Origin of the sequence: Variovorax sp. H27-G14, from assembly GCF_046156345.1 — a bacterium.
Classification (GTDB): domain Bacteria; phylum Pseudomonadota; class Gammaproteobacteria; order Burkholderiales; family Burkholderiaceae_C; genus Variovorax.
In genome coordinates, this window is the sequence record NZ_JAYLVN010000001.1 from 1122258 (window position 1) to 1178823 (window position 56566).

Here is a 56566-nt window from a genome sequence, read left to right on the forward strand (position 1 = left end):
TGGTCGTCGGCCAGTTGCGCCTCGCTGGCCGCAAGCATGGCTTCGCTGCTGGCCAGCGAGCGCTCGGCGTCGAGCGAGTCGAGGTAGCCGGTGCGCCCGTTCTGGTAGAGCTGGCGCGCCTGCGCGGCAACCTTGGCGCTCTCGTCGCGCGAGGCCTGCAGCGCGGCATGGCGGTCGAGCTCGCGGGCGTAGGTGGCGAGCGCGGTTTCGGTTTCGCGCAGCGCGGTGAGCACGGTGCCGTCGAACCTGGCGAGCGCGGCGCGCGTGCCGGCCTCGGCCTGCGCAATGTGCGACTGCACCACGCCGGTGTTGGGCAAGGTCCAGGAGATCAGCGGGCCCAGGCTCCAGGCAAAGGTGTCCTTGCGGCCGAAGCCGTCGGCATGGCCCACCGAAGAGCCCGAGAGGCCGAGCGTGATCTTCGGGTACAGGTCGGCCGTGGCAATGCCGATGCGTGCGGTCGATGCGGCCAGGCTGCGTTCGGCCTGGCGGATGTCGGGGCGGCGGCGCAGCAGCGCGGCGCCGTCGCCGACCGGCAGCGCACCGGCCACACGCGGCGGCACGGTGCAGTCGGCCACCTCGCGCGGAAAGTCTTGCGGCAGCGCGCCGGTGAGCGTGGCCAGGCGATAGAGCGCGCCCTGGCGTTCGGCCTTGAGCGGCGGCAGCGACGCATTGAGCTGCTGCAGTTGCGCACGGGCGCGGTTGGCGTCGATGGCACCGGCACGGCCCGCGCGTTGCAGGCGGTCGGTGACGTTCACCGCGTCTTGCTGCAGCGACACCGACTTCTGCGCAATCTGCAGCCGAAGGCCGGTGGAGCAGGCCTCTGCATAGGCGCGCGCAGTGCCGGCCGCGACGTTCACGCGTACCAGGTCGAGCGCGGCTTCAGAGGCTTGGGTGTTGGCCTGCGAGGCTTCGATGCCGCGGCGGATCTGGCCGAACAAATCGACCTGGTAGGACAACGAAGCGCCCGCGCCGTAGTTGAAGGTGCTCGGCGGCTCGTAGCCCTTTTGCAGCAGCGACAGGCCCGACACATGGCCGAACGACGGGCCGCCGTTCACGCCGAGCGTGGGGTACTTGGCACCGGCCACTTCGTCTTCGATGGCGCGTTCGCGTTCGAGGTTGGCCACGGCCTGGCGCAGGTCAGTGTTGTGCACCAGGGCTTGCGCCACGAGCTTGTCGAGCAGCGGGTCGTGGTACAGGCGCCACCAGTGCGCGGGCAGCGGCGCGGCGTTGGCGGGGGCCTCGGCAAAGGGCCGGGCGGCGGCGGCCTGGCTGGCCAGCGCCTCGGGCGGCTGGTGGTAGTCGGGGCCGACCGCCGCACAGGCGGCGAGCGCGGCCGCGGCGGCAATGGTCGCGATGCGGCATGCCGAGCGAGTGGCGAAGCCAGTCATCTGATTCATCCCTTCTGTGCGGCAGGCGCGGTGGCTGCGGCATTGCGAGCCGCCTTGTTCTCCAGCACCTGCACCGTGACCGTCTGCCCCGACACCAGGCGCACGCCCTGCGGCAGCGGGTCGAGCTTGATGCGCACCGGAATGCGTTGCGCCAGCCGCACCCAGTTGAAGGTGGGGTTCACGCTGGGCAGCAGGTTGGCGCTGGTGGAGCGGTCGTGGTCGGCAATGCCGGCGGCCACGCTGTCGACCGCGCCTTCGAGCACCGCGCCGCCACCCATGGCGGTCACGCGCACGCGGTCGCCCAGGTGAATGCGCGGCAGCTTGGTTTCTTCGAAGTAGCCCTCGACGTAGAACGACTGCGCATCCACCAGCGCCAGCACCGGGCGCCCGGCTGCGGCGTAGCTGCCCTGGCGCAAATCGAGGTTGGTGACCAGGCCGTCGGTGGGCGCGCGCACTTCGGCGCGTTGCAGGTTCAGGCGGGCCGCGTCCAGCGCCACTTCGGCCTGCGCAACCGCGGCCTGCATCTGCTCGACACGCGAGCGGGTCTGCTCGCGCGACTCCTTGGAGATGAGGTCGTCCAGCCCCACGTTGCGCTGGTTCTCGCGCTGCACCTGGGCGCTCATGGCGCGTTGCGCGGCCAGCGCGGCCTGGGCCTGGCGCACGGCAAGGTCGTAGCGCGCGCGGTCCACCTCGAACAGCAGCGTGCCGGCGGCCACCGACTGGTTGTCGCGAATGGGCACGGCGGTGACCAGGCCCGACACGTCGGGCGCAATCTGCACGACGTTGGCGCGCACGCGGCCGTCGCGCGTCCACGGCGCCAGCTCGTAGTGGTCCCACAGGCGCAGGCCCGCCCACACGGCGGCGGCCACCACCACGACGGTCAGAAGAACACGCCCCAGGCGCGGGGCCCAGGGGTTGTCGAAGAAGGGACTGGCTTTCATGGGAATCTCGTTTGTTTATTGAAGGTAAGAGGTCACGCGGCTCAGCGCGTAGAGCAGCAGCAGGTACAGCGCCATGTCGAACAGCGCGGGGTGCCACACCCAGCGGTAGGCGCCGGTGGCCGCGAGCAGGCGGCGCACGGCCCACAGGGCCACGAAGGCGCCCAGGGCCAGCACCATGATCCAGGGCAGGTACAGGCCGTAGAAACTGGCTTCGCCGATCATGCGGAGGCTCCTTGAATGGCTGGCGTGGGTGCGCTCGCCAGCAGGGGCGGCGCATCGGGGAAGAGGTTGCGGCGCAGGCCGACCAATGCGGTGACGGCGGCGCGAGAGGCCGATGAGGACGCCGATAAAGACGCCGATGTGGTCGCCGACGAGGGCGCCGATGAAGACACGGCATCGCGCTCCGCGAGCACGGCGCCCAGCGCCTCGTCGATCTGCGGCAGCAGGCCCGCCGGGCGCAGGTTCATGCGGCCTTCGCCGCGCTGGCGAAAAAAGCCCGCAATGCCGCCCAGCAACGCGGCCGAGGTGGCCGGCGGCAGCTGCGCGCGCACGCGCTGCAGCACAGCGATGTCCGCGCCCATGCGCAGGTCGCGCAGCGCATCGTCCGCCGCCACGCCTTCCACGGTGCCGCCGGCCTGCGCGATGCGCGGTGCCAGCAGGCCGATGCGGTCGAGCATGCGAACGGCATAGGCGTCGCTTTGCGCGTACTGCGGTTGCGACGATGCGGCCATGTCGCCCAGCTCGCGCCAGGTGGCGCGCTGGATGCGCCGCGCGCTCCAGTCGGCGCCCACCGAACGCACCAGGCGCGTCACGCGGGCCGCCACCACCACGCCGACGATCTGGCCGATCATGCCGTTGGTGAAGCTCACCAGGTCGGAGCTGGCGGTGTCGTGCAGCGCCAGCGTGCCGGCCACGCCGAAGATGAGCGCCATGGCGGCCATGAAGTTGGCGGGGCGCGCCATGTACACGCCCAGCAGCAGGAACAGCGGCGCGCAGATCAGCGCGAGCATGCCGAAGTCCTGCACGGTGGGCATGAGCACCAGCACATAGAGCGCGGAGATGGGAATGGACCACAGCGTCCACTTCAGGAAGCCGTGAATGGCCGGCACCGGGTCGTCCATGGTCGCGAAGAAGCAGCAGAAAACGGCGGCCATCATGGGCGCGGCCGCACCCGAGGGCCAGCCGGTGACGATCCAGAACGCACCGCACAGGCAGATGGCGATGACCGCGGCCAGCGCCGACAGCAGCGCCATGCCGTAGTCGCGGTGCAGCACACGGGCGCCGAGCGCGGCCGTGCGGCGCAGCGGCGCGGCGCCCTTCAGGCCTTCGTCGATGTCCTGGCGCAGCTGTGCGCAGGCGGTCCAGCCGTCTACCAGTTCCTCGAGGCGGCCGGCCAGGCCGATGCGCAGGGCGCGGCCCCAGGGGGTTGGTTGTGTCGCTGTGTTTGCGGGGGTTGCGCTGAGCGTGCCGATGGCGCGGCGCAGGGCCTGCAGACGCTGGGCGCGGGTGGCCGCGCTGTCGGCGTTGCCGGCGTTGTCCGTGGGCCCGGCTTCTTCGCGCAGCCATTGGGCGGCCTGTGCGAGCACGGCGGCCACGTCGGGGGCCAGTTGGCCTTCGGCCTGCACAAGCGCCTGCAGGCGGTCTTCAACGGCGGAGAGCGCGGGCGTGAGCGCGGCCACGCGGTCCTGCATGGCGCGGATGGCACCGGCGGTCCAGCGCAGGTGCGTGGTGTCGAAAGGCACGTGGGTGGAAAGCAGGCGCAGCTGCGTGATGTCGCCAGCCAGGCGGCGGCGGTCGTCGTCCAGGCGCCGGGGGGCGACGTCGGTCGTCGTGCCTGCGGTGCGGCCAGCGGGCTGCAGCAGGTCGCCTAACCACTTGCGCGCGTCGACCAGGGTGCGGTCGAGCAGGCCGAGCACGGTGGGCGCAAGCCCCGCGGGAAACACCAGGCTGTGGACCAGCGTGGCGCAGAAGATGCCCAGGCCGATTTCTTCCACGCGCGCCACGGCGGTGTCGAACAGCGCAAGCGGCGTCTGCACCGACGGAAAGCCGATCAGCGCGGCCGTGTAGCCCGCGAGCATGAACACGTAGGAGCGCGGCGTGCGATCGAACAGCGAGATGCACAGGCACAGGCCGACCCACAGCGCGAGCACCAGCGTGAGCAGCTCGGGCGCGTTGGACAGCGCCGGCACCAGCAGCACGGTGGCGGTGCTGCCGATGAGCGTGCCGCAGAAGCGGTACAGCGCCTTGGAGCGCACGGCACCGGCCAGCGGATGGGCGACCACGTAGGTGGTCATGAGCGCCCAGAACGGGCGCGGCAGACCGGCGCGGCTGGCCAGGTACATCGCCAGCATGGCGGCGGCAAAGCTCTTGCCGGAAAACAGAAGCTTCGCGCGGGTGAAGCGCGGAAGAGCGAAGCCGGCCATCTACTTGCGCCCTTCTTGCGGCGCAGGCGAAGGCGAAGGCGGCGGCGGCGGGGTCTGCACGGCGCGAACGCCCATGCGCTCCTCCAGCACGCCGAACACGCGCAGGCAGGCGCTCACGTCGTCGTCGGACACGCCGTCGAACAGCGACGCGCGCATCAGCGCCAGCGCGGCCTCGATGGGCGCGCAGGTGGCCTTGCCGGCCTCGGTGAGGTGCAGGGTCTTGGCGCGGCGGTCGGCCGGGTCTTCGCGGCGTTCGACCAGGCCGGCTTCCACCAGCTGGTCGACCGAGCGCACCAGCGACGGGCCTTCGATGCCCAGCGCCTCGGCCAGCACGCCCTGGCGCACCTCGCCGTTCATGCGCCCGAGCATCACGATGGGGTAGGCCAGCGTTTGCGACACGCCCACATGCGCCACCGCCTTGTCGGCCGCGGCACGGTAGCCGCGCTGCAGCACCGCCAGCGACGTGCCGAGCCGCATCAGCGCCTGGGCGCGCGGGTGCTGGGAGGTTTCGGTGTCGGTCACGGTAGCTGCCTAATAGTTAGTCTGCTATCGATTATAGGGGTAACTACTGATCCCTGCAGCCCGTGCGGGTACGTCACGGAAAATGGCCCGATGGACGTGGAACAACTCAAGCGCGACTTCGAAGCCACGCTGCAACAGGCGATGGCACTGCCCGGCTTCTCGGCGGACGACTACCTGGATGCGCGCGACCAGCCGCCGTTCGACGAAGCATGGGCGCAGGCGGCCGCCGATGTAGGCGACGCCGGCAAGCGCCAGCCGGCAACGTCGCGCGCCGAACAGAAAGCGGCTGTCAAAGACTTGCGCGAATGGGTGTTCAAGACGGTGACCGAACGCACGGGCCAAGCGGAGCTGGCAGCGTACGTGTCCGACGACGCCGGGTTGCTGCGCGAGGCATTTATCGCGGGCGTGTCATCGGCGTGGATCGACAGCTTGCGGCGCTGCTATGCCGAGCATCGGCTGCCACAGGGCGACCTGTGCTGAAGGCACGGTGCCCGAAGCGCGGCGCTTGCTGCGCCGCGTGAAAGAAAGTGTGAAGCTCGCCGATAAGCCGGATTCTGTGCACCGGAGCCCTCTTGCGAAGACCCCGGCGTGACCGCCATTACTCTGGGCCGTTTGTCGCCAAACGGCTCGATGCCACCTACCCGCCAGCTCAGCGGAACCACCTCGATACTGGCCTACTTGGTGTTGCTGCGCGCAGAGATTGCCCGTTTCACCCGAACTGAATCGGCTCGTCTCTGTTGCTCTGATCCTCACCTCACGGTGGAGAGTCGTTAACTCCTGCGCTGTCCTGTGCAGTCCGGACGTTCCTCCAGTGCGGTCTTTCGACACAGCGCCTTGCGGCGTCGTCCCTTTCGGGCTTGCACCAGCGGCGGTCTGGCGTGCTTCACGGGGAGGATTATCGCCTCATGAACAAGCCCGCCCTTTTCAGGCGATGCCGCAGAACTTGCGCCGGTACTGTTCGGGCGTGGTGCCGGCCTGGCGCTGGAACAGCGCAATGAACGCCGACGCCGTGCTGCAGCCCAGGTCGAATGCAATTTCCTGCACCGTGCGCCCTGCTTCCAGCGCGTCGATGGCTCGCAGAAAGCGCAGCCGCTGGCGACGCGGCCGCCGGCAGGTAGATGCGCTGCACCTCGGCCACGGCCATGTGGTCGACCACCACATACGCCAGGCACAGGTCGGCGGGCGTGCTGCTGGCGGCGCTGTGGAAGGCGCCGCTGCGGCGCAACCGCGCGTTGGTTGTCTGATGGGCTGACGCGCCGATGCGTTGATCAGGGCGCCGTCGCCGAGAACACCTCGATCGCAATCAGGTTCGACACCGAGCGCCCCTGCTTCACCTCGCCCGGCACCACCAGGCGCGCAAAGCCGGTGGTGGTGAGGTCGGCGCCGTTCATCTGGTACGCGACCATCGCGGCCTTGCCGCCGAAGCCGGGATCGATCTCGCCCAGCGACAGCGTGGCCCGGTAGCCGTCGCTGCCGGTGACCACTGCGTACATGCCCAGCGTCGCGTTCTTCGGTGTGGTGGGCAGGCCCAGGCCGCTCAGCAGCGTCCACAGGCTGACACCGCGGTACACGTTGGCGCCCACCGCCAGGTCCGGCGCCGCCGTCATGGCTTTGAGGTCGGCGGCGGTAAAGCTCATGGCCGTGCCGACCTTGCCCGATACGGCAAAGCTGCTGGATGCGCCGCCGCCCGGAATGGCCGCCGCCGTCGCGGGCGCGGCCAGCACGTCGAGCCGCGTGAGGTTGGACACATAACGCCCGCCCTTCACGTCGCCCGGGGCCGTCACGCGGAACGGTCCGTCGGCCGTGCCCAGCGGGGCCGAGGTGCCCGCGGTGGTTTCCGCATAGGCGACCACGCCGGGCTTGTTGCCGAAGTCGGGGCTGAGCTCGCCGAGCGCGAACACCACCTTGTAGCCGTCCGCGCCGGTGGCCAGCAGGTAGCGCCCGAGCAGGTCGTTCTTGCGCGCGCTGTCGACCTGGATGCCGGCGTCGTTCAGCAGCGGCCAGAGACCGGCGCCGGTGTAGGTGTGCGTCTGGGCGCCGCTGCCGCTGGAGAAGCTGACGGTCTGGGTAATGGGCGCGCGGGCTGCGAGGTCGGCCTCGGTGAGCGCCGCCGGACGGTCGATGGCGCCGCCCAGTTGCACGGAGGGCGCCGGAGCCGGCGGGGGTGCGGGCGGGGGCGGCGGGGGCGGCGTGGGAGGGGCCGGGGCAGGTGCAGGCGCCGGAACCAGCGGAATGAACACACCGCCGTAATTGTCTCCACCGCCGCCGCATGCTGCGAGCACCAATGCGGCAACGCCCGAAACCAATCCTCTGGACCAATCCATACCCAATCTCCCATCTTCGGTGTATTCGACACGACACGACGAAAAGCATTTGCCATTGCTGTAACCCGGCGCCTCATCGGCCCGAACTAAGGGAAGCAACATTGCCGTCGGCCTCCAGACTGCCCTCTCGCAGCCAACGGGCGAATGTACAGCGTTGTATTCAAATGAACATATCGAAAACGATATTTCGACCACCACCGCAACTCTCATCACCACAGAACGAAGGCCTGTCATGACGCAAAAAACCGGACGCCGTTTCGCCCTTGCCGCAGGCACCTCGGCCGTGGGGCTGGCCGTTGCCCAATCGCTCGGCCTGTTCGGCTGGGGTACCCGCGCCGCACAAGCGGCGCAGAACGAGAAGTTCGAGGTCACCCACACCGAGGCCGAGTGGCGCAAGCTGCTCGACACCAACCAGTTCGACGTGCTGCGCCAGGAAGGCACCGAGCGGCCCTACACCAGCCCGCTGAACGACGAGCACCGGGCCGGGCGTTTCGCCTGCGCGGGCTGCGCGCTCGACCTGTTCTCCTCCAAGACCAAGTTCGACAGCCGCACCGGCTGGCCGAGCTTCTGGCAACCGCTGGACAAGGCCGTGGGCGAGCACACCGACCGCTCCTTCGGCATGGCCCGCACGGAGGTGCACTGCAGCCGCTGCGGCGGCCACCTGGGCCACGTGTTCGACGACGGCCCCAAGCCCACCGGCCTGCGCTACTGCATGAACGGCGTGGCGATGAAGTTCACGGCCGGCACTGCCTAGGCCCCATCCGTTGCATCGGCAGCACCAGGCGCACCTTGAACGCGGCTCGGCGCGCGCCTGAAGCGCCCCGGCGTCACGCCCGCGTGGCGCGTGAACGCCCGGTTGAACGCAGCCTCCGAGCGATAGCCGACCGCCTCGCCAACGGACGCGGTGTCCTGCCCGCCGTGCGCCAGCAGCCGCGACGCGAGCTCCATGCGCAACCCGGTCAGCAACGCCAGCGGCCCCGTGCCCGCGCGCCGCGTGAACTCGCGCGCGAAGGTGGCGCGCGAAAGATGGCTGCGCTCGGCCAGCGCGGCCACGGTCCAGGGCATCTGTGGCTCTGCCAGCATGGCCTGCAGGGCGGGCGCCAGGCGCGGGCTGGCCATGAGGCCGAGCACGCCGGACAGGTCAAGTGAGCCGGGCAGGCCCGGGCGCGCATGCAGGTGCGCGCGCACCGCCAGCGTGAACAGCGTGCCCGACAGCTGCGCCACGATGGCCGCCGCACCTGGGCGCTGCTGCGCGATTTCATGCGCCATGAGCCGCACCAGCCCTTCGAGCCACGCGTACTCCGGCTGGCCCGCGAAGGCGATCACCATCGACTCGGGCAAGGCCTCCAGCAGCATGCTGCGGCGGCGCCCGGGAAACTCGAACTCGCCGCAGAGGATGTCGGTGTCCGCGCGCTCCGGGCGCGCCACGTTGGTCTTCAGGTCGAGCAGTTCGCCCGGCCTCAGTCGAATCGCGCGGCCCCTGCCTTCCTGCAGCCCGGCGGTGCGCAGCACATGCGCCGCGCCGCGCGGCAGCACCACGAGGCTGCCCTCTTCCAGCGGCACCAGCGTGCCGCTGTCGGGCAGCCACAGTTCGCAGCGCCCGCGCAGCAGGATGTGAAAGGGCGCACGCCACGGCCCGATGGGCGCATGCGGCGCGGCCCAGTCCTGGCCGAACAGGCAGCGCAGGTCCATGCGAGCGCGCGGGTCGAGCCAGCCGACGAGTTGGCTCAAGGGGTCCATAAGGTGAGACGCCTGAGCAAGTTTCAGAGACTTTTCAGCATTCAAAATGCTAGCACGCAGGCCTAAAGTTGGTTCATCCGATCACGACGAGGTGAACTTCCATGACGTCAGCGCACGCGCCCCTTCCGGTTTCTTTCTTCGGCATTGCCGTGGGCGTGCTGGCGCTGGGCAATGCCTGGCACCTGGCCGTGCCGCTGTGGCACCTGCCGCCGCAGATCGCCGACCTTTTGACCTTCGGCGGCATCGCGGTGTGGCTCGTGCTGCTGGCGCTGTATGCGCACAAGTGGCTGCGCCATGGCGCGGAGGCCCGTGCCGAAATGAACCACCCGGTGCAGTCGTCTTTCGCGGCACTGGTGCCGGTGGCCAGCATGCTGGCGGCGACGGCGCTGCTGCCGGTGGCGCGGCCGCTGGCGCTGGCCGTTGCCGCCGTGGCGCTGGCCGCGCAACTGGCGCTCGGCCTCTGGCTCTACGGGCGCATGTGGCAAGGCGGGCGTCAGCCGGAGCTGGTGACGCCGGCCATGTACCTGCCGGCGGTGGCGCAGAACTTTGTGTCGGGCACCACCGCCGCCGCCTTCGGCTGGCCGCACCTGGGCATGCTGTTCTTCGGCGCGGGGATGTTCTCGTGGCTGGCCATCGAGTCCATGGTGCTGAGCCGCGCGGCCCTGCAGGCGCCGCTGCCGGAGGCGCTGCGCCCGGTGCTGGGCATTCAGCTGGCACCGGCCGTGGTCGGAGGCGTGGCCTACATGAGCCTCAACGGCGGCGTGCCCGACCTGTTCGCGCAGATCCTGCTGGGCTACGGGCTGTACCAGGCGCTGCTGCTCGTGCGGCTGCTGCCGTGGATTGCCAGGCAGCCTTTCGCGCCTTCGTACTGGGCCTTCAGCTTCGGCGTGGCCGCGCTGCCCGCACTGGCCATGCGCCTGCTCGCCAGCGGCGCGACCGGGCCCGTCGAATGGCTGGCGCCATGGCTGTTCGGGGCCGCCAACATCATCATCGGCCTGCTGGTGCTCAAGACACTGGCGCTGCTGCTGCAAGGCCGGCTGCTGCCCGCGGCAACACCCTCACGCTGAAAGCGTCTTGGCCTGGTCTCACAATGCGCGCTGTTCGTTCGACTCACGCATTGCATCCACAGGAGACCCGACCCATGAAGGCCCAGAACATCCTCCAGACCATCGGCAACACGCCGCACATTCGCATCAACCGACTGTTCGGCAATGCGAAGCAGCAGGTGTGGATCAAGTCGGAGCGCGCCAACCCCGGCGGCTCCATCAAGGACCGCATCGCGCTGGCGATGGTGGAAGACGCGGAGAAGAGCGGCGCGCTCCAGCCCGGCGGCACCATCGTGGAGCCGACCTCCGGCAACACCGGCATCGGTCTGGCCATGGTGGCGGCGGTGAAGGGCTACAAGCTCATTCTGGTGATGCCCGACAGCATGTCCGTGGAGCGCCGCCGCCTGATGCTGGCCTACGGCGCCAGCTTCGACCTGACGCCGCGCGCCGGCGGCATGAAGGCCTCCATTGCACGCGCAGAAGAAATCGTGGCCGGCACGCCCGGCGCGTGGATGCCGCAGCAGTTCAACAACCCCGCCAACGTCGACGTGCACGTGCGCACCACGGCGGAAGAAATTGCGGCCGACTTTCCTGACGGCATCGACGTGATCATCACCGGCGTGGGCACGGGTGGCCACATCACGGGCGTGGCGAAGGTGCTGAAGAAGAAGTGGCCCAGGCTGCAGGTGTTCGCGGTGGAGCCGGTGGCCTCGCCGGTGATCTCCGGCGGCGCGCCGGCGCCGCACCCCATTCAGGGCATTGGCGCGGGCTTCATCCCCAAGAACCTCGACACCTCGCTACTCGACGGCGTGCTGCAGGTCGACGCCGAACCGGCGCGCGAAATGGCCCGGCGCTGCGCGGTCGAAGAAGGCATGCTGGTCGGCATTTCGTCGGGCGCCACGCTCGCGGCCATTGCGCAGAAGCTGCCCTCGCTGGCACCCGATGCGGTGGTGCTGGGCTTCAACTACGACACCGGCGAGCGCTACTTGTCCGTCGAAGGCTTCCTGCCAGCCTGACCTGCGGTTACAGGGTCGGCCATCAGCTATACCTTTCATAGCGCCCCCGGCGCTTAAAATGCGCGGTCTGCTTGATAACCACAAGCCCCACGCCAGTCATGCTGAGAATCTCCGAACTCAAACTCCCGCTCGACCACGCGCCCGACGCGCTGGTCACACTGATCGCCAGAACGCTCGACGTTCCGCTCGACGCGATCGACTCCCACACCGTCTACAAGCGCAGCTTCGACGCGCGCAAGGTCGACCTGCTCACGGTCTACATCTGCGACGTGCGTTTGAACGACGCCACGCTGGAGGCGAGCCTGCTCGCCAAACACGCGGACCATCCGCACATCCAGAACGCGCCCGACATGCGCTACACGCCGCCCGCCGATGCACCCGAAGGCACGAGTCGCCCGGTGGTGATCGGCTTCGGCCCCTGCGGCATTTTCGCGGCGCTGATGCTCGCGAAGATGGGCTTCAAGCCCATCGTGCTCGAACGCGGCAAGACCGTGCGCCAGCGCACCCGCGACACCTGGGGCCTGTGGCGCAAGAGCGTGCTCAACCCCGAGTCGAACGTGCAGTTCGGCGAAGGCGGTGCCGGCACTTTTTCCGACGGCAAGCTCTACAGCCAGATCAAGGACCCGCGCTTCCTGGGCCGCAAGGTGATGGAAGAGTTTGTGAAGGCCGGCGCGCCGCCTGAAATTCTCTACGTCGCGCATCCGCATATCGGCACCTTCAAGCTGGTGAAGGTGGTGGAGAACATTCGCGAGCAGATCGTGGCGCTGGGCGGCGAAATTCGCTTCGAGCAGCGCGTGACCGACGTGCACATCGAAGACGGCCCGGGCGGCAAACATTTGCGCGGCCTCACCGTGCTCGACCAGACCACCGGCCACAGCAGCACGCTGCGCGCCGACCATGTGGTGATGGCGCTGGGCCACAGCTCGCGCGACACCTTCGAGATGTTGCATGCGCGCGGCGTGCACATCGATGCCAAACCCTTCTCCATCGGCTTTCGGGTGGAGCACCCGCAGGGCCTCATCGACCGCGCGCGCTGGGGCCGCCATGCGGGCCACCCGCTGCTGGGCGCGGCCGACTACAAGCTGGTGCACCACGCCAGCAACGGCCGCTCGGTCTACAGCTTTTGCATGTGCCCCGGCGGCACCGTGGTGGCGGCCACCAGCGAACCGGGCCGCGTGGTCACCAACGGCATGAGCCAGTACTCGCGCAACGAGCGCAACGCCAACGCGGGCATCGTGGTGGGCATCGACCCGAAAGACTTTCCCGGCTGGACGCCCGAGGCCCCGGGCGATGCGCTGGCGGGCATCGTGCTGCAGCGCGAGCTCGAATCCAACGCCTATGTGCTCGGCGGCAGCAACTACCACGCACCCGGCCAGCTGGTGGGTGACTTCGTGGCCGGCAAGCCATCGACCGCGCTGGGCAGCATCACGCCTTCGTACAAGCCCGGCGTGACGCCCACCGACCTGCACCAGGCGCTGCCGGCCTACGCCATCGAGGCGATGCGCGAGGCCTTTCCGGCGTTCGGTCGCAAGATCAAGGGCTTCGACACGCACGACGCCGTGCTCACCGGTGTGGAAACGCGCACCTCGTCGCCCATTCGCATCACGCGCGGCGACGACTTCCAGAGCCTCAATGTGCGTGGCCTGTACCCTGCCGGCGAAGGCGCGAGTTATGCGGGCGGCATTCTGTCGGCCGGCGTGGACGGCATCAAGGTGGCGGAGGCCGTGGCGCACAGCGTGCGGGCCGCGTCCGAACACGAACGCACGGCGAGCGTCTGAGCAATGGCCATGACGATGCCCACCACCCGTTTCGCGCGCCCCACCTTCGGCCAGTTGACCGCGGCCACGCTGGCCATGGCCGCGGTGGTGCTCGCGTCCAACATCCTGGTGCAGTACGCGCTGAACGACTGGCTGACCTGGGGCGCCTTCACCTACCCGGTGGCCTACCTGGTGAGCGATCTGGTCAACCGGCGGTTCGGTCCCGGCACGGCGCGGCGCGTGGCGTGGGTGGGCTTTGCGGTGGCGGTGGGCGTGTCGCTGCTGCTCGCGCCGGCGCGCATCGCGGCCGCCTCGGGCCTGGCATTCATCGCCTCGCAGCTGCTGGACATCGGCGTGTTCGATCGGCTGCGCCGCGGCCTCTGGTGGCGCGCGCCGCTGGTGGCCACCGTGATCGCGGCCGTGCTCGACAGCATCGTGTTCTGGGGCATCGCCTTTGCGGGCACCGACGGCCCCTGGCTCACCTGGGCGCTTGGCGACCTTGCGGTGAAGCTGGCAGTGGGCGTGCTGATGCTGCTGCCGTTCCGGCTGCTGATCGGGCGGCAGGCCGCGCGGGCTTCGGCCCTCGGCCACTGACCCGGCACCGGACCCGAACCCCGCCACCGAACCCACGACATCCTCATGGCCACCGACGACTTCCATTTCTACGAACCCGCCAAGGGCCACGGCCTGCCGCACGACCCGTTCAATGCGATGGTCGGGCCGCGCCCCATCGGCTGGATCTCCTCGCAGGACGCGAACGGCGTGCTCAACCTCGCGCCCTACAGCTTCTTCAACGCCTTCAACTACACGCCGCCCATCGTCGGCTTTGCCAGCATCGGCGCCAAGGACAGCCTGCACAACATCCGCCAGACGCGGGAGTTCGGCTGGAACCTGGCCACCCGGCCGCTGGCCGAGCAGATGAACCGCTCCTGCGCGGCCGTGCCGCCCGAGGTGAACGAGTTCGAGCTGGCCGGCCTCACCACGGCCGCCTCGCGGACCATCGCGGTGCCGCGCGTGGCCGAAAGCCCCGTGTCTTTCGAATGCCGGGTCACACAGATATTGCAGCTCGAAGGCGTGGACGGCGTGCCCGTGCAAACCTGGCTGGTGCTGGGTGAAGTGGTGGGCGTGCACATTGCACGCCACCTGCTGAAAGACGGCATCTACGACACCGCCGCGGCGCAGCCGATTTTGCGCGGCGGCGGCCCGGCGGACTACTTCGAAGTCAGCCCCGACAATCTCTTCAAGATGTTCCGGCCGCGCTGAACGCGCCCCGCCAGCCTCTTTTCTTTCATTTCATCCCACTGCGCCCCCGCATGACCGACGCTTCCACCGCCACCCCGAAAACGAACGCACGCCAGCCCCGGCGCCCGCAACTGGACATGGCCGATCAGCTGAAGCAGCTGCAGTCCGGTGCCGACGCAGGCGCTGACACGGGCGCCGACGCGACCGCGCAGCCTGCGGAACACCAGGCACAGCCAGGGCAGCCGCACGAGGGCTCGCGCCCGCCGCGGCAGAAGAACCCCGGCGGTCGCGGCCAGCGTGGCGGGCAACAGCCCCGCCAGCAGCAGCCGCAGCAGCAGCAAAAGGAAAAGGCGCAGGCCCAGCCCGCCCGCCCGCAGCGCAAGGTGCACCCGGCGCTCGAACGCCTGTTCGCGCTGTACCCCAACCTGTTCGGCGCGCGCTTTCTGCCGCTGAAGCTCGGCGTGTACGAAGAGCTGCTGGCCCGCCACCCCGAAGACTTCAAGTCCGAAGACCTCAAGGTGGCCATGGGCCTGCATGCGCGCTCCACGCGCTACCTGGAAAGCGTGGCCGCCGGCCATGCGCGCCACGACCTCGACGGCAACGTGGCCGAGCCGGTGGCGCCCGAGCATGTGCACCACGCCATCCTTGAGCTGCACCGCCGCCGTTCGCAGCGCACCGGTGAAGACCTGCGCCCGCAGCTGGTGGCCCGCCTGGCCCGTGCGGTCGAAGCATCGGGCCTCGAGCGTGAAGCCTATGCGGTGCTGGTGCGCTCGCGCGACGCGAACAACAACGCCGTGCTCGACGAAGCCCTGGCCGAACTGGCCCAGCAGGCCGCCAAGCGCGAAGCACTGCTGCGCGCCTTCGAGGCCAGCGGGCGCAGCGAGCAGGAGTTCGCGGACATGTACGGCATGGAACAGGCCGAAGTGACGCGCACGCTGCAACGCGTGCGCCGCGACCAGGCCGCAGCGGTGGTGGCCGCTGCGGCTGCCGAGGCTGCTGCGGTGGAGGCAGCGGAGGCAGAGGCTGCTGCTGCTGCTCTCGCGCCCTCACCTTCGGCTTCGGCGGACACGGCACCGCAAGCCGCATCCGACGCTGAAGCGGACACCGCTCCTGAAGCTACGCCCGACGCAGCAGCAGCCGATACCGCCGCAGCGCCCGCGCCTTCAAGCAACGCCTGAGGCCGCGGTGCGGCGCGCGCAAAGCTCGCCCCACAGGCCCATGGCGCACCAGTAGACGACCCAGCCCACCGCAAAGGTGGGCTCGGCGTCGAACCAGGCCCAGCGCACGGCGATGTCGAGCAGCGCCAGGGCGCACACCCCGCGCCAGGCGCGCAGGCTCGCGCGCCCCTCGCGCCACATGAAGAACCCGGTCACCGCGCCCGCTGCCGCCAGCACGCAGGTGGCGGCCATGGACCACGCTTCCTTCGCCAGAAATTCGGCCGCCGCTGCCGCCGCGAGGTGCTCTGCACCGTAGGTGGCCAGCGTCGCGTGAAAGTAGCTCGCTATCCACCACGGCGTGGTCAGCGCGCCGACCAGCAGCGCGCCGCAAGACAGCAAGGCCCAGAGTCCGAGAAGCTTCATGGCGGCAATGCGGGCATCTAGAGCAAATCGAAAGACATAAAAAAACCGGCACCTCCAGGTGCCGGTTTGGCATGAGCGATCAGCAGCCCTGGCTCAGCGTTGTGCGTTCTGCAGCGCCGCAATGCGCTCTTCGATGGGCGGGTGCGTGGCAAACAGCTTGCCCATCTTGCCGGTGATGCCCATGGCTTCCACAGCCTTGGGCAGCTCGCCGGCGGGCAGGCCACCCAGGCGCGCCAGGGCGTTGATCATCGGCTGCTTCTGGCCCATGAGCGCGGCGGCACCGGCGTCGGCGCGAAACTCGCGGTGGCGCGAGAACCAGGCCACCACCATCGCGGCAGCAAAGCCCAGCACGATGTCCAGCACGATGGTGCTCACGTAGTAGCCGATGCCCGGGCCCGACGAGCGGTCGTCGCCGCGGCGCAGAAAGCTGTCCACCGCATAGCCGATCACGCGCGACAGGAACACCACGAAGGTGTTCATCACACCCTGAATGAGCGTCATGGTCACCATGTCGCCGTTGGCGATGTGCGCCACCTCGTGGCCGATGACGGCCTCGACCTCTTCGCGCGTCATGCCCTGCAGCAGGCCGGTGGACACCGCCACCAGCGACGAGTTCTTGAACGCGCCGGTCGCAAAGGCGTTGGGCTCGCCCTCGAAGATGCCGACCTCGGGCATGCCGATGCCGGCCTTGTCGGCAAACTTGCGCACGGTGCCGACGATCCAGGCCTCGTCGGGCGTCTGGGGGTTGTCGATCATGCGCAGGCCCGAGGTCCACTTGGCCATCGGCTTGCTGATGAGCAGCGAGATGAACGCGCCGCCAAAACCCATGATCAGCGCAAAGCCCAGCAGCGCGCCCAGGTTGAGCCCGTTGGCCGTCAGGAAGCGGTTGACGCCCAGCAGGCTGGCAACCACGCCCAGCACGGCGACGACCATCACATTGGTCAGGACGAAAAGAAGGATACGTTTCAAGTTGAATTCTCCGTGGGGAAACCTGCCACCCAGATGAGGGCCCCGGGGCCCTCTTCAAGCCGTGCGCTGTGCCAAGGCCCTGGGTGTTGTTGTGTGTTGTGAGGGTGCCTGCAGGCTGCGCCAGGCGGCACCCGGCGCAACCATGATAGGAGCAAAAGCCGGGCCGCCCGGGTATTCCCCGTGTTGGCAAAGGCCTGTCGGCCCGCTCAGAAAAGCCCCGTGGCGCCCGGTGCCGGGCGGCTGGCGATGTCCGCGTGCAGGCGCTTGCCGCGGCGCATGCTCTGCGTCAGGCGCACCGCGAACAGCACGCCGTTCACCAGCACCAGCAGGGCCGCGAACAGCCACCACAGCGCGTGCGCGCCGGCCGCGGCCGTGCGCGTGGCGTCCAGGCCGGGCTCCACGCGCACCCGCGTCGTGCCAGTGGCGTCCTGGCCCACCTCGGTGACCAGGCCCTCCAGCACGAAGTGCCGCAGCCCGTCGGCCGTGGCATGGCGCTGCAGGCGGGCCCAGCGGCCCAGCAGGGAGTTGTCGGGCTCCGCTTCGGCTTCGGTGGCATCGGTGGCATCAGTGGCATCAGTGGCTTCGCCCTCGGCCTCTGCCGATTGGCTTGCCTCGCGCGTCTTGAGCGTCTTGCGAGGGGCATCGCCGATGCGCGTGCTCGACGCGAGCAGCACCCCGCCCGTGGCCGGCACGATCGACGGCATCGCCGCCGCAATCTTCTCGGCCACCACGGCGTCGACCGCCCGGCGCACCGCGCGCTGCACGGCGGCCAGCTGGGTGCGCGACAGCACGATGTCGGCGTTCTCCTGGCCCGGCCTGGCGCTGGCGGCCAGCGCCGCCCAGGTGCTTGCGGGCGTGTCGTTGCCGCCCTTCTGCACCGTGGCATCGACGGTGCGCACCAGTTCGCGCTGCAGGTGGCCGCAAGCCTCGGGCGACAGGCCGCCCTCGTCCTTGCATGCTGCCTCTATCGCCGCCACCGACTGGTCGAAGTTGCGCACGATCAGCGGCGTGTTCTCGCGCGCACGGTAGGCCGCGAGCGGGTCGGCCGCCTGGCCCATCCGCATGCGCAGCATCGCGATCAGGCTGGCGGCCATGCTGTTCTCCGAGCCCCGGATGAAGTCGGGCTCGGCCAGCGCGAGCACGCTGGGCGCAATGTCCAGCGCGGGCACCACCGGCGCCTTGCCTGACCAGCGCACCGTGGTGCAGTCGACGGCGGGCATGGCGTGGCCGTTGGTGTGGGCGCCCATGTCGATCTCGCAGCGCGCCTGGCCCTCCATGCTGGCGATGCTGCCCCATTGGGGCGGGTTGTCTGTCAGCGGGTTGGCATCGCTGTAGGCGGGGCTTTTGTCGTGCGTGAACCATTGCGCAATCAGCGCCGCGTCGCCGCGCAAATCAGGCGCGCACGCTGCGAGCGCGCCGATGGCGAGCAACCCGATGAGCAGATGCAGCACATGGCGCCCCCAGTACACGGGCTTGAAGCGCCGCCATTCGTCGGCCACCGACCAGCGCTCGCCGAAGCTCACCGCGGTGAAGTCGCCGGTGCGCAGCTCGGCCTCGATCACCTCGCCGTAAGGCACCGTCTGTTCGTTGTTCCAGTGCGAAGGCAGCGTCAGGCTGAGCTTGTCGCCGATGAACACGCCCACCCGCTGCACCGCCGCGTTGCTCGCGTTCACCACGGCAATCTGGTTGAGCATGCCGCGCACCCGGTTGACCGGCTGCGGCACGCGCACCGCCGACGTGGCCGATGGCTTGCGCACGAAGAGCCACACGGCCAGCAGGCCGAAGCACAGGCCCGCTGCCAGCAGGTACGCATGCAGGTCGCGCGAGGCGTCCCAGGTGGCGGCCCACAGCAGCAGGAACGCGGCCAGCCAGGCCAGCGCCGACACCCAGGCACCGCCGCGCCCGATGCGGTCGGCCACTTCCTCGGGCGTTTCGGTGCGCTGGGCCAGGATGTCGACCTCGCCGCGCTGGAAGCGGGCGGTGGCGTCACTCGCAAGCGATGCGGCGGAGGGCACGGGCACCGGCGTGTCGGCGCCCAGCGCAATTTCGTCGATGTTGGGCAGCGCGCCCACTTCGCCGCGCTTCCACTGCTTGTCTTGTGCCTGCTGGCGCTGCGCGCGCTGGCGGCCTTCGAGCAGGTCGAAGCCGTTCACGCGAATGACCACCGCGCACTTCTTGCTCAGCACCACCAGCGCCTGGTTGTGCGACTCGATGTAGTCGAAGGCGTCGTAGGGCAGCAGCACATCGACGTCGCCGATGGTGTCGTGCTCGGTCGACGCGCCCTGCGACTGCAGCCCGTGGCGCACGAAGGCGCCGCTGAGTTCGCGCACGTCGTCATCCGCGGTGAGGCCCTGGCCGATCAGGAAGGGTTGCAGCGCGGATTTTTCTTCGTCGGTGATGCGGCGCAGCACCGGCGTGCCGCGAAAGTGCTTGAGCGCGTCGCGGTTGCCGGAGCGGCGCGAGGCATAGACGATGAAGCTGTAGATCGCGTAAAGAATCAGCCCGACCTTGAGCAGAAGAATGACGGTGTCCATGTTGTTGTGTGAGCTCCTCTGAAATTGAATTGCAGTCCGCGTGCGGTGCACGCGCTGCGCCGGGCCCTCCCGAGCCCGCGAAACCTACGCCGGCAAGGCGTTCTTCTGCAAAGGCCGGAAGACCCCCGCGTCGGCGTAGAAAGATGCCGCTGTATTTTCAGCGCACCAGCCCGGCACGCCGAGCACCGGAAGCGGTACGAAAGGCTTTGTTCGAAGCCGGTCCGCATCGAAATTCTTTGCCACTGCCGCGTCATCGAAGGCCGGCGGTGCGTTCAGGTCATACGGCAGCAGCACGTGCGCCGTGATCGGCTTGCGCGGCGTCACCAGTTTTTCGAGCAGCGCGTGGCCGAACAGCAGCAGGCGTGCTTCGCGCCACAGGCCGCGCTGCGTGACGAACAGCGCATGCCAGTCGCGCGCCACCAGCGCCCGCCACAGCGCGGGCGGTGCATTGAGCAGCGCGCCGTTCTCGTCGAACAGGGTGATCGCGTCGCGCAGCGGTCCGCGCACGGCCCCGACACCGCTGCGTGCGATCTCGCTCGCCTGCAGTTCATTGAGGTGGCGCTTGGCCTGCGGGAACGCAAGCCACACGAGCCCGTTGAAGAAGTCGTGCAGGTTGTCGCGCGTGGGCACGGTGCGGGTGTGGAAGATGTGCGATTCGTAGGCTTCGAAAGCGCCGAAGGCTTCGCTGGCCTGCCCCGCGGCCAGCGCACCCTGGCGCACGAAGTCGGGCGAGGCGGCCGGCTTCACGCCTTGCAGCGCGGCGGCCACCGAGGCGTGGCGCGCGGCCTGCGCCGCCGCCTCGCCGGGGGTGCGATAGGGCGCCAGCCAGGGCTGCGCCCAGTCGATCACCGCCAGGGTCAAGGCAGAGTCAAGACGCGGGGGCACCCGTCCAGCGGATGCGGTCAGGGTGCTGCATCACCACGAACTCCGCCGTGAGCTTGTCGAACAGCTTGAGCGAGCTGCCGTGCTTGCCGAGCAGGCCGGCGGTGCGCAGCGCCTTGGCCACGTCGTTGAGCGGCACGTCGTTGCCACCGCGCAGGGCGGGCGCGGCCTGCAGGATGAATTCGGCGGCTTCGGAGGGTGGCGGCTTCTGCGGTGCCTGCGGCGCTTGCGCGGCCTTGGTGGTGCGCGCCGTCGTCTTGCGGGCGGGGGTCTTGGTGGCGGTCTTCCTGGCGGCCGGTGCCGCGGCAGGTTCCGCCGCCGCGCGTCTGGTGCGCGGTGTCTTGGCGGCCACCGTCTTGGTGTCGGCCTTCGTGTCAGTCCTCGTGGCGGTCCCGGTGGCGGTCTTTTTGGCAGCTGCAGTGCGCACCGCCGGCTTCACGCCATGGTGCTCGAGGTCGATGAACGCGTCGTAGATGCCGATCGTTTCCTCGCCCGTCTTGCCCTGCTGGCCGATGCCGCACACGCGGCAGCCCTTTTCGCGCAGCCGGATCACCAGCGGTGCGAAGTCGGAGTCGGACGACACCAGCACCACCACGTCGGGGCGCTCGTCGATCACCAGGTCGATGGCGTCCACGGCCAGCGCGATGTCGGTGCTGTTCTTGCCGGTCGACAGGTTCACCATCGGGCGCACCGACAGCCGCTTGAACATGGCCTGCCGGTTCACCGCCATCTCGGCGTTGCAGTAGGCGCGGCGCACGTGGATGGCGCCGTAGTCGTCCATCGTGCGCTGCACGGCCTGCTCGATCACATCGGCCGAGACGTTGTCGGCGTCGATCAGCAGCATCACGCGCGGCGTGGGGTTCATGCGAGTTTCCAGTTCATCGTTTCGCCGCCGCGCAAGGGCTTGAGCGTGGCTTCTCCATACGGCACGGTTTCGGGCACGGTCCAGCTTTCGCGCTTGAGCGTGATGGTGTCGGTGTGGCGCGGCAGGTCGTAGAAGTCGGGGCCGTGAAAGCTTGCGAAGCCTTCGAGCTTGTCGAGCGCGTTCACGCTGTCGAAGGCTTCCGCGTACAGCTCGATGGCGGTGAGCGCGGTGTAGCAGCCGGCACAGCCCAATGCGTGTTCCTTCAGGTGCGCCGGGTGCGGCGCGCTGTCGGTGCCCAGAAAGAAGCGGTCGCTGCCGCTGGTGGCCGCCTCGACCAGCGCCACGCGGTGCGTCTCGCGCTTGAGCACGGGCAGGCAGTAGTAGTGCGGGCGAATGCCGCCGGTGAAGATGGCGTTGCGGTTGTACAGCAGGTGGTGCGCGGTGATGGTGGCGGCAGTGAAGCGGTCGGCATCGCGCACGTAGTGGGCGCCTTCCTTGGTGGTGAGGTGCTCGAACACCACCTTCAGTTCGGGGAAGTCGCGGCGCAGCGGAATCATCACCCGGTCGACGAACACGGCTTCGCGGTCGAACAGGTCGATGGCGGGGTCGGTCACCTCGCCGTGCACCAGCAGCAGCAGGTCGTGCTTCTGCATGGCCTCCAGCGTCTTGTAGGTGTTGCGGATGTCGGTCACGCCGGCATCGCTGTTGGTGGTGGCGCCGGCCGGGTAGAGCTTGAGTGCGCGCACGCCGGCCTGGGCGGCCAGCGCAATTTCTTCGGGCGGCAGCTTGTCGGTGAGGTACAGCGACATCACGGGCTCGAAGGCCATGCCTTCGGGCACGGCGGCAAGGATGCGGTCGCGATAGGCCAGCGCCTGCGCGGCGGTGGTCACGGGGGGACGCAGGTTGGGCATGATCAGCGCGCGGCCGAACTGGCGGGCGCTGTGGGGAACGACGGCTTCGAGGGCGGCGCCATCGCGCACGTGCAGGTGCCAGTCGTCGGGGCGGGTGATCGTGAGGGTGTCTGTCATGGCGGGGGCGATTGTCGCATCGGCCCTGCGGCACACACTGCGTGCGCGGCGTGCGTCGGTGCGGCTCAGCCCAGGAACACGCGGCAGGTGCGCGAGCTCGCGGCCTGCACCCACTTGTGGAAATTGACCGAGCGGCGCGCGCCCTTTTTCGGCGGCCAGGGGTCGAGCACGCGCAGGGTGGTGCCGCGCCCGCTCGGGTCGCAGTCGCCACGAATGCCGGCGAGCACCACCGTGTGGCCCGGCCGCCCTGCCCCCTGCGCATAGCCCTTGGGGCCCCACAGCATGTCGAGCATGACCGGCCCTTCCTGCAGCGCGGCGCGCAGCGACTTGAGCGACCACGGCGAGGGCGCACGCACCTTCAGCCCATGCGCCTGCGCAAAGCGCGCGCCGCCTTGCAAGGGGTTGCTGTCGCCATGGGTGTCGCCGAAGGGCTGCAGCGCGCCGTCGGTGGCAAGCAGGTCGTCGGGCGTGCGCGCCAGCACCGCCCGCACGGTGGAGCGCGTCATCATTGCGATGCCGGCGGCCCAGCACAGCGCGGCCTCCGGCGGCGGGATCAGCGCCACGGGGTGCAGGATGGGCGCTTCGCGCTCGCCGTCGAACGCCACGTTCTGCGTGCAGGGGCCGGCCTCGCCGTCTTCCACCAGCCAGTGCGCGGCCTGCAGGCGCAGCACGGCGGCGCGGGTGCGCGGGCCGTAGTCGCCGTCGGCAACCAGCGCGGGGCTGGGCGACAGCTTGCGGTTCAGCGCCTCCTGCAGGCGGCGAACGTCGGCTCCGCGCCAACCCTGTTTCATCGTGATCATCGGCGTGCTTTCTTCTTGCGCATGAATCGCGGCTTTTGGAATACGAGCGTCTGCATTGTCAAAACCCCGTGGCGGGGCGTCTATTCGCCGGATGGCGTAGCAGCCGGAAGTTGTACGTGGCGGCGAGGCGAACGGTTTCAGCCGCTGGCACATATCGTGCGTCACCGGTGGCTCGGAGCCTTTTTCTCCCGCCATCCAACGGAGTTCCATGTGAAGCGTGCCGCCCCCGCCCTATTCCTGAAACCCCTGGCCGCCTGCGCGGCGCTCGCCACCCTGATGCTGGCCGCCCCCGGCGCCATGGCGCAGGAGAAAACACTGCGCATCGCCATGACGGCGGCCGACATTCCGCGCACGCTGGGCCAGCCCGACCAGGGCTTCGAGGGCAACCGCTTCACCGGCATTCCCATCTACGACTCGCTCACGCAGTGGGACCTGTCCAAGGCCGACGCGCCCAGTGTGCTGATTCCCGGCGTGGCCACCGCCTGGGCTGTGGACGCGAAAGACAAGACCAAGTGGGTCTTCAAGCTGCGCCCCGGCGTCAAGTTTCACGACGGCTCGGCCTTCAACGCCGACGCCGTGGTGTGGAACGTGCAGAAGGTGCTCGACAAGGACGCCCCGCAGTTCGACCCCAGCCAGGTCGGCGTGACCGCCTCGCGCATGCCCACGCTGCGCTCGGCGCGCAAGATCGACGACATGACGGTGGAGCTGGTCACCAGCGAGCCCGATGCCTTTTTGCCGATCAACCTGTCGAACCTGTTCATGGCGTCGCCCGCGCACTGGCAGAAGAAGTTCGACGCCGCCGCCGGCGCCTCACCCGCCGACAAGGCCAAGGCCGCCTGGACCGCCTTTGCGGCCGACCCGTCGGGCTCGGGCCCGTTCAAGGTCACGCGCTTCGTGGCACGCGAGCGCCTGGAGCTGGCCGCCAACAAGGCCTACTGGGACCCCAAGCGCGTGCCGAAGATCGACAAGGTGGTGATGATCCCCATGCCCGAAGCCAACGCGCGCACCGCCGCGCTGCTGGGCGGGCAGGTCGACTGGATCGAGGCGCCCTCGCCCGACGCCATGGCGCAGATCACGCAGCGCGGCTTCAAGATCTATTCGAACGCGCAGCCGCATGTGTGGCCGTGGCAGCTCTCGTTCGTGGAGGGCTCGCCCTGGCTGGACAAGCGCGTGCGCCAGGCGGCCAACCTGTGCATCGACCGCGGCGGCATGAAGCAGCTGCTGGGCGGCATGATGGCCGAGCCCAAGGGCACCGTGCCGCCGGGCCACCCGTGGTTCGGCAAGCCCACCTTCGACATTCGCTACGACGTGAAGGCCGCGCAGGCGCTCATGACGCAGGCCGGCTACTCGGCGGCCAAGCCCATCAAGGTGAAGGTGCAGATTTCGGCCTCGGGCTCGGGCCAGATGCAGCCGCTGCCGATGAACGAGTTTGCGCAGCAGTCGCTCAAGCAGTGCTTCTTCGACGTGCAGTTCGACGTGATCGAATGGAACACGCTGTTCACCAACTGGCGCAAGGGCGCGAAAGACCCGTCGGCCAACGGCGCCAACGCGGTCAACATCAGCTTCGCGGCCATGGACCCGTTCTTTGCCATGGTGCGCTTCGTGAGCACCAAGGCCTTTCCGCCGGTGTCGAACAACTGGGGCTACTACGGCAACCCCGAGGTCGACAAGCTGGTGGCCGATGCTCGCACCAGCTTCGACGACAAGGCGCGCGACGTGGCGCTGGCCAAGCTGCATTCGTACATCGTGGACGACGCGCCGTTCGTTTGGATTGCCCACGACGTGGGCCCGCGCGCGCTGTCGGCCAAGGTGAAGAACGTGGTGCAGCCCAAGAGCTGGTTCATCGACATCGCGACCGTGACGATGGACTGAGCGCTTCCAGCAGAAAGCAAGCCAGCCACGCGCCAGCCGCCCCATGCTCGCCTACCTTTTGCGCCGCGTGATCTACGCCGTGCCGATCATGATCGGCGTGGCGCTCGTGTGCTTCTTGCTCGTGCACATTGCGCCGGGCGACCCGCTGGTGTCTATCCTGCCGCCCGATGCATCGGCCGAGCTGCAGGCCCAGTTGCGCGAGCTCTACGGCTTCAACCGTTCGCTGCCCGAGCAGTTCGCCATGTGGCTGTGGCGGGCGCTGCACGGCGACCTGGGCACGTCCATCGCAAGCAACCGCGCGGTGGCCGGCGAGGTGTTCACCGCCGTGGGCAACACGCTGCGCCTGGCCGTGGTGGCCACCTTCATCGGCTTTGTGCTGGGCTGCCTGTTCGGCTTTGTGGCGGGCTACTTTCGTGGCTCGTGGGTCGACCGCTTCGCCTCCATGCTCTCGGTGCTGGGCGTGAGCGTGCCGCACTACTGGCTGGGCATGGTGATGGTCATCGTGTTCTCGTCGCAGCTCATGTGGCTGCCCGCCACCGGCGCGGGCCCCAGCGGCTCGGGCGACTGGGCCTGGAACTGGGAGCACCTGCAGTTCCTCTTGTTGCCGGCGCTCACCATGTCGGTGATTCCCATGGGCATCATCGCGCGCACGGTGCGTGCGCTGGTCGCCGACATCCTCGACCAGGAGTTCATCGTGGGCCTGCGCGCCAAGGGCCTCACGCACCTGGGCGTGTTCCGCCACATGATGAAGAACGCCGCGCCCACCGCGCTGGCGGTGATGGGGCTGCAGCTGGGCTACCTGCTGGGCGGCTCGATCCTGATAGAGACCGTGTTCTCCTGGCCCGGCACCGGCTTCTTGCTGAACTCCGCCATCTTCCAGCGCGACCTGCCGCTGCTGCAAGGAACGATTCTGGTGCTGGCCTTGTTCTTCGTGCTGCTCAACCTGCTGGTCGATGTGCTTCAGACCCTGCTGGACCCACGCATTGCGCGAGCCTGAAAAGAAGAACACGAAAAACAAAAAGAACAAGGCACCCCTCATGTCCACCGTGTCCACCATGTCCACCGTGCTCGCTTCCTCTACCGACTCCACTCCCCCCGGCGCCACGCCACAGCCCCTGCATCGCTCGCGCGGCTACTGGGCCTCGGTGTGGTTGCGCTTGCGCCGCGACCCGGTGGCCGTGGGTGCCGCCGTGGTGGTGTTGGTGCTGATCGCGCTGGCCCTGTTCGGCCCGTGGATCGCGCCGTCCGACCCCTACCAGGCGTCGATGCTCAAGCGCCTGAAGCCCATCGGCACCCAGGGCTTGCCCCTGGGCAGCGACGAGCTGGGCCGCGACATGCTGTCGCGGTTGATCGTGGGGGCGCGGCTGTCGTTGTTCATCGGCATCACGCCGGTGCTGTGCGCCTTCGTTTTCGGCACGATGATCGGCATCGTCGCGGGTTACGCGGGCGGCATCGTCAACACGTTGATCATGCGCACCATCGACGTGTTCTACGCCTTCCCGTCGGTGCTGCTGGCCATTGCGCTGTCGGGCACGTTGGGCGCGGGCGTGGTCAATTCGTTGATCTCTTTGACCATCGTGTTCATTCCGCAGATTGCGCGCGTGGCCGAGAGCGTGACCACGCAGGTGCGCACGCGTGACTATGTGGAGGCGGCGCGCGCGTCGGGTGCCGGCCCGTTCACCATCGTGCGGGTGCATGTGCTGGGCAATGTGCTGGGCCCGATCTTCGTGTACGCGACCAGCCTGATTGCGGTGTCGATGATCCTGGCATCGGGTCTGTCGTTTCTGGGCCTGGGCGTGAAGCCACCCGAGCCGGAGTGGGGCCTGATGCTGAACACGTTGCGCACCGCGATCTACGTGCAGCCCTGGGTGGCGGCGTTGCCGGGGGCGATGATTTTCATCACGTCGATTTCGTTCAACATCCTGTCGGACGGGTTGCGTTCTGCGATGGACAACAAGGGATGAAATTGGGTGCCCTGTTCTTCCCATCGAAGGGTGGTGGTGGTGGTGGTGTCGACCGTTGCTGTTCAGGGCGCGCCCGCGAGGGCGGGGTACCTTGCTCCGCGAATGTCCCCCGGGCTTCGCCCTCCTCCTTTATTTCGCTGCGCAAGGCACCCCACCCTCACGAGCGTTATGCGGAGCAGTGGTTGATCGGCGGAACACCAGCAGCGTGTCCAGGTGCACAGGGCGTCGGGTGCTCCCCGCAGCGAAATAAAGGAGGAGGGGCGCAGCCCCGGGGGACATTCGCGGAGGGGAGCACCCGGCGGCCTGTGCACCCGCCCTGAACAACAACGCCAAAAACAACAGCAAGCAACCGCAACAACAAGAGCCCCGAACAAATGGACACGCTGAAAGACATAGGCGGCCCCGCCCAGCCCCTGCTCACAGTCACCGGCCTGGTCAAACACTTCCCCCTGAAAAAAGACCCACTGGGACGGGGCGGCGGCGTGGTGCGGGCGGTGGACGGCGTCGACTTCGAAGTGATCAAAGGCGAAACACTCGGCGTCGTCGGCGAATCGGGCTGCGGCAAGTCGACCACCGCGCGCCTGCTCATGCAACTCATCGCACCCACACGCGGCGAAGTCGTGTTCGACGGACGCGAAGTCGGCAGCCGCGACCTGCCGCTCAAAGAGTTTCGCCGCCAGGTACAGATGGTGTTTCAGGACAGCTACGCCTCCCTCAACCCACGCCTCACCATCGAAGACTCCATCGCCTTCGGCCCCCAGGTGCACGGCGTGCCGCGACGCGAATCGGTGGCGCGGGCGCGCGACCTGCTGGCACGCGTGGGGCTGGCACCCGAACGGTTTGCCGAACGCTATCCGCATGAACTGTCCGGCGGCCAACGCCAGCGCGTCAACATCGCGCGGGCGCTCGCACTGCAGCCACGCATGGTCATCCTCGACGAGGCCGTTTCCGCGCTCGACAAATCCGTGGAGGCCCAGGTCATCAACCTGCTGCTCGACCTGAAAACCGAGTTTGGCCTCACCTACGTGTTCATTAGCCACGACCTGAACGTGGTGCGCTACGTGAGCGACCGCGTCATGGTCATGTACCTGGGGCAAGTGGCAGAAATTGGCCCGGCCGACGCGCTGTACGAAGCGCCCGCGCACCCCTACACCCGCGCACTGCTGTCCTCCATGCCCTCGATGGATCCCGACAACCGCACCGAAGAAGCCGCGCTCGCGGGCGACCCGCCCAACCCCATCAACCCGCCCTCGGGCTGCCGCTTTCACCCGCGCTGCGCGCTGGCCGCCCCCGTGTGCAGCCGGGTCGTGCCAGAGCGCATCGCCACCGGCGCGCAGCATGCGGCAAGCTGCCTGGTGCTGGAGCCCGGCAGCGGCCACCCGATGGCTTCGTCGCCACGCAGGCAGGCCGCATGAACGCCGCACCAAGGCGCACCCAGCAAGCGCGCAACGCAACACACGGCATGGAGGTTTTTCAATGAGCACCGACCCCATGGTTCACCTGCGCGACCTCAGCGTCACCTTCAGCGGCGGGCGCAAGCCGGTGCACGCGGTGAGCGGCGTGAGCCTGGAGGTGCAGCGCGGCGAGGTGGTTGCGCTGATCGGCGAATCGGGCTCGGGCAAGAGCGTGACCATGCGCACCCTGCTGCGCCTGCACCCCGAGCGCCGCACCCGCATGGGCGGCACGGTGCAGGTGGCCGGGCGCGACGTGCTTGCGATGTCGCAGCGCGAGCTGGCCGACTTTCGCGGCAAGGTCGCCTCGATGATCTTTCAGGAGCCGCTGCTGGCCCTCGACCCGGTGTACACGGTGGGCGCGCAAATCGTCGAATCGATCCGCCGGCATGAGCCCGTGGGCCGGGCCGAGGCGCAGCAGCGCGCGCTGGCGCTGTTCGAGCGCGTGCGCATTCCCAGCCCCGAGCGGCGGCTGCAGGCCTACCCGCACGAAATGTCGGGCGGCATGCGCCAGCGCGCCATGATCGCGCTGGCACTGGCCTGCAAGCCCCAGCTGCTGCTGGCCGACGAGCCCACCACCGCGCTCGACGCCACGGTGCAGATCCAGATATTGCTGCTGCTGCGCGAGCTGCAGCGCGACCTGGGGCTGTCGGTGATCTTCGTCACGCACGACATCGGCGCGGCCGTGGAAGTGGCCGACCGCATTGCGGTGATGTACGCGGGCCGCATCGTGGAGGAAGGCACGGCGCGCGAGCTGATTCGCTCGCCGCGCCATCCGTACACCATCGCCCTGCTGAAGAGCCGCGCCCACGGCGCACTGGCGCGCGGCACGCGGCTGGAGACCATCGGCGGCGCGCCGCCCGACCTGTCCGCGCTGCCGCCCGGTTGCGCATTTGCCGAACGCTGCGCACTCGCCACCGACGCCTGCCGCGCGGCCCAGCCGCCGCTGGTGGAGCTGGCGCCGAAGCACCGCGTGCGCTGCATCCATACCGACGCGGCCGCCGCCATGGCGCCGGTGCTCGTCGCCTGAACACGCCGCTCGACCGCTTACGCTTGCGGCTCCACCACCTCTTCATCGCCATGCCCCTGCACGACCCCGCCCACGCCTTCGTTCCCTACCCCGACGCACCGGTGCCGCGCGCGGCCACCGGCCCGCTGGCCGACCTGAGCTTTGCCGCCAAGGACCTGTTCGACGTGGCGGGCTACCCCACGGGCGGTGGCAACCCGATCGTGCTGGCGATGTCGGGCATCAAGACGCGAACCGCGCCCACAGTGCAGAAGCTGCTCGACGCGGGCGCGCGCTTTGCGGGCAAGACCGTGACCGACGAGCTCGCGTTCTCGATGAACGGCAACAACGCGCACTTCGGCGCGCCGATCAACGGCGCGGCCAAGGACCGCATCACGGGCGGCAGTTCTTCTGGCTCGGCGTCGGCCGTGTCGTCGGCCCTGTGCGACTTTGCGCTGGGCACCGACACCGGCGGCTCGGTGCGCGCGCCGGCCAACCACTGCGGCCTGTTCGGCCTTCGCCCCACGCACGGCCGCGTGAGCCTGGAAGGCGCGCTCGACCTTGCGCCCAGCTTCGACACCTGCGGCTGGTTCGCGCGCGACGTCGGCACCTTCGCGCGCGTGGCCGACGTGCTGCTGGGCGCCGACACCGCGCCGCTGGCCGCACGCGTGCGCCTGCTGCGGCCCGACGATGTGTGGGCGCTGGCCGTGCCCGCGGCCGCCGATGCGCTCCAGGGCGCGGCCGAGCGCGTGCAAGCGCTCTTCGGTCCCGCGCAGACCACCACCGTCGCGCTTGAATCCTTCGACGCGATGTACTGGAACTTTCGCTACCTGCAGTCGCGCGAGGCCTGGCTCACCGACGGGCCGCTGATCGAGCGCTATGCGCCGCCGCTGGGCCCGGGCGTGGCCGAGCGCTTTGCCTGGTCGCGCGAAGTGACCGACGCACAGGTGGCAGCCGCGCGCACTTTTCGCACCGCATTCCGCGCGCACCTGGCGGCCCTGCTGGGCGACGACGGCGTGCTGCTGATGCCGTCCATGCCCGACATCGCGCCGCTGCGCAGCGACAGCGAGGCGTCGCTGGAGGACTACCGCAACCGCGCGATCCGGCTGCTGTGCATCGCGGGGCTGGCGGGCTTTCCGCAACTGTCGATGCCGCTGGCGATGCGCGACGGCGCGCCGCTGGGCATCTCGCTGCTGGGGCCGGCGGGGTCGGACCGGTCGTTGATTGCGTTGGCTGAACGCATCGCGGCCTAGCGCGCTGCAGATTGGCGACTGAAGGTGCGCGCCTGCCCTTGGGGCTACAGCGCCTCGCGGGGCGCCACCACAGCGGGCGCCTGCAACTGGCAGACGTCGCAATCGACCGCCTGCGCGGCGCGCTCGATCACCACGAAATCGCCCGCATCGACCGCCAGCAGCGCGTGGTGCCAGGTGCCGGGCGCAAGCACCACGCCCTGATGCCCGTCGGTGACGAAGGCCGACAGCTCGCCAGCCGACACGGGTGCCTGGCCGGCGCGCGCCACCACGATGACGAAGCGGCGCTCGCCCAGCGGCACGAAGGTCTGGCTGCCCAACGCGTGCCGTTCCATCTCGGTGAAGGTGTGCGGAAAACGCCGCGCCTGCGCACGAAACAGCGCGAGCGCGGGCCGGCCGCCGTCGGCGCCCAGCTGCAGGTCGCCGAGCAGATCGAAACGCTGTGCATTGCCGCCGTTGATGGCACGGCCCTCGCCGGCGGGCACGGCGATCACGGTGCCGAACGGCGCGAAGGCTTCGGGTGTGAGGGGCTGGGCGAGAAGCGGGGTCATGTGCGAGGTGTCGTGCGAGTCGTTTCGCGAGGTGTGGTGCGGGATGGTGCCGGCTGACAGCGCATCGTCATTCATTCCGCAGTCGCAGCAGAAACCGTGCCGCGCGCGCGCTCCAGGTCGCCCAGCCATTGCGCATAGGCCGCGGCGCGGTCGCTGTCGGGCAGGCGCAGCAGCGCCGACGGGTGCAGCGTGACGAACACCGGCAATCCATCAGCGCGCTCGTGCAGCCATGCGCCGCGCTCGGCTTGCACCGCCACGGCACGCCCGAGCAAGGCGCGCGCGGCGGTGGCGCCCAGCGCCACCAGCGCCTGCGGCCGCACCAGCGAGATTTCGCTGTCGAGCCAGTGCGCGCACGCCTCGGCCTCGCGCTGGCCGGCGGTCTTGTGAATGCGGCGCTTGCCGCGCAGCTCGTACTTGAAATGCTTGACGGCGTTGGCCAGGTACACGCTCTCGCGTGCCCAGCCCAGCTGCGCCATCGCGCGGTCGAGCAGCTGGCCTGCAGGGCCGACGAAGGGGCGGCCGGTCAGGTCTTCCTGGTCGCCCGGTTGTTCGCCCACCAGCATGTGGCCCGCGCCCACCGGCCCTTCGCCGCACACGGCCTGCGTGGCCAGCGCGCCGATGGGGCAGGCGCGGCAGGCGTGGGCGGCGGCGCGCAACGCACCCAGGTCGGCCGGCGCCACGCCTTCGGGCTGCACCGGGTGCAGCAGCAGCGGTGCGCGAATGCGGCGCGCGGGCGTGGCGGGGGCGTCGATCATCGACTGGCTGCGCGCCTGCGCCGCATCGGCCAGCGGCTGAATGAGCGCGGCCTCCGGCAGGTTGTGCCAGTAGCGGCGCGGCATCTCGCGCCGCATCATCGCGAGCTTCAGGCGCGCGGGGTTGAAGATGTGCTCGTAGTAGGTCAGCCAGAGCTGCTCGCCCGCGTCGGGCGGCGGCTTCTCGCGGCGGTCGGCCCCCGCGCGGAAAGACAGCGCCTGCCCGTCCCATTCAACGCACCGCTCCGGCGTGAGGATGGCCCAGCGCATCTGCGCGAAGCGGCGCACGAAGAAAGGCGCATTGGCCTCGACGATGTGGTGGTCGGGCTCGAACCAGGCGACGTGGCGTTCGCCGCTCGCGCCGCCCTCCGCCACATCGCCTGCCCCTCCCTCCCCCGCATCCCCCGCATCCCCCCCATCCCCCACCCGCGTGAAACGCACGAAGGCGCGCATCTTGTGGATGTCCCGGTGCACGGCCTTGGCCATCAACTGCGCCTGCAGCATGTCGGCATCAATCGGGTCGTGGCGCAGGGCGGGCTCGTGGGCCAGGCGCCAGAGCAGCCGGTACAGCAGCGTGAAGCGTTGCGCGTCGCGGTGCAGGATCACGTCGGCGCACAGCGCGACGAAGGACGCGGGCACGGGATGGCGCGCGGCGCTGGGCACGGGTGTCGGCATGCGGTTGTCGGTGCCGCCGGTGCCATCGGCATCGCCGAACAAGTCGCCCGCCCCGTCGCCCGCGGGCCCCTCGCTCCATTCGACATGGTCCGGCGGCACGCCGCTGGCCAGCAACTGCCGCGCATGGCGGCGAAAGGCGTCGAGATCGATCGGGTTGTCGAGCCGAATGCGCATGGCCGTCTTGCTCAGAACAGCGAGGCCTGCGCGGCCCGCACATCCAGTGACGGGCCCGCCACCGGCGCCGTGGCGGCCATGGCGCCCGGAGCCGGCCGGTGCCCGTCGGCCACCACGAACGGCAGCACCTTGCGCGCTGGCACATGCAGCCGACGCAGGTCGTCGGCGCGCACCCGGCGCACGCGCCGGGCCTGCAGCAGCCGCTCGACCGCCTTCACGCCCAGCCCCGGCACGCGCAGCAGCATCTCGCGCGGCGCATGGTTCAGGTCGACCGGAAAGCGCTCGGCATGGGCCAGCGCCCAGGCCAGCTTGGGGTCGACGTCCAGCCGCAGCAGGCCGTCGGGCGCGGCCACGATCTCCTGGTGCTCGAAGCCGTAGAAGCGCATGAGCCAGTCGGCCTGATAGAGCCGGTGCTCGCGCATCAGCGGCGGCGCCACCAGGGGCAGCGCGCGGGCGGCGTCGGGGATGGGGCTGAAGGCCGAGTAGTACACGCGCTTGAGCTTGTAGGCGCCGTACAGCGTGGCGCTGGAGGCCAGGATGCGGCGGTCGTCGGTGGCGTCGGCGCCCACGATCATCTGCGTGCTCTGGCCCGCGGGCGCGAACGGCGGCGGCTTGGCGGCGGTGGCAGAGGCGCCGGGCAGCGCGCGAATGGGCACCACGCGGCGCGCCTCCTCGCGCCGGTCGTCGATGCGCAGGCGCAGCCGCGCCATGGAGCGGCGAATGGCGCTTTCGTTCTTCTCCGGCGCCAGCGCCTGCAGGCCTTCGGCGGTGGGCATCTCCACGTTGATGCTGAGCCGGTCGGCATAGCGCCCGGCGCGCGCCAGCAGCTCGTCGCTGGCGTCGGGAATGGTCTTCAGGTGGACGTAGCCGCGAAAGTCGTGCACCTCGCGCAGCACGCGCGCCACCTCCACCACCTGCTCCATGGTGTGGTCGGGCGACTTGATGATGCCGCTGGACAGGAACAGGCCCTCGATGCAGTTGCGGCGGTAGAAGTCCAGCGTGAGCTGCACCACCTCGTCAACCCTGAAGCGCGCGCGCGGCACGTTGCTCGACGCACGGTTCACGCAATACAGGCAGTCGTACTGGCAGTGGTTGGTGAGCAGCACTTTCAGCAGCGAGATGCAGCGCCCGTCGGGCGCGTAGCTGTGGCAGATGCCGGCCCCTTCGGTCGAGCCGATGCCGCGCCCGCCCAGCGAGTCGCGCGGCTTCGAGCCGCTGGACGCGCAGGAGGCGTCGTATTTGGCGGCGTCGGCCAGGATGGCGAGTTTGCGTTGGATGTCCACGGGTGTCCTTCGGCGAAAAGCTGTATGAATATACAGTTTTCAATAAAGGTTAGCGAACATGAAAAGACACACCGCCGGCACATTGCGCGGCGCCCGACCCTTGGGCTACGCTCCCCGGCAGATGTCCGACGATTCCACTGCACCCACCCCTACGACCGATCACGCCGCCCCGGCACCCGCCGCCGGCCCGGTTTGCGCCACGCTCAGCGCCGATGGCCTCGCAAGCAAGTTCACCGCACCCCACGGCGTGCCCGCTTTCGCGGTGCGCTGGCAAGGCGGTGTGTATGCGTACCTCAACCAGTGCCCGCACGCCGGCGGACCGCTCGACTTCGAGGGCCAGGTGCTCGAGAGCTCGGGCCGCTTTTTGATGTGCGCGCGGCACGGCGCCATCTTCGAGCCCGACACCGGCCGCTGCGTGGGCGGCCCCTGCCGCGGCGCCCACCTCACGCCGCTGGCAGTGCACGCGCGGGCCGACGGCAGCGTGTGGCTGGGCCAGGCTGATTGAAAACACCCTTTCCAGGAGATTCCATGCGCAACAAGCTTCACTCCCTTTTTCACTCTCTCTCCCTGCCCGCCGCGGCGCTCGCCCTCGCGGGCCTCATGGCGGGCTGCACCGGCATGTCGAGCGGCAGCAGCCCGGGCGGCAAGGCCTACACGGGCATGCGCGTCAGCTCCAGCGCATTCACCGACAACAGCGTGATTCCGGCCGACCACGCCGGCGCGGGCGAATGCGGCGGCAAGAACATTTCGATGCCCGTGGCGTGGAGCAACCTGCCGGCCAAGACCAAGTCGGTCGCGGTGCTGGTGTTCGACCCGGACGGCGGTGCCGGCCTGGGCGTGTCGCACTGGGTGGCCTACAACATCGCGGCCGAGCGCGGCGAACTGAAGGCGGGCGAAGGCCAGGCGGGCTCCAACTTCAACTTCACCATGGGCCCGAACGTGGCCGGCGCGCCGGCCTACCGCGGCATGTGCCCGCCGGTGGGCGACCGGCCGCACCACTACGTGCTGACCGTGGTGGCGTTGGACCTGGCACCGGGCGCGCTGCCCGCCGGCCTGGCGCGCGACCCGCTGCTGGCCGCGCTCAAGGGCCATGCGCTGGGCGGGCAGAGCGTGGTGGGGCTTTACAGTCGATGACACTTGCGCGGCCTGGCGCCCGTAAAGTGGCGCCAGAGCATCACAAAATGTAAACGCGCGAGTAATAATTAAGCATCCAGTTCGCCGGCGTGCGGCAGCCATGGCTGCCGCCGCTTCTTCGAAAGCTTCACCGATGGTTTTGCCCGCAGCCGCGCCCGACACCGCCCAAGCCTCACCGGCCTCCACGCCCAGCACTGCCAGCACGGCCTCCCAGGGCCCTTACACCCCCGGCGACCTCGACGCCATGTTCGACCTGGCGCCCGTCTCCCTCTGGCTGGAGGACTACAGCGACCTCAAGCACAAGCTCGACGGCTGGCGCGCCGAGGGCGTCACCGACCTGGTGGCCTACCTGGGCGAAGACCCCCTGCGCGTGAGCGACTGCATGGCGCTGCTGAAGGTGCTGCGGGTCAACCAGCACACGCTGAAACTCTTTGCCGCCGACAGCCAAGAGACCCTGCTGGGCGCGCTCGACCGCGTGTTCCGCGGCGACATGTCGGCCACCGTGGTGCACGAGCTCGACCGGCTGTGGCGCGGCGAACTCACCTTCGAGAGCGAAACAGTCAACTACGCGCTGGACGGCCGCCGGCTCGACGTGCGCGTACGTGCCCGCGTGCTGCCCGGCCATGAGCACAGCTGGGACCGCGTGCTGGTGTCGCTGGACGACATCACCGAGCGCGTGGCCGCGCAGCGCCTGCGCGACGAAAGCGCCACCTACGCGCGCAGCCTGTTCGACCGCTCCCCGGTGTCGCTGTGGGTGGAAGACTTCAGCGCCGTGCGCACGCTGATGCAGAACATCCGCGCGCGCGGCATCACCGACTTCGCCACCTTCATCAAGGTGCACCCAGAGTTCGTCACGCGCTGCATGCAGGAGATTCGCGTGATCGACGTGAACCAGGAAACCCTGCGCATGTTCGGCGCGCCCGACCTGCAGGGCCTGCTGGGCAACCTGTCGCGCATCTTTCGCGACGAAATGCGCGAGTCTTTCGCGGAGCAGCTGCAGGACCTGTGGAACGGCAAGACCGTGCAGCACCGCGAGGTGCTCAACTACGCGTTGTCGGGCGAGGTGCTGAACATCCACATGCAGTTTGCGGTGCAGGACGACCGGCTCGACACCTGGGACCTGGTGCTGGTGTCGCTGGTGGACATCACCGCGCGCAAGAAGGCCGAGGCCTACCTCGAATACCTGGGCAAGCACGACGTGCTCACGCAGCTGTGCAACCGCACCTACTACTCCGAGGAGCTCAACCGCCTGTCGCGCAAGGGCCCGTGGCCGGTGTCGATCGTGGCCATCGACCTGAACGGCCTGAAGCACCTCAACGACCAGGAAGGCCACGCCGCCGGCGACTCGCTGCTGCGCCGCATGGGCGAGGTGCTCGACAAGGCCGTCGACCCGCCGGCCTGGCCCGCGCGCATCGGCGGCGACGAGTTTGCGGTGCTGCTGCCGCTGACCGACGAGCGCGGCGCCGAGGCCATGCGCGAGCGCATCCTCACGCTGCTGGAAATGAACAACCAGTTCCATGCCGGGCAGAGCGGCCACGCGCTGAGCCTGGCGATCGGGCTGGCCACCTGCCATGCGGGGGAGTCGCTGGAAGCGGCGCTGCAGCGCGCGGACCGGGCGATGTACGAAGACAAGACGCGGCATTACGAAACAACGGGGATCGACCGGCGCGCGTAGCCAGTCGAAGGGGGTAGCCAAGGGGGGCAGCCCAGGCGCTATGACGCCTCGTTCGGCCCCGCCCTCTCCTTCTCCCCTTTCACCCGCTCCAGCACGAAGTCGATGAACGTGCGAATCGCCCGCGTGTGCTGGCGGTTGGGCATGTAGAGCATGAACATCTGCGTGCCGAAGATGCTCAGGCGCCAGTCGTCCAGCGTGGTCACCACGTCGCCGCGGCGCACGTCTTCCTGCACCACGTAGTCGGGCACCAGCCCGATGCCCAGGCCCGCGAGGATGGCCTGGCGCAGGAACAAGAAGTTTTCTGAAATCAGCGTCGGCTCCAGGATCACCTCGCGCCGGGTCTCGCCCTGGTAGGCCGACACGCGCAGCTGCCGGCCGATGACGGCGGCGGTGACCACCGGCGCGCCCTGCAGCGCGTCCAGTTGCGTGGGCAGCGGGTGCCGGGCGGCGTAGTCGGTCGACGCGCAAGCCACATAGCGCACCGGGCCCATCTCGCGCGCCACCAGGTTCTGCGGCGGCTCCGGAATCACGCGGATGGCAATGTCGACCTCGTCGCGCAGCAGGTCTTCGATTCGGTTCTCGAACACCACGTCCAGCACGATGCCGGGGAACTGGCGCTTGAAGTCGAGCAGCCAGTCGGCCATGACCAGCTGCCCGTAGCCGCTGGGCACGCTCAGCCGCACGCGGCCCTGCAGGCCCTGGCCCAGCTCGGTGACCGACTCGCGCGCGGCCAGCAGTTCGCCCTGAATGGCCACGCCGTGCTGGTACAGCCGCAGGCCGATTTCGGTCGGCTCGGAGCGCCGCGTGGTGCGGCGCACCAGCTGCGCGCCCACCGAGCGCTCCAGCTGGTTCAGGTGGTAGCTGACGTTGGCGCGGGTCATCTTCAGGCGGCGTGCGGCCGCGCTCAGGTTGCCCGCGTCCAGTATTTCCACCAGCAGGGTGAGCGATTGCAGGTCCATGCGCCCGATTGTGTCAAAAATTCTTTGACAGTCTGTCAACCGTCTATGCAATTGTCAAAGCCGGGATACGGGCAAAGAATGAGGGGTTCACCCCCAGAGCCTCCGGGTCCCTCGCCTTGCACATGCATTGCGGGGCCCGCCACGCAAGAGACAAGCACATGGCCACCACACCTCCCAGCCCTTCCACGTCCTCGAACTCCGGTCCCGTCACCTTCGCGCGCCATGGCGACGTGTTCGTGGTGACCATCGACAACCCGCCCGTCAACGCCCTGGGCGTGGACGTGCGCCGCGGCCTTGTCGCGGCCATCGACGCCGCCGAAGCCGACAGCGCCGCCAAGGCGGTGCTGATCGTGGGCGCGGGGCGCAACTTCATTGCCGGCGCGGACATCCGCGAGTTCGGCAAGGCGCCGCAGCCGCCGTCGCTGCCCGAGGCCTGCCTGAAGATCGAGAACTGCAGCAAGCCGGTGGTGGCCGCCATTCACGGCGCCGCGCTCGGTGGCGGGCTCGAAGTGGCGCTGTCGGCGCACTACCGGCTGGCCTCGCCCACCGCCAAGCTGGGCCTGCCCGAAGTGGCGCTGGGCCTGCTGCCCGGCTCGGGCGGCACGCAGCGCACGCCGCGCCTGATCGGTGTGAAGCCCGCGCTGGAGCTGATGCTCAGCGGGCGCCATGCGCTCGCCAAGGAAGCGCTGTCGCTCGGCCTGATCGACCGCCTGGGCACCGACGCCGACGCACGCGCCGAAGGCCTGGCCTACGCGCAAGAGCTGGTCGCGGCCAATGCGCCGGTGCGCCGCACCCGCGAAGCCACCGGCCTGGCCGACGCCGACGCCAGCCGCGCCGCCCTGGAAGCCGCGCGCACCGACACCGCCAAGAAAAGCCGCGGCCTGTTCTCGCCGATGAAGATCATCGAAGCCGTTGAAGGCGCGCTCACGCTGCCCTTCGACGAAGGCATGGCGCTGGAACGCAAGCTGTTTCTGCAGTGCATCGACAGCCCGCAGCGCGCCGGCCTGATCCACGCCTTCTTTGCCGAGCGCGAAGTGCTGAAGGCACCCGAGACCAAGTCCGCCAAGCCGCGCGCGCTGGAATCGGCCGGCATCGTGGGCGGCGGCACCATGGGCGCGGGCATTGCCGTGGCGATGCTGGACGCGGGCATGCCCGTGACCATGATCGAGCGCGACGAGCCCAGCCTGGCGCGCGGGCGCCAACACGTCGAGAAGGTGTACGACGGCCTCATCGCCAAGGGCCGCATGACGCCCGATGCCAAGGCCGCCGTGATGGCGCGCTTCAACGGCGCCACGTCTTACGACGCGCTGGCCAACGTCGACATCGTGGTCGAGGCCGTGTTCGAAGAAATGGGCGTGAAGAAGGCCGTGTTCGCCGAACTCGACCGCGTGTGCAAGCGCGGTGCGGTGCTGGCCACCAACACCTCGTACCTGGACATCGACGAGATCGCGGCCAGCATCTCGCGCCCGCAGGACGTGGTGGGCCTGCACTTCTTCTCGCCGGCCAACATCATGAAGCTGCTGGAAATCGTGGTGCCCGCCAAGGTGAGTGCCGACGTGGTGGCCACCGGCTTCGAGCTTGCGAAGAAGCTCAAGAAGGTGCCGGTGCGCGCCGGCGTGTGCGACGGCTTCATCGGCAACCGCATCCTGGCCGTGTACCGCCAGGCGGCCGACCACATGGTGGAAGACGGCGCCTCGCCGTACGAGATCGACGCGGCCGTGCGCAACTTCGGCTACCCGATGGGCCCGTTCCAGGTGTCCGACCTGGCCGGCGGCGACATCGGCTGGGCCACGCGCAAGCGCAAGGCCGCCACGCGCGACCCGCAGGCGCGCTACGTGCAGATTGCCGACCGCATCTGCGAGCGCGGCTGGTTCGGCCAGAAAACGCAGCGCGGCTACTACCTGTACCCCGAAGGCGCGCGCACCGGCGTGCCCGACCCCGAGGTGCTGGCCATCATCGACGCCGAGCGCGTGCGCGCCGGCGTCACGCCGCGCAGCTTCACCGAAGAAGAAATCATGCGCCGCTACATGGCCGCCATGGTCAACGAAGGCGCCAACGTGGTGCTGCAACGCATTGCGCTGCGCCCGCTCGACGTGGACGTGACCTTTCTGTATGGCTACGGCTTTCCGCGTTTCCGCGGTGGCCCCATGAAGTACGCCGACACCGTGGGCCTGCCAAAGGTGCTGGCCGACATTCGCGAGTTTGCCAAGGAAGACCCGATCTTCTGGAAGGCATCGCCGCTGCTGGTCGAGCTGGTCGAACGCGGTGCAGATTTCTCCAGCCTCAATCAATCCGAATAAAGAACCCAGGAGCATCCCCATGCGTGAAGCCGTCATCGTTTCCACCGCCCGCACCCCGCTCACCAAAGCGCACCGCGGCGAATTCAACATCACCCCCGGCGCCACGCTGGCGGCCTTTGCCGTGAAGGCGGCCGTGGAGCGCTCGGGCCTGGACCCGGCGCTGATCGAGGACGCGATCCTCGGTTGCGGCTACCCCGAAGGCACCACCGGTCGCAACATCGCGCGCCAGAGCATCATTCGCGCGGGCCTGCCCATCAGCATCGCCGGCACCACGGTGAACCGCTTCTGCGCCTCGGGCCTGCAGGCCATTGCCATGGCGGCGGGCCGCATCATCGTGGACGGCGCACCGGCCATGATTGCCGGCGGCGTGGAAAGCATCTCGCAGATTCGTGGCCGCAGCCCCGGCGACGGTGGCGACCTGAGCCTGGACCCGTGGATCGTCGAGCACAAGCCCGAGCTGTACATGGCCATGATCGACACGGCCGACATCGTGGCCAAGCGCTACAACATCAGCCGCGAGGCGCAGGACCGCTTCTCCGCCGACAGCCAGCGCAAGACCGAAGAGGCGCAGATCGCCGGGCGCTACAAGGACGAGATCGTCGCGTGCACCACCACCATGGCCGTGACCGACAAGGAAACGAAGGAAGTCACCCACCGTGAAGTGACCGCCACCGAAGACAACTGCAACCGCCGCGGCACCACCTACGAGGCGCTTGCCAAGCTCAAGCCGGTGATGGGCGAAGACAAGTTCGTGACGGCCGGCAACGCCTCGCAGCTGTCGGACGGCGCATCGGCCTGCGTGATGATGGAAGCCAAGGACGCCGAGCGCGCCAACCTGCAGCCGCTGGGCGTGTTCCGCGGCCTGGCGCTGGCCGGCTGCGAGCCCGACGAAATGGGCATCGGCCCGGTCTTTGCCGTGCCCAAGCTGCTCGCGCGCCACGGCCTGACGGTGGACGACATCGACCTGTGGGAACTCAACGAAGCCTTTGCCTCGCAGTCGATCTACTGCCAGCACAAGCTGGGCATTCCGTCGGAACGCCTGAACGTGAACGGCGGCGCCATCTCCATCGGCCACCCCTTCGGCATGACCGGCGCGCGCCTCACGGGCCACGTGCTCATCGAAGGCAAGCGCCGTGGCGCCAAGTACGCCGTGGTCACCATGTGCATTGCCGGCGGCATGGGCGCTGCCGGCCTGTTCGAAATCTATTGAGGAGCGCGCAATGGACCTGAACTTCACGACCGAAGAAGAAGCCTTCCGCAGCGAAGTGCGCGCCTTTCTGGCCGACAAGCTGCCGGTGCGGCTGTCCGAGAAAGTGCGCGGCGGCAAGATCATGGAAAAGGCCGACATGCAGGAATGGCATGCCGTGCTGAACGCGCGCGGCTGGCTGGCCAACCACTGGCCCGAGCAGTACGGCGGACCGGGCTGGACGGCGGTCGAGAAGTTCATCTTCGAACACGAATGCGCGCTGGCCTTTGCGCCGCGCATCGTGCCCTTTGGCGTGAACATGCTGGGGCCGGTGCTCATCAAGTACGGCAACGAGGCACAAAAGAGCCACTGGCTGCCGCGCATTCTGGACGGCAGCGACTGGTGGTGCCAGGGCTACTCGGAACCCGGCGCGGGCTCCGACCTGGCGGCGGTGAAGACATCGGCCGTGCGCGGCATCGACACGCAGGGCGACCACTACATCGTGAATGGCCAGAAGACCTGGACCACGCTGGGCCAGCACGCCAACATGATCTTCTGCCTGGTGCGCACCAACCGCGAGGCGAAGAAGCAGGAGGGCATCAGCTTTCTGTTGATCGACATGAACTCCCCCGGCGTGGAAGTGCGCCCCATCATCACGCTCGACGGCGAGCATGAGGTGAACGAGGTGTTCTTCTCCGACGTGCGCGTGCCGGCCGCCAACCTGGTGGGCGAAGAGAACAAGGGCTGGACCTGCGCCAAGTTTCTGCTGACCTACGAGCGCACCAACATCGCGGGCGTGGGCTTCTCGGTGGCCGCGCTCGAGCAGCTCAAGGGCATTGCCGCGTCGCAGACCAGGAACGGCAAGCCGCTGGCGGACGACCCGTCTTTCGCGGCACGCATGGCGCGCGTGGAGATCGACCTGGAGAACATGAAGACCACCAACCTGCGCGTGATTGCGGCGGTGGCCGGTGGCGGCGTGCCGGGCGCGGAAAGCTCGATGCTGAAGATTCGCGGCACCGAAATTCGCCAGGAAATTTCTTCGCTGGCCCGCCGCGCGATGGGCGTGTATGGCCGCCCCTTCGTCGCAGAGGCGCTGAAGGACGGCTACACCGGAGAGACCTTCGGGCCCGACTACGCGTCGGCCGCGGCCTCGCGCTACTTCAACAACCGCAAGCTGTCGATCTTCGGCGGCTCCAATGAAATCCAGAAGAACATCATCAGCAAGATGATCCTGGGCCTGTAAGGAGACATGCAGTGAACTTCGAACACACCGAAGACCGGCGCATGCTCGCCGACAGCCTGAACCGCTTCATCAGCGAGCAGTACGCGTTCGACGCGCGCGACCGCATCGCAAAGTCGGAGCACGGGTTCAGCAAGGAAATCTTTCAGCAGTTTGCCGAGCTGGGCGTCATTGGCGCGCTGTTCAGCGAGGCCGATGGCGGCTTTGGCGGCGGCGGCTTCGACGTGGCCGTGGTCTTCGAGGCGCTGGGCCGCGGCCTGGTGATCGAGCCGCTGCTGGGCGCGGTGATGGTCGGCGAGGCGCTGGTCGTGGCCGGCAACGCGGCGCAGAAAGAAAAGCTCGCCGACATCATCAACGGCGTGAGCGTGGTGGCCTTCGCGCACGACGAAGCCGACACGCATTACGAGCGCACGCGCGTTTCGACGAAGGCAGAGCGCAGCGGCGAAGGCTGGGTGCTGCACGGCGCCAAGGCCGTGGTGCCGCAAGGCGAGCAGGCCGACCTGTTCCTGGTTTCCGCGCGCACCTCGGGCAACGTGGACGACGAAGCCGGCATCTCGCTGTTTCTGGTGCCCGCCAAGACCGCGGGCCTCACGGTGCGCGGTTGCCCGTCCATCGACGGCGGCCGTGTCGCTGAATTGGCGTTCGACGGCGTGAAGCTGGGCGCCGATGCGCTGCTGGGCACCGAAGGCCAGGGCCACGCCACGCTGGAACGCGCCATCGGCCGCGGCGTGCTCGCGCTGTGCGCCGAGGCGCTGGGCGCGATGGAAGCCGCCAAGGCCGCCACGCTGGAGTACCTGCGCACGCGCAAGCAGTTCGGCCTGCTGATCGGCAGCTTTCAGGCGCTGCAGCACCGCATGGCCGACCTGCTGCTGGAGATCGAACAGGCCCGCTCGGCCGTGATCAACGCCGCGGCCGCCATCGACGGCACGGACCGCGTGGCGCGCGAGCGCGCACTGTCGGCCGCCAAGTTCAGCATCGGGCGCATCGGTGCGCTGGTGGCTGAAGAAAGCATCCAGATGCACGGCGGCATCGGCATGACGTGGGAGCTGCCGCTGCCGCACTACGCCAAGCGCCTGGTGATGATCGACCATCAGCTGGGCGACGAAGACCACCACCTGCAGCGCTACATCGCGCTCGGCAAGGAGCTGGCGGCATGAACGACATGAACGACATGAGCGACACCACCCACAAGACCGTGCTGATCTCGCAGCAAGGCGCCGTGCGCATCCTGACCAACAGCAACCCCGGCGCGCGCAACGCGATCACGCCCACGCTGTATGCGGAGCTGAGCGCCGCGCTGGCCGACGCCGAGCAAGACAGCGAAGTGGGCGCCATCGTCTTCACCGGCGCGGGCGACTTCTTCTGCTCCGGCGGCGACCTGAACCTGCTGGCCAAGCGGCGCGAGCTGCCCGTGGCCGAGCGCCGCCAGATTCTGGAAGGCCTGAACAACCTGATTCGCGCGCTGCGCGATTGCAGCAAGCCGGTGATTGCGGCCGTTGAAGGCGGCGCGGCCGGCGCGGGCCTGTCGATGGCGCTGGCCTGCGACATGCTGGTGTCGGCGCGCGACGCGTTCTTCACCGTGGCCTATGTCAAGGTGGGTCTCACGCCCGACGGCGCTGCCACGGCGTTTCTGGCGGAGTTTGTCTCGCGCCAGGTGCTGACCGAGCTGTGCCTCACCGGCGACCGCATGACGGCCGAGCGCCTGAACCAGCTGGGCGCCGTCAACCGCCTGACCGACAAGGGCGCGGCACTCGCCGAGGCCGTGGCGCTCGCGGCCAAGGTGGCGACCGGGCCGCAACGCGCCATCACGCGCATCAAGACGCTGTGCCGCCAGGCGCACCACGCCACGCTCGAAGAGCAGCTCGACGCCGAGGCCGTGTTCATGGTCGAGTCGCAGGGCGACGACGAAGCGGCCGAAGGCATCGGCGCGTTCCTGGGCAAGCGCAAGGCCGACTTTGTCGCCCTGCGCCGCAAGGCGAAAGACGCGTCCTGACGCGGACCCCTCCGCCTTCTCTTCATGCCTCGCACGCCGTGCGGGGCTTTCTCGTTTTTCGGAAGTCTGTGCCATGCCTCTGCTGAATTCATCGCTGCCGCTTGCCGGCGTGCGCGTTCTCGATCTGTCCCGCATCCTGGCGGGCCCCTGGTGCGGCATGGTGCTGGCCGACATGGGCGCCGAGGTGATCAAGGTCGAGCACCCGGGCCGCGGCGACGACACGCGCGACTGGGGCCTGCGCGTGGGCAAGACCGAGACCGCCTACTTCAACAGCGTGAACCGCAACAAGCGCTCCGTCACGCTCGACCTGCAGACGCCCGAAGGCCAGCAGATCGCGCGCGACCTGGCCAAGCAGTGCGACGTGGTGATCCAGAACTTCAAGTTCGGCGGCATCGACAAGCTGGGCCTGGGCTACGAGCAGCTGAGCAAGGAACAGCCCGGCCTCATCTACTGCTCGATTTCGGGCTACGACCGCACCGGCCCCGAAGCCGCCCGCCCGGGCTACGACCTGGTGGTGCAGGGCGAGGCGGGCTTGATGGCGCTGAACGGCGAGGCCAACCAGCCGCCGCTGAAGTTCGGCGTGGCCGTGGTCGATTTGTTCACCGGCATGTATTCGGCGCAGGCCATTCTGGCGGCGCTGTACCAGCGCGAGAAGACCGGCAAGGGCCGGCATGTGGAGATGGCGCTGTTCGATTGCGGTTTGATGATTACCGCCTACTACGGCCTGGAGGCGCTGCTGATGGGTGAAGACCCGCCGCGTTACGGCAACTCGCATCCGTCGATCGTGCCCTACGGCGTGTTCGACGCGGCCGACGGCCCGCTGGTGATCACCGTGGGCAACAACGCGCAGTTCGCACGCTTCTGCACCGAGGTGATCGAGCGGCCCGACCTGGCGGCCGACGAGCGCTTCAAGACCAACATCTTGCGTTCGGCCAACCGCGCGGTGCTGCTGCCCGAGCTGCACGCCGAGCTGGCCAAGCGCCCGCGCGACAGCCTGCTGGAGAAGCTCACCGCCTCCGGCATTCCGTGCGGCGAGGTGCTGGGCCTGCTGGAGGCGCTGAACTCCAAGCGCGCGACAGACGCCGGCCTTGTGACCACGCAGCCGCACCCGGTGGCCGGCACGGTCAATGTGCTGGCACCGCCCTACCGTTTCGATGGCGAGCGCCTGCCGGTGCGCAGCGCGCCGCCCACCCTGGGCGAAGGCACGCACGACGTGCTGCAGTCCCTGCTCGGCCTGTCGGATGAAAAGCTGGCCGCGCTCAAATCGAGTGGCGTGGTCTGAAGCGAAGACGCGCCTGCTCGTCTGTTTTTTTGTCTGTTTGTTTTTCTGTCTGTTTGTGCATTCCTGAATGAAGAAGTCCATGGCCTCCCTCGCTTTCCGTTCCCTCCGCAATCCTGTTCGCCGTGCACTCCTTGCCCTGGCCCTTCCTTTGGTGGCTGGTGCCGCCTTCGCGCAAGCCTGGCCCAGCAAGCCGATCACGCTGGTCGTGCCCTTCCCGCCCGGCGGCCCGACCGACGTGGCCTCGCGCATCGTGGCGCAGAAGATGTCCTTGGCGCTCAAGCAGAACATCGTGATCGACAACCGCAGCGGTGCCTCGGGCACCGTGGGCGCCGCCACCGCCGCGCGCGCGCCGGCCGACGGCTACACCTTCGTGATGCTGGCCACGCCCACGCTGCTGGCCTCGCACCTGTACGGCCCCACGGGCGGCTACGACATCTTCAAGAGCTTCACGCCGGTGGGCTCGGTGTACGACCTGCCGATCGTGCTGGTGGTCAACCCCAAGTCGCTGCCTGATGTCACGAGCCTGCAGGGCCTGATCGCCAAGGCCAAGGCCGAAGGCGGCAAGCTCAACTACACCACCGCCGGTGCCGGCAGCTTCGGCCACCTCACCACCGAGCAGCTGAAGACCATCGGCAAGTTCGACATGCAGCACGTGCCGTACCGCGGCAGCGCGCCGGCCGTGACCGACCTTATCGGCGGCCAGGTGCCCGCCATGTTCTCCGACCTGGTGGCCGTGATTCCGCACATTCGCGCGGGCAAGCTGACCGCCATTGCGGTGGGCTCGGCCAAGCGCGTGAGCCTGCTGCCCGACGTGAAGACGGTGGCCGAGCAAGGCTTTCCCGGCTTCGACGCCACCTCGTGGGGCGGCCTGCTGGCACCGGCCGGCACGCCCAAGGACATCGTGGCGCGCATGAGCGCCGAGCTGAAGAACGCACTGGCCGACAAGGAAGTGCAGGACAAGCTCGAAAGCGTGGGCTCCTTCGCCGCCTACCGCACGCCCGAGCAAACGGCCACGCGCATGCGCCAGGACTTCGACCGCTGGGGCAAGGTCATTCGCGACAACCACATCACGAACCAGTAAAACCGCAGGCGGCTCGGCCACGCACAACCGGCATCAAGGAGACAGACATGACAGACAAACAAGACAACAACTACAAGACCCCGGTCGGTGCGCCGTTTCGCCCCGCGTTCCCCGTCACCAGCCTGGCGGACATCCACCGGCTCGAAGAAACGCCGCTGGAACAGGCGCTCACGGTGCGCAGCACCTACGAGATCTTTCGCAACGCGGGCCATGCCTTCGGCGACAAGACGGCGCTGACCTTTCTGCGCACCGGCAACCCGGCCGACGAGCCCATTCGCTGGTCATATGCAGAGCTGCTCGCGCGGCTGCACCAGACCGCGAACATGCTGCACACGCTGGGCGTGGGGCCGGGCGACGCGGTGGCCGTGCTGCTGCCCGGCTGCCTCGAATACCACCTCGCGCTCTGGGGCGGCGAGGCGGCCGGCATCGTGCAGCCGCTGAACCCGCTGCTCAGCGACGAGAAGCTGGTGGCGCTGATGACCGCGGCACGCGCCAAGGTGCTGATTGCCTACGGCTCGGACAGTGAGTCGGGCATGTGGTCGAAGGCGATGCGCCTGCGCGGCCAGGTGCCCACGCTGACCACCGTGCTGCGCGTGGCGCCGCACGACGAAGCACCCGGCGCGGCAGGCACGCTGCCTGAAGGCGTGGCGGAATTCGACCTGCTGCGCGCCGCGCAACCGAACGACCGGCTGGTGAGCGGGCGCGACATCGTGCCCACCGACATCGCGGCCTACTTTCACACCGGCGGCACCACGGGTGCGCCCAAGCTCGCGCGCCACAGCCATGGCGCGCAGGTGTTCACCGCCTGGGCCAGCGTGCAGGTCGCGGGCATGAACGAGCATGGCATCTCCATCAACGGCTACCCGCTGTTCCATGTGGCGGGCGTGCTGCCGGCCTCGCTGTCGGCGCTGTCGGCGGGCATGGAGGTGATCATTCCCACGCCCTCGCTGCTGCGCAACAAGGAGGTGCTGGCCAACTACTGGAAGCTGGTGGCAAGGTACCGGCCGACCTCGCTGTCGGCGGTGCCCACCGTGCTCGCGGCACTGGCCAATGTGCCGCTGGACGGCGCGGACATTTCATCGATCACCTACTGCCGCACCGGCGCCGCCGTGCTCTCGCCCGAGCTGGCCGCGCGCTTCGAGCGGCTGTTCGGCCTGCATGTGCACGAGAGCCTGGGCATGACCGAGATGGCCGGCATCTCGACCATCACGCCGCCGGGCGTGGACGGGCCCGCGGGCTGCGTCGGTTTCAGGCTGCCGTACATGCAGATGCGCGTGGTGGCGCTGGACGAGAACGGCAATGCGAGCGAGCGCGACATGCCCGCCGGCGAACAGGGCATGGTGCTGTTCAAGTCGCCCAATGTGTTCTCGGGCTTCGTGGACCCGGCCGACAACGCCAAGGCCTTCACCGCCGACGGCTGGCTCGCCACTGGCGACCTGGGGTGGATCGACAGCGAGCAGCGGCTCAACCTCACGGGCCGCTCGAAGGACCTGATCATCCGCAGCGGCCACAACATCGACCCCAAGACCATCGAGGACGCGCTGGGCGCGCACCCGGCCGTGCAGCTGTGCGCCGCCGTGGGCGCACCCGACGCCTACGCGGGCGAGCTGCCGGTGATCTTCGCGACGCTGGTGCCCGGCGCCTCGGCCACCGAAGAAGAGCTGCTGGCCTTCACCGCCGCGCGCGTCGACGAGGCACCGGCCCGGCCCAAGTGGGTGTCGGTGATCGAGGCCCTGCCGATGACCAACGTCGGAAAAATCTACAAGCCCGAACTGCGCGCCATGGCCGCGCGGCAGGTGGTGGCCGCCACGGTGGCCGAGGCGTGCGCCGCACTCGGCGTGCCCGAGGCCGCGCGCCCGCTCGTGAAGACCGACGGCGAGAGCCTGGTGCGCGTGCTGATCGACAGCGCCGCCGCAGGCGCGCTGGCCGCGCCGCTGCAGGAGCGCCTGCAGAAGGCGCTGGAGCCGCTGCCGTTCAAGACGCGCATCGGCACGCAATGATTTTTGAAACCTAGAACCAGAGACAAGCCATGACCTTTCGCCTTTCGAACCGCCGCGCCCTGCTGTGCGCCACCGCCGCCGTTGCCGCGCTGTGCGCCATGCCGCATGCACAAGCGCAGAACACCTACCCGAACAAGCCGATCCGCATGGTCGTGCCCTTTGCCGCCGGCGGCGCCACCGACGTGCTTGCGCGCGTGCTGGGCCAGAAGATGTCGGCCGGCCTGGGCCAGCCCATCGTCATCGACAACAAGCCCGGCGCGGCCGGCATCATCGGCACCGACGCGGTGGCCAAGGCGCCGGCCGACGGCTACACGGTGGTGCTGTCGCTGAGCAACTCGCTGCTGACCAACGAGTTCCTGTACGACAAGCTGCCCTACGACTCGCAGCGCGACCTCACGCTGGTCTATCAGATTGCCATGGCGCCGCTGGTGCTGGTGGTGCACCCCAGCGTGCCGGTGAAGACCGGCCCCGAGCTGCTGAAGTACGCCGCCGCCAACAAGGGCAAGCTGGCCTACGGCTCCTACGGCGTGGGCGCCTACCCGCACCTGGCCGGCGCGCACATGAGCATGGCCACGCAGTCCGACATGAACCACGTCGCCTACAAGGGCGAGGCGCCGATGGTGCAGGACCTGATCGGCGGCCAGATCCAGATGGCCTATGCCAGCGCGCTGGTGGCCAAGCCGCACATCGAGTCCGGCAAGCTGCGCGCCGTGGGCGTGACCGGCGAACGCCGCATGGGCACCCTGCCCGACGTGCCCACGCTGGCCGAGCAAGGCATGAAGGACGAGGCCTACCGCGTGACCGGCTGGCTTGCCATTGCCGTGCCCGCCAACACGCCCAAGGCCATCGTCAACCGCCTGGCCGAAGAAGTGCGCAAGGCCACGCAGCAACCCGACGTGCAACAGCGCGTCGCGGCCATGGGCTTCGAGCTGAAAGACAGCTCGCCCGAACTCTTTGCCGCCGCCTACAAGGCCGAGCGGCCGGTGTGGGAACGGCTGATCAAGCAGTCCGGCGCGCGCCTCGAGTAAAGCCCATTCGTCCTATTTTTTTCATTCGCCATTCGAAGGAACAAACATGAAGATTCTTGTGCCCGTGAAACGGGTCGTCGACTACAACGTGAAGGTGCGCGTGAAGAGCGACGGCACCGGTGTGGACATTGCCAACGTGAAGATGAGCATGAACCCGTTCGACGAGATCGCGGTCGAAGAGGCTGTGCGCTTGAAGGAAAAGGGTGTGGTCACGGAAGTGATCGCCGTCTCTTGCGGCGATGCCAAGTGCCAGGAGACCCTGCGCACCGCGATGGCCATCGGTGCCGACCGCGGCATTCTGGTCGAGACCACCGAAGAGCTTCAGCCGCTGGCCGTGGCCAAGCTGCTGAAGGCGCTGGTCGACAAGGAACAACCGCAACTCATCATCCTGGGCAAGCAAGCCATCGATGACGACGCGAACCAAACCGGCCAGATGCTGGCTGCCTTGGCCGACCTGCCCCAAGCCACCTTCGCCTCCAAGGTCGAAGTGGCCGACGGCAAGGCCACCGTGTCGCGCGAAGTGGACGGCGGCATGGAAACGCTGACGCTCACGCTGCCCGCGGTCATCACGACCGACCTGCGCCTGAACGAGCCACGCTATGTGACGCTGCCGAACATCATGAAGGCCAAGAAGAAGACGCTCGACATCTTCAAGCCCGAAGACCTGGGTGTCGATGTGAAGCCCCGCCTGAAGACCCTGAAGGTTGCCGAGCCACCGAAGCGCGGTGCCGGCATCAAGGTGGCCGACGTTGCAGCGCTGGTGGACAAACTGAAGAACGAAGCGAAGGTGATCTGAACATGACCGCACTTGTTATTGCCGAACACGACCACGCCAGCATCAAGCCGGCCACTCTCAATACCGTGACCGCAGCGCTGGCTTGCGGTGGTGAAGTGCACGTGCTGGTGGCAGGCGCCAACGCGGCAGAAGCCGCCAAGGCCGCAGCACAAATCGTGGGCGTGACCAAGGTCATCGCTGCAGACAGCCCGAGCCTTGCCGAGAACCTCGCAGAGAACGTCGCCGCCCAAGTGCTGGCGATTGCATCCAACTACAGCCACATCCTGTTCCCCTCGACCGCCAACGGCAAGAACGTCGCCCCGCGCGTGGCCGCCAAGCTGGACGTGGCCCAGATCAGCGACATCACGAAGGTCGACAGCCCCGACACGTTCGAGCGCCCGATCTACGCCGGCAACGCGATTGCCACCGTGCAGAGCAGCGACGCCACCAAGGTGATCACCGTGCGCACGACCGGCTTCGACGCAGCAGCAGCCACGGGTGGCACTGCAACCGTCGAAACCGCTGAAGGCGTGGCCGACAGCGGCAAGAGCACGCTCGTGAGCCGAGAAGTCACGAAGAGCGAACGCCCTGAACTCACCGCCGCCAAGATCATCGTGTCCGGTGGCCGTGCATTGGGCAGCGCAGAGAAGTTCCAGGAAGTCATGGCGCCCCTGGCCGACAAGCTCAACGCTGGCCTCGGTGCCAGCCGTGCGGCCGTCGACGCAGGCTACGCACCGAACGACTGGCAAGTGGGCCAGACCGGCAAGATCGTCGCGCCGCAGCTGTACATCGCAGCGGGCATCTCAGGTGCCATCCAGCACTTGGCCGGCATGAAGGACTCGAAGGTCATCGTCGCGATCAACAAGGACGAAGAGGCGCCGATCTTCTCGGTGGCCGACTACGGCCTGGTGGCCGACCTGTTCGTGGCCGTGCCCGAGCTGGTGAAGGCCCTGTAAGAGGCGTCGGTTCATGAAGACCCGCATCACCGAACTGCTGGGCATTCGCTACCCGATCATTCAGGGCGGCATGCAATGGGTGGGCCGTGCCGAGCTGGCATCGGCCGTGTCGAACGCCGGGGGCCTTGGCGTGCTCACGGCGCTGACGCAGCCCACGCCCGACGACCTGCGCCAGGAGATCGCGCGCATGCGCACGATGACCGACAGGCCCTTTGGCGTGAACCTCACGATATTGCCGTCGGTGAAGCCGCCGCCGTATGCCGAGTACGTGCACGCCATCATCGACGGCGGCGTGAAGATCGTGGAGACCGCGGGCAACAGCCCGAAGGACTTCATCGAGGCGCTGAAGCGCCATGACGTGAAGATCGTGCACAAGTGCACGTCGGTGCGCCATGCGCTGTCGGCCGAACGCAATGGTGTCGATGCCGTGTCGGTCGACGGCTTCGAGTGCGCCGGCCATCCGGGCGAGGACGACGTGCCCGGCCTGATCTTGCTGCCGATTGCGGCGCGCAAGCTGCGCATTCCGATCATCGCGTCGGGCGGCATTGCCGACGGGCGCGGCATGGCCGCTGCGCTGGCGTTGGGTGCAGAGGGCATCAACATGGGCACGCGCTTCTGCGTGACCCAGGAAGCGCCGATTCACCAGAACATCAAGCAGGCGCTGGTCGACGCGACCGAGCGCGACACCAAGCTGATGTTTCGCACCATGCGCAACACCGCGCGCGTGTTCCGCAATGCCATCTCCGAAGAGGTGGTGGCCACGGAGAACCGCCCGGGCGGCTGCGAGTTTGAAGAGGTGCGACCGCTGGTGGCTGGTGCGCGCGGGCGTGCGGCACTGGAGTCAGGTCATGTGCAGGACGGCGTGGTTTCGGCTGGTCAGTGCATCGGGTTGATCGACGACATTCCTACCTGCGCCGAACTGCTCGAGCGCATGGTGCGCGAGTGCCGCGAGCATCTGGAGCGGGCGCGAAGCTGGATGAACTGAGCGCTGCTGCTCACATCCGGGGCGCGCTCAGGCCGACGGGGTACCTTGCTCCGCGAACGTCCTCCGGCCTGCGGCCTCCCCCTTTATTTCGCTGCGCAAGGCACCCCATCGGCCTGAGCGTTCAGCGCAGTGGTGCACTGGCACCGCACGGCCCCTGAGGCATGCGTGCGTCGCATTGCGGAAGCTGCATTTGTTGGCGATTGCCGGGACTTCGTGCGGCATGAAACGGCTACTGCGCCAGCGCTCTTCTCTAAAGTGGATGCCCCTGTCACTCGAAATCCCACCAAGGGAAGAAGAAAGGCGCAACACACCAAGCCACTGAAATATTTGAAGGCTGCTTGCCTCGCGGCAGGTCGTCGGTGCGAAAGCAGCGATGCGAATGCGAGGTATCAAAAGGCGACGGCCAAGGTGTTATCAGCACCCCGACCGTCTAACCAATTACGTGCAACAACCTTGGAAGGAACGCACAAAAATGGCTACCAAGACTATAGCCTGGCCTCGCACGCCGGTAGCTTCCGAAGACAACGCCCAAGACCCGGCGGATCGTCTCGAAAACACCCTCTCGCAACTCGAAGCGCTCCTGTGGGTCTGCCATGGGGAAGACATCGACTGGTGCAGCGGGGATGGGCCTCGACAACTGGACAACCTGCTTTGGCTTGCGGCTGAATTGGCTCGCAAGGCTGGGGAGCTGTTTCAGCTGAGCGAGAAGGCGCGACACAGGGCGCCTGAGACCGGCGGTTAGCGGCTGATCTGCGGGCCGCGGTTTTCGCGGCCCGCCTGGGGAACGGGTTCTTTGGAGGTGCGATCGTTGAAGCCTTCGTGATGGGCGAATTCGGTTGAGGTTTACGGGCTCAACCTCGGTGGCAGCTATGTGTTCCATGCTGACCGTCGACAGACAACGCGAGCATCCGCTTTGCAGCGTAAGCCGACTTCCTGTCGTACGGAAACGAGCGACTGCAACCTGCCCTCCATCCGCAGGCGAAGCATCTTGCTCGGGCTGCAGTCACAGCGACGTCTGAAGGGAAAACAAATCTCGCTGGACTCGCAGGATCGGGACATGTGCTCGATCAAAATGTTGTTTTGCCTCTGACGGAGCATGGTTTGAGGGGAAAACCACTCCGATTCCCACTCGATGCCGCCGCGCGCCCACCTGAAGCGAAGGGAGGTGATGTGGTACGACGTGGAGTCGTACGTCTGCCGCGCCGCGTGGCCCGCGAACACCGTAACCCGCGAGCGCGCGGACGTAGACCGGCGACGAGGTGGGCGCGGCGTGGATAGGACGGTCGCGGCTGGGTCGAATCGAGGGGCGGCCAGCGCTACCTACAGGCGTAGGCGTTCGTGGCTCCGGCGCCAGCCCAGCAACGCCCGTTTCGCACGAGGTCCACAAGCTGCGATCCAGAGCGCCGTGAAGCATGTCGTATCGTCCTCCTCAGATGGACTTCGCCCACCCAGCCGCGCGGCAGAATGCGGCCACTTCCGCAACCGAAAGCTACCGACGATGACTGAAGAGTGGATTCTCCAGACGAAAGAAACGCGCCGCCTCTACGCCAACGCAACCTGGGTTCCACTGAGGGCGTCCATCAATGACGAAAAGGGGGACGTGAAACAGATTGGGTTCGTCAGCGACGTTTTCGCCTGCGGGTCTGCCGCCTTCCCTCCAGAGCACCGAGCACTGGTAGAGGAGCGCTTGGGCTGGAGCTACCTCGGCATCGGCCACACCATAGCGCCATACGCCTACGAAGATGGCCACTACGCCACCATCGATCAATTTCAATACAACGACAAGGAGCCAATCGGGGTCAACCTCGTCTTTGAGCACCCGCAACCTGTCGTCGGTGGGAGGCAGTGGATATTGAATCCTGATCTGGTTGTTGCGCTCCACCTGATAAAGGAGGGGACGAACTGGGTGAGACCTGAAGAAAATTTCGTCGTGGTGGCTCGCGAGGTTCTCGATAAGGACGGCGAGCACACGCTGATCGAAATCAAGCGAGAATTCCTTCTTGACTATTTGGCCGCGAGAAATCTATCTTTGCGCCTATCCTGCTATCGCCAACGAGTGGAAAACGTGCCGTCGCTTGAGGGTAGCAACTACGCAAACTTAAAAGATCACAAAGAGAACGAGCGCGACGGTGGTCGATTTCAACTCCTAATTCGCGATATCAACGATGTTTTCGGAGGAAGCTGGGCATTGTTCCGAGCTTGGCGAACTGACGTCGATGAAGATGACGATGCCCCGGTGATGGGGCCAGAAAACAACGACAACACCGGCCATGAAAGCTCACGCGGGCATCGTGGCGGTTATGAAGGTGTTCGGGGTGAAGGCGAATTCTGGCGAGACGAATGGATTAACCATCAATCTCGGAGTGTGCGAGTTCGAGGAGACGCAGACACGAACCTCCCCCAATTCATCGTGGAGACTGACGGAACCCGCATGGCATCTGCCGCCCTGGACAACGAAGATATTGGCCGATGGCTGTGGTTCCGCTCCAGCGTAGTCAATGAGCTTCTGAACTTCAGAGGTTTTTCGCTGGAGTGGTATACGGCGGAAACTGGCGGCATCCGGTCAACGTCAGGCTACAAAACTCATTTCGGAATCAATTCATCAGATCTGATTACTGTCTATGCTTACGATGTTGCCAAGCTGAACCCTTGGGAGCAGCATATTTGGGCCGCACATAATGTCGTTCCCGAAGGAAAGGTTTCGAGCGAATTATTAGCCTCGCAGGTCAAGGCTGAGTCCGCAGTCACGCATGCCGTTGAATTCATGTTTTTCGAAACCATGCGAATGCTGGAAACGAACTTCAAGAAGGTATACGGAATCTCGCTCTTCACCCACGATATAGATGACGCTGCGGCTATGCAGCACGTGTCTAGATTTACGAGCAAAGATCAAGCTTCGTTACTGCGGCTGGCGAAAGAGATTGTTCGTGTGTTCTCGGATCGCCTCAATGTTCGTGAGCTTCGCAAGGTGGCAGTGCGTGCAGACAAAGACAAACTTGGCTCAAACAAGCTGCTGCAGGATGTGTTAGCTCAAAAGGTGGGTGACGAAAAGGCCCGCCGAATCTTTGCCGAAATCGCCGGCACTTACGATATGCGTTTGGGTGATGCGCATCCCACGGGATCAAAGATCGCGGATGCCATAGAGCTTGCCGGGATTGAACAAAGCCTTTCTTTCTTGCGGCAAGGGGAGCGGCTAATCAACAACTTTGGACGAGCCATATGGCTCACAGGAAAGCTCCTTTTTGGGCATTTGGAAGAGGACGAGGCCGCATAGGAGGTGTAGATGGCAAAGACAGGCTACCTGTATGTGCTGGTGCATCACTCTGATCCGGACCTGTACAAGGTCGGGGTGACGGTCCTTGAGCCGGGTGAACGGCTGGCGCAGCACAACCGTAACTTTGACGAGTACGCCGGCAAGATCGTCAAAGAGACCGGCCAGCGTTGGGAGCTCAAGACGTACATCGAAGTCACCGCCCCCTACTGGGCAGAAAAGACGTTCTGGGGAGCAACGCCGTGGAGCGTGATTCCGTTTCGAGGAAGCGTCGAAGTCAGGAAGATGGAGTGGAAGTGGGTTCAGCAGGGCTTGGATGCGGCAACAAAGGCAGGCGCGCGACCGCTACCGTCGCCGCGAGGGCGCCAGCGCGGAACCGCGAATGGATGGTGGACCAGTTGTAGGGTGCCGGCATCGCCATGATCGGTAGCTACCGTGGACTGGTCACGGGCATCGAGGTCCAGCGTGAGAAGGGCCACGTGTTCAAGGAATCGGTAGGCCTCGTCGCGAATCAGAAGACGAGCCCTTGCTGCGTGGAATGGCGTGGACGTAGCTTGCGAACAAGTCTGCGGTAGTTGGCCGCACACGAATGATAAAAACCAAAGCTGGAGGGATCGGAACTTGTTCGAAAGCATCGTACTTAGGAACAGCGAGGACGCTGGAAAC

The 56566-nt window shown here is 67.9% G+C and carries 52 protein-coding genes and 1 other RNA gene (2 of these 53 only partly in view); 33 read left to right on the forward strand and 20 right to left on the reverse strand.

Translation table 11 applies throughout. The features are described 5' to 3' along the window. The 5 genes in view from VLK31_RS05190 to VLK31_RS05210 are tightly spaced (at most 15 nt apart) and all read right to left on the reverse strand, a layout consistent with a single transcriptional unit that may run on beyond the window. On the reverse strand, positions 1 to 1397 hold the 5' portion of the coding sequence (locus VLK31_RS05190) for a TolC family protein (RefSeq protein WP_409167289.1). The gene continues 100 nt to the left of window position 1, outside the view; only the first 1397 of its 1497 coding nucleotides appear in the window; its start codon is at positions 1395 to 1397; the stop codon falls past the left edge of the window. Continuing rightward, positions 1394 to 2329, reverse strand: coding sequence for an efflux RND transporter periplasmic adaptor subunit (locus VLK31_RS05195; protein ID WP_409167290.1), 936 nt, complete (start codon positions 2327 to 2329; stop codon positions 1394 to 1396). Before VLK31_RS05195 ends, VLK31_RS05190 begins: the two co-directional genes overlap by 4 nt. Positions 2330 to 2344: 15 nt before the next feature. Continuing rightward, positions 2345 to 2551 carry a DUF1656 domain-containing protein gene (locus VLK31_RS05200; RefSeq protein WP_286516887.1) on the reverse strand — a complete coding sequence of 69 codons (207 nt, stop codon included), beginning with the start codon at positions 2549 to 2551 and terminating at the stop codon, positions 2345 to 2347. Next, positions 2548 to 4752 (reverse strand): FUSC family protein, encoded by a 2205-nt coding sequence (locus tag VLK31_RS05205; protein WP_409167291.1) that lies wholly within the window; start codon positions 4750 to 4752, stop codon positions 2548 to 2550. Before VLK31_RS05205 ends, VLK31_RS05200 begins: the two co-directional genes overlap by 4 nt. Beyond that, complete coding sequence (locus VLK31_RS05210; protein ID WP_409167370.1) at positions 4753 to 5229, reverse strand: MarR family winged helix-turn-helix transcriptional regulator; 477 nt, start codon at positions 5227 to 5229, stop codon at positions 4753 to 4755. Between the two features lie 135 nt (positions 5230 to 5364). On the opposite strand from VLK31_RS05210, the gene VLK31_RS05215 reads away from it, so the two are divergent. After that, the gene (locus tag VLK31_RS05215; protein ID WP_409167292.1) at positions 5365 to 5754 is read left to right on the forward strand and encodes a hypothetical protein; all 390 of its coding nucleotides are present in this window, start codon (positions 5365 to 5367) and stop codon (positions 5752 to 5754) included. 47 nt (positions 5755 to 5801) lie between these two features. On the opposite strand, the gene rnpB is transcribed toward VLK31_RS05215, so the two are convergent. Continuing rightward, positions 5802 to 6159: RNase P RNA component class A (rnpB, locus tag VLK31_RS05220), an RNA gene on the reverse strand. A gap of 39 nt (positions 6160 to 6198) precedes the next feature. Beyond that, positions 6199 to 6318: a hypothetical protein gene (locus tag VLK31_RS05225; protein ID WP_409167293.1), complete on the reverse strand. Its 120-nt coding sequence runs from the start codon at positions 6316 to 6318 to the stop codon at positions 6199 to 6201. A 74-nt stretch (positions 6319 to 6392) separates the two neighbouring features. Here VLK31_RS05225 and VLK31_RS05230 point away from each other — a divergent pair, with 74 nt between their 5' ends. Next, positions 6393 to 6518: a hypothetical protein gene (locus VLK31_RS05230; protein ID WP_409167294.1), complete on the forward strand. Its 126-nt coding sequence runs from the start codon at positions 6393 to 6395 to the stop codon at positions 6516 to 6518. Between the two features lie 24 nt (positions 6519 to 6542). Here VLK31_RS05230 and VLK31_RS05235 read toward each other — a convergent pair whose 3' ends face one another. Further along, positions 6543 to 7415: a molybdopterin-dependent oxidoreductase gene (locus VLK31_RS05235; protein WP_409167295.1), complete on the reverse strand. Its 873-nt coding sequence runs from the start codon at positions 7413 to 7415 to the stop codon at positions 6543 to 6545. 415 nt (positions 7416 to 7830) lie between these two features. Between VLK31_RS05235 and msrB the strand changes: the two genes are divergently transcribed. Further along, a complete protein-coding gene (msrB, locus tag VLK31_RS05240; RefSeq protein WP_409167296.1) occupies positions 7831 to 8352 on the forward strand; it encodes a peptide-methionine (R)-S-oxide reductase MsrB in 522 nt (173 codons plus the stop codon). Here the strand turns inward: msrB and VLK31_RS05245 are convergent. Further along, on the reverse strand, positions 8349 to 9329 hold the full coding sequence (locus VLK31_RS05245) for an AraC family transcriptional regulator (RefSeq protein ID WP_409167297.1): 981 nt from the start codon (positions 9327 to 9329) through the stop codon (positions 8349 to 8351). The genes msrB and VLK31_RS05245 overlap by 4 nt on opposite strands. Before the next feature lie 110 nt (positions 9330 to 9439). Here VLK31_RS05245 and tehA point away from each other — a divergent pair, with 110 nt between their 5' ends. The 6 genes from tehA to VLK31_RS05275 all read left to right on the forward strand — a co-directional run bounded on the left by tehA (position 9440) and on the right by VLK31_RS05275 (position 15577). Continuing rightward, positions 9440 to 10405, forward strand: a complete 966-nt coding sequence (gene tehA / locus VLK31_RS05250) for a dicarboxylate transporter/tellurite-resistance protein TehA (protein WP_409167298.1) — start codon at positions 9440 to 9442, stop codon at positions 10403 to 10405. Between the two features lie 74 nt (positions 10406 to 10479). Next, entirely contained in the window at positions 10480 to 11400 is a 921-nt protein-coding gene (gene cysK, locus VLK31_RS05255) for a cysteine synthase A (RefSeq protein ID WP_409167299.1), read from the forward strand. A 98-nt stretch (positions 11401 to 11498) separates the two neighbouring features. Beyond that, the gene (locus VLK31_RS05260; protein ID WP_409167300.1) at positions 11499 to 13178 is read left to right on the forward strand and encodes an NAD(P)/FAD-dependent oxidoreductase; all 1680 of its coding nucleotides are present in this window, start codon (positions 11499 to 11501) and stop codon (positions 13176 to 13178) included. Between the two features lie 9 nt (positions 13179 to 13187). Then, positions 13188 to 13751, forward strand: a complete 564-nt coding sequence (locus VLK31_RS05265) for a VUT family protein (protein ID WP_409167301.1) — start codon at positions 13188 to 13190, stop codon at positions 13749 to 13751. Between the two features lie 45 nt (positions 13752 to 13796). Then, positions 13797 to 14420, forward strand: coding sequence for a flavin reductase family protein (locus VLK31_RS05270; protein WP_409167302.1), 624 nt, complete (start codon positions 13797 to 13799; stop codon positions 14418 to 14420). A 50-nt stretch (positions 14421 to 14470) separates the two neighbouring features. Then, the gene (locus VLK31_RS05275) at positions 14471 to 15577 is read left to right on the forward strand and encodes a ProQ/FINO family protein (RefSeq protein WP_409167303.1); all 1107 of its coding nucleotides are present in this window, start codon (positions 14471 to 14473) and stop codon (positions 15575 to 15577) included. Here VLK31_RS05275 and VLK31_RS05280 read toward each other — a convergent pair. From VLK31_RS05280 to VLK31_RS05310, 7 genes are all read right to left on the reverse strand, one after another. Further along, positions 15563 to 15979: a hypothetical protein gene (locus VLK31_RS05280; RefSeq protein ID WP_409167304.1), complete on the reverse strand. Its 417-nt coding sequence runs from the start codon at positions 15977 to 15979 to the stop codon at positions 15563 to 15565. The two genes, VLK31_RS05275 and VLK31_RS05280, sit on opposite strands and share 15 nt — an antisense overlap. 93 nt (positions 15980 to 16072) lie before the next feature. Further along, complete coding sequence (htpX, locus tag VLK31_RS05285; protein ID WP_409167305.1) at positions 16073 to 16948, reverse strand: protease HtpX; 876 nt, start codon at positions 16946 to 16948, stop codon at positions 16073 to 16075. Between the two features lie 206 nt (positions 16949 to 17154). Continuing rightward, positions 17155 to 19482, reverse strand: coding sequence for an IgaA/UmoB family intracellular growth attenuator (locus VLK31_RS05290; protein WP_409167306.1), 2328 nt, complete (start codon positions 19480 to 19482; stop codon positions 17155 to 17157). Positions 19483 to 19566: 84 nt separating this feature from the next. Next, on the reverse strand, positions 19567 to 20343 hold the full coding sequence (locus VLK31_RS05295; RefSeq protein WP_409167307.1) for a DUF3025 domain-containing protein: 777 nt from the start codon (positions 20341 to 20343) through the stop codon (positions 19567 to 19569). A gap of 7 nt (positions 20344 to 20350) precedes the next feature. Then, entirely contained in the window at positions 20351 to 21229 is an 879-nt protein-coding gene (locus VLK31_RS05300; protein ID WP_409167308.1) for an NYN domain-containing protein, read from the reverse strand. Further along, positions 21226 to 22257 (reverse strand): dihydroorotase, encoded by a 1032-nt coding sequence (gene pyrC / locus VLK31_RS05305; RefSeq protein ID WP_409167309.1) that lies wholly within the window; start codon positions 22255 to 22257, stop codon positions 21226 to 21228. Before pyrC ends, VLK31_RS05300 begins: the two co-directional genes overlap by 4 nt. A 65-nt stretch (positions 22258 to 22322) precedes the next feature. Then, a complete protein-coding gene (locus VLK31_RS05310) occupies positions 22323 to 23057 on the reverse strand; it encodes a peptidoglycan-binding protein (RefSeq protein WP_409167310.1) in 735 nt (244 codons plus the stop codon). Between the two features lie 210 nt (positions 23058 to 23267). On the opposite strand from VLK31_RS05310, the gene VLK31_RS05315 reads away from it, so the two are divergent. The 6 genes from VLK31_RS05315 (at position 23268) to VLK31_RS05340 (ending at position 30603) form a co-directional block, all read left to right on the forward strand. Beyond that, entirely contained in the window at positions 23268 to 24929 is a 1662-nt protein-coding gene (locus VLK31_RS05315; RefSeq protein ID WP_409167311.1) for an ABC transporter substrate-binding protein, read from the forward strand. Positions 24930 to 24972: 43 nt separating this feature from the next. Beyond that, positions 24973 to 25926, forward strand: a complete 954-nt coding sequence (locus VLK31_RS05320; protein WP_409167312.1) for an ABC transporter permease — start codon at positions 24973 to 24975, stop codon at positions 25924 to 25926. A gap of 58 nt (positions 25927 to 25984) precedes the next feature. Then, positions 25985 to 26893 (forward strand): ABC transporter permease, encoded by a 909-nt coding sequence (locus VLK31_RS05325; RefSeq protein ID WP_409167371.1) that lies wholly within the window; start codon positions 25985 to 25987, stop codon positions 26891 to 26893. A 374-nt stretch (positions 26894 to 27267) separates the two neighbouring features. Further along, on the forward strand, positions 27268 to 28308 hold the full coding sequence (locus tag VLK31_RS05330) for an ABC transporter ATP-binding protein (RefSeq protein WP_409167313.1): 1041 nt from the start codon (positions 27268 to 27270) through the stop codon (positions 28306 to 28308). A gap of 76 nt (positions 28309 to 28384) precedes the next feature. Further along, complete coding sequence (locus VLK31_RS05335) at positions 28385 to 29374, forward strand: ABC transporter ATP-binding protein (RefSeq protein ID WP_409167372.1); 990 nt, start codon at positions 28385 to 28387, stop codon at positions 29372 to 29374. A gap of 50 nt (positions 29375 to 29424) precedes the next feature. After that, positions 29425 to 30603: an amidase gene (locus VLK31_RS05340; RefSeq protein WP_409167314.1), complete on the forward strand. Its 1179-nt coding sequence runs from the start codon at positions 29425 to 29427 to the stop codon at positions 30601 to 30603. Positions 30604 to 30647: 44 nt separating this feature from the next. Here the strand turns inward: VLK31_RS05340 and VLK31_RS05345 are convergent, their stop codons facing one another. The 3 genes from VLK31_RS05345 to VLK31_RS05355 all read right to left on the reverse strand — a co-directional run bounded on the left by VLK31_RS05345 (position 30648) and on the right by VLK31_RS05355 (position 34035). Further along, entirely contained in the window at positions 30648 to 31151 is a 504-nt protein-coding gene (locus tag VLK31_RS05345) for an ureidoglycolate lyase (RefSeq protein WP_409167315.1), read from the reverse strand. Between the two features lie 71 nt (positions 31152 to 31222). Next, positions 31223 to 32752 carry a UdgX family uracil-DNA binding protein gene (locus VLK31_RS05350; protein ID WP_409167316.1) on the reverse strand — a complete coding sequence of 510 codons (1530 nt, stop codon included), beginning with the start codon at positions 32750 to 32752 and terminating at the stop codon, positions 31223 to 31225. An 11-nt stretch (positions 32753 to 32763) separates the two neighbouring features. Then, positions 32764 to 34035 carry a putative DNA modification/repair radical SAM protein gene (locus VLK31_RS05355; protein WP_409167317.1) on the reverse strand — a complete coding sequence of 424 codons (1272 nt, stop codon included), beginning with the start codon at positions 34033 to 34035 and terminating at the stop codon, positions 32764 to 32766. 58 nt (positions 34036 to 34093) lie between these two features. Here VLK31_RS05355 and VLK31_RS05360 point away from each other — a divergent pair, with 58 nt between their 5' ends. The 3 genes from VLK31_RS05360 (at position 34094) to VLK31_RS05370 (ending at position 36844) form a co-directional block, all read left to right on the forward strand. Then, the gene (locus VLK31_RS05360) at positions 34094 to 34540 is read left to right on the forward strand and encodes a Rieske (2Fe-2S) protein (RefSeq protein ID WP_409167318.1); all 447 of its coding nucleotides are present in this window, start codon (positions 34094 to 34096) and stop codon (positions 34538 to 34540) included. A 23-nt stretch (positions 34541 to 34563) separates the two neighbouring features. Further along, on the forward strand, positions 34564 to 35169 hold the full coding sequence (locus VLK31_RS05365; protein WP_409167319.1) for a YbhB/YbcL family Raf kinase inhibitor-like protein: 606 nt from the start codon (positions 34564 to 34566) through the stop codon (positions 35167 to 35169). Between the two features lie 244 nt (positions 35170 to 35413). Next, positions 35414 to 36844 (forward strand): diguanylate cyclase domain-containing protein, encoded by a 1431-nt coding sequence (locus VLK31_RS05370; protein WP_409167373.1) that lies wholly within the window; start codon positions 35414 to 35416, stop codon positions 36842 to 36844. Positions 36845 to 36882: 38 nt separating this feature from the next. Here VLK31_RS05370 and VLK31_RS05375 read toward each other — a convergent pair whose 3' ends face one another. Beyond that, positions 36883 to 37803 (reverse strand): LysR family transcriptional regulator, encoded by a 921-nt coding sequence (locus VLK31_RS05375; RefSeq protein WP_409167320.1) that lies wholly within the window; start codon positions 37801 to 37803, stop codon positions 36883 to 36885. A gap of 158 nt (positions 37804 to 37961) precedes the next feature. Between VLK31_RS05375 and VLK31_RS05380 the strand changes: the two genes are divergently transcribed. The 15 genes from VLK31_RS05380 to VLK31_RS05450 form a co-directional block, all read left to right on the forward strand. Then, a complete protein-coding gene (locus tag VLK31_RS05380; protein ID WP_409167321.1) occupies positions 37962 to 40103 on the forward strand; it encodes a 3-hydroxyacyl-CoA dehydrogenase NAD-binding domain-containing protein in 2142 nt (713 codons plus the stop codon). 19 nt (positions 40104 to 40122) lie between these two features. Further along, a complete protein-coding gene (locus tag VLK31_RS05385) occupies positions 40123 to 41313 on the forward strand; it encodes an acetyl-CoA C-acyltransferase (RefSeq protein WP_409167322.1) in 1191 nt (396 codons plus the stop codon). A 10-nt stretch (positions 41314 to 41323) separates the two neighbouring features. After that, positions 41324 to 42532 carry an acyl-CoA dehydrogenase family protein gene (locus tag VLK31_RS05390; protein WP_409167323.1) on the forward strand — a complete coding sequence of 403 codons (1209 nt, stop codon included), beginning with the start codon at positions 41324 to 41326 and terminating at the stop codon, positions 42530 to 42532. An 11-nt stretch (positions 42533 to 42543) separates the two neighbouring features. Beyond that, complete coding sequence (locus VLK31_RS05395; protein ID WP_409167324.1) at positions 42544 to 43686, forward strand: acyl-CoA dehydrogenase family protein; 1143 nt, start codon at positions 42544 to 42546, stop codon at positions 43684 to 43686. Between the two features lie 14 nt (positions 43687 to 43700). Then, positions 43701 to 44522, forward strand: a complete 822-nt coding sequence (locus tag VLK31_RS05400; RefSeq protein WP_409167374.1) for an oxepin-CoA hydrolase, alternative type — start codon at positions 43701 to 43703, stop codon at positions 44520 to 44522. A 73-nt stretch (positions 44523 to 44595) separates the two neighbouring features. Continuing rightward, positions 44596 to 45804, forward strand: a complete 1209-nt coding sequence (locus VLK31_RS05405) for a CaiB/BaiF CoA transferase family protein (protein WP_409167325.1) — start codon at positions 44596 to 44598, stop codon at positions 45802 to 45804. Between the two features lie 79 nt (positions 45805 to 45883). Further along, positions 45884 to 46885 carry a Bug family tripartite tricarboxylate transporter substrate binding protein gene (locus VLK31_RS05410; RefSeq protein ID WP_409167326.1) on the forward strand — a complete coding sequence of 334 codons (1002 nt, stop codon included), beginning with the start codon at positions 45884 to 45886 and terminating at the stop codon, positions 46883 to 46885. Positions 46886 to 46932: 47 nt separating this feature from the next. Then, entirely contained in the window at positions 46933 to 48885 is a 1953-nt protein-coding gene (locus tag VLK31_RS05415) for an acyl-CoA synthetase (RefSeq protein ID WP_409167327.1), read from the forward strand. A 29-nt stretch (positions 48886 to 48914) separates the two neighbouring features. After that, complete coding sequence (locus tag VLK31_RS05420; RefSeq protein WP_409167328.1) at positions 48915 to 49913, forward strand: Bug family tripartite tricarboxylate transporter substrate binding protein; 999 nt, start codon at positions 48915 to 48917, stop codon at positions 49911 to 49913. Positions 49914 to 49959: 46 nt separating this feature from the next. Continuing rightward, positions 49960 to 50709: an electron transfer flavoprotein subunit beta/FixA family protein gene (locus VLK31_RS05425; protein WP_409167329.1), complete on the forward strand. Its 750-nt coding sequence runs from the start codon at positions 49960 to 49962 to the stop codon at positions 50707 to 50709. Between the two features lie 2 nt (positions 50710 to 50711). Next, a complete protein-coding gene (locus VLK31_RS05430) occupies positions 50712 to 51644 on the forward strand; it encodes an electron transfer flavoprotein subunit alpha/FixB family protein (protein WP_409167330.1) in 933 nt (310 codons plus the stop codon). Positions 51645 to 51657: 13 nt separating this feature from the next. Beyond that, positions 51658 to 52629, forward strand: a complete 972-nt coding sequence (locus tag VLK31_RS05435) for an NAD(P)H-dependent flavin oxidoreductase (protein ID WP_409167331.1) — start codon at positions 51658 to 51660, stop codon at positions 52627 to 52629. A 1498-nt stretch (positions 52630 to 54127) separates the two neighbouring features. Then, on the forward strand, positions 54128 to 55903 hold the full coding sequence (locus VLK31_RS05440) for a hypothetical protein (protein ID WP_409167332.1): 1776 nt from the start codon (positions 54128 to 54130) through the stop codon (positions 55901 to 55903). Between the two features lie 9 nt (positions 55904 to 55912). Further along, complete coding sequence (locus VLK31_RS05445; protein ID WP_409167333.1) at positions 55913 to 56323, forward strand: hypothetical protein; 411 nt, start codon at positions 55913 to 55915, stop codon at positions 56321 to 56323. Between the two features lie 198 nt (positions 56324 to 56521). Continuing rightward, on the forward strand, positions 56522 to 56566 hold the start of the coding sequence (locus VLK31_RS05450; RefSeq protein ID WP_409167334.1) for a hypothetical protein. It continues 1134 nt past the right edge of the window; only the first 45 of its 1179 coding nucleotides appear in the window; its start codon is at positions 56522 to 56524; its stop codon lies off the right edge, out of view.

What these genes read in the sequence shown, in the direction of transcription:
- VLK31_RS05195 (WP_409167290.1), bottom strand. Translation starts at nt 2,329, where the DNA reads ATGAAAGCCAGTCCCTTCTTCGACAACCCCTGGGCCCCGCGCCTGGGG.
- VLK31_RS05200 (WP_286516887.1), bottom strand. Translation starts at nt 2,551, where the DNA reads ATGATCGGCGAAGCCAGTTTCTACGGCCTGTACCTGCCCTGGATCATG.
- VLK31_RS05205 (WP_409167291.1), bottom strand. Translation starts at nt 4,752, where the DNA reads ATGGCCGGCTTCGCTCTTCCGCGCTTCACCCGCGCGAAGCTTCTGTTT.
- VLK31_RS05210 (WP_409167370.1), bottom strand. Translation starts at nt 5,229, where the DNA reads ATGCGGCTCGGCACGTCGCTGGCGGTGCTGCAGCGCGGCTACCGTGCC.
- VLK31_RS05215 (WP_409167292.1), top strand. Translation starts at nt 5,365, where the DNA reads ATGGACGTGGAACAACTCAAGCGCGACTTCGAAGCCACGCTGCAACAG.
- VLK31_RS05230 (WP_409167294.1), top strand. Translation starts at nt 6,393, where the DNA reads ATGCGCTGCACCTCGGCCACGGCCATGTGGTCGACCACCACATACGCC.
- msrB (WP_409167296.1), top strand. Translation starts at nt 7,831, where the DNA reads ATGACGCAAAAAACCGGACGCCGTTTCGCCCTTGCCGCAGGCACCTCG.
- tehA (WP_409167298.1), top strand. Translation starts at nt 9,440, where the DNA reads ATGACGTCAGCGCACGCGCCCCTTCCGGTTTCTTTCTTCGGCATTGCC.
- cysK (WP_409167299.1), top strand. Translation starts at nt 10,480, where the DNA reads ATGAAGGCCCAGAACATCCTCCAGACCATCGGCAACACGCCGCACATT.
- VLK31_RS05260 (WP_409167300.1), top strand. Translation starts at nt 11,499, where the DNA reads ATGCTGAGAATCTCCGAACTCAAACTCCCGCTCGACCACGCGCCCGAC.
- VLK31_RS05265 (WP_409167301.1), top strand. Translation starts at nt 13,188, where the DNA reads ATGACGATGCCCACCACCCGTTTCGCGCGCCCCACCTTCGGCCAGTTG.
- VLK31_RS05270 (WP_409167302.1), top strand. Translation starts at nt 13,797, where the DNA reads ATGGCCACCGACGACTTCCATTTCTACGAACCCGCCAAGGGCCACGGC.
- VLK31_RS05275 (WP_409167303.1), top strand. Translation starts at nt 14,471, where the DNA reads ATGACCGACGCTTCCACCGCCACCCCGAAAACGAACGCACGCCAGCCC.
- VLK31_RS05280 (WP_409167304.1), bottom strand. Translation starts at nt 15,979, where the DNA reads ATGAAGCTTCTCGGACTCTGGGCCTTGCTGTCTTGCGGCGCGCTGCTG.
- VLK31_RS05290 (WP_409167306.1), bottom strand. Translation starts at nt 19,482, where the DNA reads ATGGACACCGTCATTCTTCTGCTCAAGGTCGGGCTGATTCTTTACGCG.
- VLK31_RS05300 (WP_409167308.1), bottom strand. Translation starts at nt 21,229, where the DNA reads ATGAACCCCACGCCGCGCGTGATGCTGCTGATCGACGCCGACAACGTC.
- pyrC (WP_409167309.1), bottom strand. Translation starts at nt 22,257, where the DNA reads ATGACAGACACCCTCACGATCACCCGCCCCGACGACTGGCACCTGCAC.
- VLK31_RS05310 (WP_409167310.1), bottom strand. Translation starts at nt 23,057, where the DNA reads ATGATCACGATGAAACAGGGTTGGCGCGGAGCCGACGTTCGCCGCCTG.
- VLK31_RS05320 (WP_409167312.1), top strand. Translation starts at nt 24,973, where the DNA reads ATGCTCGCCTACCTTTTGCGCCGCGTGATCTACGCCGTGCCGATCATG.
- VLK31_RS05325 (WP_409167371.1), top strand. Translation starts at nt 25,985, where the DNA reads ATGTCCACCGTGCTCGCTTCCTCTACCGACTCCACTCCCCCCGGCGCC.
- VLK31_RS05330 (WP_409167313.1), top strand. Translation starts at nt 27,268, where the DNA reads ATGGACACGCTGAAAGACATAGGCGGCCCCGCCCAGCCCCTGCTCACA.
- VLK31_RS05335 (WP_409167372.1), top strand. Translation starts at nt 28,385, where the DNA reads ATGGTTCACCTGCGCGACCTCAGCGTCACCTTCAGCGGCGGGCGCAAG.
- VLK31_RS05340 (WP_409167314.1), top strand. Translation starts at nt 29,425, where the DNA reads ATGCCCCTGCACGACCCCGCCCACGCCTTCGTTCCCTACCCCGACGCA.
- VLK31_RS05345 (WP_409167315.1), bottom strand. Translation starts at nt 31,151, where the DNA reads ATGACCCCGCTTCTCGCCCAGCCCCTCACACCCGAAGCCTTCGCGCCG.
- VLK31_RS05350 (WP_409167316.1), bottom strand. Translation starts at nt 32,752, where the DNA reads ATGCGCATTCGGCTCGACAACCCGATCGATCTCGACGCCTTTCGCCGC.
- VLK31_RS05360 (WP_409167318.1), top strand. Translation starts at nt 34,094, where the DNA reads ATGAAAAGACACACCGCCGGCACATTGCGCGGCGCCCGACCCTTGGGC.
- VLK31_RS05365 (WP_409167319.1), top strand. Translation starts at nt 34,564, where the DNA reads ATGCGCAACAAGCTTCACTCCCTTTTTCACTCTCTCTCCCTGCCCGCC.
- VLK31_RS05370 (WP_409167373.1), top strand. Translation starts at nt 35,414, where the DNA reads ATGTTCGACCTGGCGCCCGTCTCCCTCTGGCTGGAGGACTACAGCGAC.
- VLK31_RS05375 (WP_409167320.1), bottom strand. Translation starts at nt 37,803, where the DNA reads ATGGACCTGCAATCGCTCACCCTGCTGGTGGAAATACTGGACGCGGGC.
- VLK31_RS05380 (WP_409167321.1), top strand. Translation starts at nt 37,962, where the DNA reads ATGGCCACCACACCTCCCAGCCCTTCCACGTCCTCGAACTCCGGTCCC.
- VLK31_RS05385 (WP_409167322.1), top strand. Translation starts at nt 40,123, where the DNA reads ATGCGTGAAGCCGTCATCGTTTCCACCGCCCGCACCCCGCTCACCAAA.
- VLK31_RS05390 (WP_409167323.1), top strand. Translation starts at nt 41,324, where the DNA reads ATGGACCTGAACTTCACGACCGAAGAAGAAGCCTTCCGCAGCGAAGTG.
- VLK31_RS05400 (WP_409167374.1), top strand. Translation starts at nt 43,701, where the DNA reads ATGAGCGACACCACCCACAAGACCGTGCTGATCTCGCAGCAAGGCGCC.
- VLK31_RS05405 (WP_409167325.1), top strand. Translation starts at nt 44,596, where the DNA reads ATGCCTCTGCTGAATTCATCGCTGCCGCTTGCCGGCGTGCGCGTTCTC.
- VLK31_RS05410 (WP_409167326.1), top strand. Translation starts at nt 45,884, where the DNA reads ATGGCCTCCCTCGCTTTCCGTTCCCTCCGCAATCCTGTTCGCCGTGCA.
- VLK31_RS05415 (WP_409167327.1), top strand. Translation starts at nt 46,933, where the DNA reads ATGACAGACAAACAAGACAACAACTACAAGACCCCGGTCGGTGCGCCG.
- VLK31_RS05420 (WP_409167328.1), top strand. Translation starts at nt 48,915, where the DNA reads ATGACCTTTCGCCTTTCGAACCGCCGCGCCCTGCTGTGCGCCACCGCC.
- VLK31_RS05425 (WP_409167329.1), top strand. Translation starts at nt 49,960, where the DNA reads ATGAAGATTCTTGTGCCCGTGAAACGGGTCGTCGACTACAACGTGAAG.
- VLK31_RS05430 (WP_409167330.1), top strand. Translation starts at nt 50,712, where the DNA reads ATGACCGCACTTGTTATTGCCGAACACGACCACGCCAGCATCAAGCCG.
- VLK31_RS05435 (WP_409167331.1), top strand. Translation starts at nt 51,658, where the DNA reads ATGAAGACCCGCATCACCGAACTGCTGGGCATTCGCTACCCGATCATT.
- VLK31_RS05440 (WP_409167332.1), top strand. Translation starts at nt 54,128, where the DNA reads ATGACTGAAGAGTGGATTCTCCAGACGAAAGAAACGCGCCGCCTCTAC.
- VLK31_RS05445 (WP_409167333.1), top strand. Translation starts at nt 55,913, where the DNA reads ATGGCAAAGACAGGCTACCTGTATGTGCTGGTGCATCACTCTGATCCG.